Origin of the sequence: Glaciimonas soli (genome assembly GCF_009497155.1) — a bacterium.
GTDB classification, from domain to species: domain Bacteria; phylum Pseudomonadota; class Gammaproteobacteria; order Burkholderiales; family Burkholderiaceae_D; genus Glaciimonas; species Glaciimonas soli.
Genome location: NZ_WINI01000008.1, coordinates 1 through 57,671 on the forward strand (window position 1 = coordinate 1; position 57,671 = coordinate 57,671).

At 49.4% G+C, this 57,671-nt stretch carries 50 protein-coding genes and 2 pseudogenes (1 of these 52 running past the window's edge); 13 read left to right on the forward strand and 39 right to left on the reverse strand.

The window, feature by feature from the left end; all coding sequences use genetic code 11:
- Positions 1–590 precede the first annotated feature (590 nt).
- From GEV47_RS15425 to GEV47_RS15445, 5 genes are all read right to left on the reverse strand, one after another.
- Positions 591–1,313 (reverse strand): tetratricopeptide repeat protein, encoded by a 723-nt coding sequence (locus GEV47_RS15425; protein ID WP_153235688.1) that lies wholly within the window; start codon positions 1,311–1,313, stop codon positions 591–593.
- Positions 1,313–1,972: a hypothetical protein gene (locus GEV47_RS15430; protein WP_153235689.1), complete on the reverse strand. Its 660-nt coding sequence runs from the start codon at positions 1,970–1,972 to the stop codon at positions 1,313–1,315. The genes GEV47_RS15425 and GEV47_RS15430 overlap by 1 nt, the downstream gene beginning before the upstream one ends.
- 427 nt (positions 1,973–2,399) lie before the next feature.
- A complete protein-coding gene (locus GEV47_RS15435; RefSeq protein ID WP_228124742.1) occupies positions 2,400–2,672 on the reverse strand; it encodes a hypothetical protein in 273 nt (90 codons plus the stop codon).
- A gap of 59 nt (positions 2,673–2,731) precedes the next feature.
- The gene (locus GEV47_RS15440) at positions 2,732–3,160 is read right to left on the reverse strand and encodes a hypothetical protein (protein WP_153235691.1); all 429 of its coding nucleotides are present in this window, start codon (positions 3,158–3,160) and stop codon (positions 2,732–2,734) included.
- Positions 3,160–4,272 (reverse strand): hypothetical protein, encoded by a 1,113-nt coding sequence (locus GEV47_RS15445; RefSeq protein WP_153235692.1) that lies wholly within the window; start codon positions 4,270–4,272, stop codon positions 3,160–3,162. The genes GEV47_RS15440 and GEV47_RS15445 overlap by 1 nt, the downstream gene beginning before the upstream one ends.
- 931 nt (positions 4,273–5,203) lie before the next feature.
- On the opposite strand from GEV47_RS15445, the gene GEV47_RS15450 reads away from it, so the two are divergent.
- Positions 5,204–6,715 carry a sodium:solute symporter family protein gene (locus GEV47_RS15450; protein WP_153235693.1) on the forward strand — a complete coding sequence of 504 codons (1,512 nt, stop codon included), beginning with the start codon at positions 5,204–5,206 and terminating at the stop codon, positions 6,713–6,715.
- Between the two features lie 84 nt (positions 6,716–6,799).
- Positions 6,800–7,942, forward strand: a complete 1,143-nt coding sequence (locus GEV47_RS15455; RefSeq protein ID WP_153235694.1) for a porin — start codon at positions 6,800–6,802, stop codon at positions 7,940–7,942.
- A 24-nt stretch (positions 7,943–7,966) separates the two neighbouring features.
- On the opposite strand, the gene GEV47_RS15460 is transcribed toward GEV47_RS15455, so the two are convergent.
- Entirely contained in the window at positions 7,967–8,656 is a 690-nt protein-coding gene (locus GEV47_RS15460; protein ID WP_228124743.1) for a FadR/GntR family transcriptional regulator, read from the reverse strand.
- A 317-nt stretch (positions 8,657–8,973) separates the two neighbouring features.
- Here GEV47_RS15460 and uxuA point away from each other — a divergent pair, with 317 nt between their 5' ends.
- The 7 genes and pseudogenes from uxuA to GEV47_RS15500 all read left to right on the forward strand — a co-directional run bounded on the left by uxuA (position 8,974) and on the right by GEV47_RS15500 (position 16,596).
- Positions 8,974–10,038 (forward strand): mannonate dehydratase, encoded by a 1,065-nt coding sequence (gene uxuA / locus GEV47_RS15465; protein ID WP_194270682.1) that lies wholly within the window; start codon positions 8,974–8,976, stop codon positions 10,036–10,038.
- Complete coding sequence (locus GEV47_RS15470) at positions 10,035–10,889, forward strand: SDR family oxidoreductase (protein ID WP_322741666.1); 855 nt, start codon at positions 10,035–10,037, stop codon at positions 10,887–10,889. The genes uxuA and GEV47_RS15470 overlap by 4 nt, the downstream gene beginning before the upstream one ends.
- A gap of 38 nt (positions 10,890–10,927) precedes the next feature.
- Entirely contained in the window at positions 10,928–11,689 is a 762-nt protein-coding gene (locus GEV47_RS15475) for a 6-phosphogluconolactonase (RefSeq protein ID WP_153235697.1), read from the forward strand.
- A gap of 23 nt (positions 11,690–11,712) precedes the next feature.
- Positions 11,713–12,864, forward strand: a complete 1,152-nt coding sequence (locus GEV47_RS15480; protein ID WP_153235698.1) for an N-acetylglucosamine-6-phosphate deacetylase — start codon at positions 11,713–11,715, stop codon at positions 12,862–12,864.
- A 556-nt stretch (positions 12,865–13,420) separates the two neighbouring features.
- Positions 13,421–14,383 (forward strand): sugar kinase, encoded by a 963-nt coding sequence (locus GEV47_RS15490; protein ID WP_153235700.1) that lies wholly within the window; start codon positions 13,421–13,423, stop codon positions 14,381–14,383.
- Between the two features lie 536 nt (positions 14,384–14,919).
- Positions 14,920–15,375, forward strand: a pseudogene (locus GEV47_RS15495) (ATP-binding protein); the annotation flags it as partial.
- Positions 15,376–15,564: 189 nt separating this feature from the next.
- Entirely contained in the window at positions 15,565–16,596 is a 1,032-nt protein-coding gene (locus GEV47_RS15500) for a LysR family transcriptional regulator (RefSeq protein ID WP_322741667.1), read from the forward strand.
- A 43-nt stretch (positions 16,597–16,639) separates the two neighbouring features.
- Here the strand turns inward: GEV47_RS15500 and GEV47_RS15505 are convergent, their stop codons facing one another.
- The 7 genes from GEV47_RS15505 to GEV47_RS15535 all read right to left on the reverse strand — a co-directional run bounded on the left by GEV47_RS15505 (position 16,640) and on the right by GEV47_RS15535 (position 22,881).
- The gene (locus GEV47_RS15505; RefSeq protein WP_322741668.1) at positions 16,640–17,374 is read right to left on the reverse strand and encodes an amino acid ABC transporter ATP-binding protein; all 735 of its coding nucleotides are present in this window, start codon (positions 17,372–17,374) and stop codon (positions 16,640–16,642) included.
- Complete coding sequence (gene gltK / locus GEV47_RS15510; protein ID WP_153235701.1) at positions 17,371–18,054, reverse strand: glutamate/aspartate ABC transporter permease GltK; 684 nt, start codon at positions 18,052–18,054, stop codon at positions 17,371–17,373. Before gltK ends, GEV47_RS15505 begins: the two co-directional genes overlap by 4 nt.
- 2 nt (positions 18,055–18,056) lie before the next feature.
- Complete coding sequence (locus tag GEV47_RS15515; protein WP_153235702.1) at positions 18,057–18,794, reverse strand: amino acid ABC transporter permease; 738 nt, start codon at positions 18,792–18,794, stop codon at positions 18,057–18,059.
- Positions 18,791–19,996, reverse strand: a complete 1,206-nt coding sequence (locus GEV47_RS15520) for a pyridoxal phosphate-dependent aminotransferase (protein WP_153235703.1) — start codon at positions 19,994–19,996, stop codon at positions 18,791–18,793. Before GEV47_RS15520 ends, GEV47_RS15515 begins: the two co-directional genes overlap by 4 nt.
- An 83-nt stretch (positions 19,997–20,079) precedes the next feature.
- Positions 20,080–20,991: a transporter substrate-binding domain-containing protein gene (locus GEV47_RS15525; RefSeq protein ID WP_153235704.1), complete on the reverse strand. Its 912-nt coding sequence runs from the start codon at positions 20,989–20,991 to the stop codon at positions 20,080–20,082.
- A gap of 73 nt (positions 20,992–21,064) precedes the next feature.
- The gene (locus tag GEV47_RS15530; protein ID WP_153235705.1) at positions 21,065–21,577 is read right to left on the reverse strand and encodes a LeuD/DmdB family oxidoreductase small subunit; all 513 of its coding nucleotides are present in this window, start codon (positions 21,575–21,577) and stop codon (positions 21,065–21,067) included.
- Positions 21,574–22,881 (reverse strand): 3-isopropylmalate dehydratase large subunit, encoded by a 1,308-nt coding sequence (locus GEV47_RS15535; RefSeq protein ID WP_228124744.1) that lies wholly within the window; start codon positions 22,879–22,881, stop codon positions 21,574–21,576. Before GEV47_RS15535 ends, GEV47_RS15530 begins: the two co-directional genes overlap by 4 nt.
- Before the next feature lie 349 nt (positions 22,882–23,230).
- Between GEV47_RS15535 and GEV47_RS15540 the strand changes: the two genes are divergently transcribed.
- Positions 23,231–23,929, forward strand: coding sequence for an RraA family protein (locus GEV47_RS15540; protein WP_153235706.1), 699 nt, complete (start codon positions 23,231–23,233; stop codon positions 23,927–23,929).
- On the opposite strand, the gene GEV47_RS15545 is transcribed toward GEV47_RS15540, so the two are convergent.
- Together GEV47_RS15545 and GEV47_RS15550 are read right to left on the reverse strand one after the other, a co-directional pair.
- A complete protein-coding gene (locus GEV47_RS15545; protein ID WP_153235707.1) occupies positions 23,892–24,191 on the reverse strand; it encodes a hypothetical protein in 300 nt (99 codons plus the stop codon). The genes GEV47_RS15540 and GEV47_RS15545 overlap by 38 nt on opposite strands.
- Positions 24,192–24,607: 416 nt before the next feature.
- Positions 24,608–25,009, reverse strand: coding sequence for a DUF6404 family protein (locus GEV47_RS15550; RefSeq protein WP_153235708.1), 402 nt, complete (start codon positions 25,007–25,009; stop codon positions 24,608–24,610).
- A 624-nt stretch (positions 25,010–25,633) separates the two neighbouring features.
- On the opposite strand from GEV47_RS15550, the gene GEV47_RS15555 reads away from it, so the two are divergent.
- From GEV47_RS15555 to GEV47_RS15565, 3 genes are all read left to right on the forward strand, one after another.
- Positions 25,634–26,026 carry a YXWGXW repeat-containing protein gene (locus GEV47_RS15555; protein ID WP_153235709.1) on the forward strand — a complete coding sequence of 131 codons (393 nt, stop codon included), beginning with the start codon at positions 25,634–25,636 and terminating at the stop codon, positions 26,024–26,026.
- 284 nt (positions 26,027–26,310) lie between these two features.
- A complete protein-coding gene (locus tag GEV47_RS15560) occupies positions 26,311–26,931 on the forward strand; it encodes a ParB-like protein (protein ID WP_153235710.1) in 621 nt (206 codons plus the stop codon).
- Positions 26,932–27,042: 111 nt separating this feature from the next.
- Positions 27,043–27,459 carry a hypothetical protein gene (locus GEV47_RS15565; protein ID WP_153235711.1) on the forward strand — a complete coding sequence of 139 codons (417 nt, stop codon included), beginning with the start codon at positions 27,043–27,045 and terminating at the stop codon, positions 27,457–27,459.
- A 120-nt stretch (positions 27,460–27,579) separates the two neighbouring features.
- Here GEV47_RS15565 and GEV47_RS15570 read toward each other — a convergent pair whose 3' ends face one another.
- From GEV47_RS15570 to tssJ, 24 genes and pseudogenes are all read right to left on the reverse strand, one after another.
- Entirely contained in the window at positions 27,580–28,452 is an 873-nt protein-coding gene (locus GEV47_RS15570; RefSeq protein ID WP_153235712.1) for a hypothetical protein, read from the reverse strand.
- Positions 28,453–28,610: 158 nt separating this feature from the next.
- Positions 28,611–28,895 (reverse strand): HU family DNA-binding protein, encoded by a 285-nt coding sequence (locus tag GEV47_RS15575; RefSeq protein WP_153235713.1) that lies wholly within the window; start codon positions 28,893–28,895, stop codon positions 28,611–28,613.
- Positions 28,896–29,132: 237 nt separating this feature from the next.
- A pseudogene (locus GEV47_RS15580) lies at positions 29,133–29,408 on the reverse strand (hypothetical protein); the annotation flags it as partial.
- A gap of 42 nt (positions 29,409–29,450) precedes the next feature.
- Positions 29,451–33,086: a DEAD/DEAH box helicase gene (locus tag GEV47_RS15585; RefSeq protein ID WP_153235714.1), complete on the reverse strand. Its 3,636-nt coding sequence runs from the start codon at positions 33,084–33,086 to the stop codon at positions 29,451–29,453.
- A 99-nt stretch (positions 33,087–33,185) separates the two neighbouring features.
- Entirely contained in the window at positions 33,186–33,323 is a 138-nt protein-coding gene (locus GEV47_RS19610) for a hypothetical protein (RefSeq protein WP_228124745.1), read from the reverse strand.
- 292 nt (positions 33,324–33,615) lie between these two features.
- Positions 33,616–34,683 (reverse strand): type VI secretion system protein TssA, encoded by a 1,068-nt coding sequence (locus tag GEV47_RS15590; RefSeq protein ID WP_153235715.1) that lies wholly within the window; start codon positions 34,681–34,683, stop codon positions 33,616–33,618.
- A 41-nt stretch (positions 34,684–34,724) separates the two neighbouring features.
- Positions 34,725–35,804, reverse strand: coding sequence for a type VI secretion system baseplate subunit TssG (gene tssG / locus GEV47_RS15595; protein WP_228124746.1), 1,080 nt, complete (start codon positions 35,802–35,804; stop codon positions 34,725–34,727).
- On the reverse strand, positions 35,804–37,681 hold the full coding sequence (gene tssF, locus GEV47_RS15600; RefSeq protein ID WP_153235716.1) for a type VI secretion system baseplate subunit TssF: 1,878 nt from the start codon (positions 37,679–37,681) through the stop codon (positions 35,804–35,806). The genes tssG and tssF overlap by 1 nt, the downstream gene beginning before the upstream one ends.
- Positions 37,682–37,732: 51 nt before the next feature.
- Positions 37,733–38,302: a type VI secretion system baseplate subunit TssE gene (gene tssE, locus GEV47_RS15605; RefSeq protein ID WP_153235717.1), complete on the reverse strand. Its 570-nt coding sequence runs from the start codon at positions 38,300–38,302 to the stop codon at positions 37,733–37,735.
- Between the two features lie 12 nt (positions 38,303–38,314).
- Positions 38,315–39,295, reverse strand: coding sequence for a TagK domain-containing protein (locus GEV47_RS15610; protein ID WP_194270683.1), 981 nt, complete (start codon positions 39,293–39,295; stop codon positions 38,315–38,317).
- Positions 39,296–39,313: 18 nt separating this feature from the next.
- A complete protein-coding gene (locus GEV47_RS15615) occupies positions 39,314–40,288 on the reverse strand; it encodes a TagF domain-containing protein (RefSeq protein ID WP_153235719.1) in 975 nt (324 codons plus the stop codon).
- The gene (gene tssM / locus GEV47_RS15620) at positions 40,285–44,460 is read right to left on the reverse strand and encodes a type VI secretion system membrane subunit TssM (protein WP_153235720.1); all 4,176 of its coding nucleotides are present in this window, start codon (positions 44,458–44,460) and stop codon (positions 40,285–40,287) included. The genes GEV47_RS15615 and tssM overlap by 4 nt, the downstream gene beginning before the upstream one ends.
- 15 nt (positions 44,461–44,475) lie before the next feature.
- Complete coding sequence (tssL, locus tag GEV47_RS15625) at positions 44,476–45,948, reverse strand: type VI secretion system protein TssL, long form (protein WP_228124747.1); 1,473 nt, start codon at positions 45,946–45,948, stop codon at positions 44,476–44,478.
- 97 nt (positions 45,949–46,045) lie between these two features.
- Positions 46,046–46,306, reverse strand: coding sequence for a PAAR domain-containing protein (locus tag GEV47_RS15630; protein ID WP_153235721.1), 261 nt, complete (start codon positions 46,304–46,306; stop codon positions 46,046–46,048).
- A 56-nt stretch (positions 46,307–46,362) separates the two neighbouring features.
- Positions 46,363–47,709: a type VI lipase adapter Tla3 domain-containing protein gene (locus GEV47_RS15635; RefSeq protein ID WP_153235722.1), complete on the reverse strand. Its 1,347-nt coding sequence runs from the start codon at positions 47,707–47,709 to the stop codon at positions 46,363–46,365.
- Between the two features lie 281 nt (positions 47,710–47,990).
- Positions 47,991–48,593 (reverse strand): hypothetical protein, encoded by a 603-nt coding sequence (locus GEV47_RS15640; RefSeq protein WP_153235723.1) that lies wholly within the window; start codon positions 48,591–48,593, stop codon positions 47,991–47,993.
- 218 nt (positions 48,594–48,811) lie between these two features.
- Positions 48,812–49,324: a hypothetical protein gene (locus GEV47_RS15645; RefSeq protein ID WP_153235724.1), complete on the reverse strand. Its 513-nt coding sequence runs from the start codon at positions 49,322–49,324 to the stop codon at positions 48,812–48,814.
- A 63-nt stretch (positions 49,325–49,387) separates the two neighbouring features.
- Positions 49,388–49,855, reverse strand: a complete 468-nt coding sequence (locus tag GEV47_RS15650; protein ID WP_153235725.1) for an N-acetylmuramidase domain-containing protein — start codon at positions 49,853–49,855, stop codon at positions 49,388–49,390.
- A gap of 3 nt (positions 49,856–49,858) precedes the next feature.
- Positions 49,859–50,386: a hypothetical protein gene (locus GEV47_RS15655; protein WP_153235726.1), complete on the reverse strand. Its 528-nt coding sequence runs from the start codon at positions 50,384–50,386 to the stop codon at positions 49,859–49,861.
- A complete protein-coding gene (locus GEV47_RS15660; RefSeq protein WP_153235727.1) occupies positions 50,386–51,630 on the reverse strand; it encodes an N-acetylmuramidase family protein in 1,245 nt (414 codons plus the stop codon). Before GEV47_RS15660 ends, GEV47_RS15655 begins: the two co-directional genes overlap by 1 nt.
- Positions 51,631–51,693: 63 nt before the next feature.
- A complete protein-coding gene (locus tag GEV47_RS15665; protein WP_153235728.1) occupies positions 51,694–54,441 on the reverse strand; it encodes a type VI secretion system Vgr family protein in 2,748 nt (915 codons plus the stop codon).
- Positions 54,442–54,492: 51 nt separating this feature from the next.
- A complete protein-coding gene (locus GEV47_RS15670; RefSeq protein ID WP_153235729.1) occupies positions 54,493–55,926 on the reverse strand; it encodes a hypothetical protein in 1,434 nt (477 codons plus the stop codon).
- 62 nt (positions 55,927–55,988) lie between these two features.
- Positions 55,989–57,335 (reverse strand): type VI secretion system baseplate subunit TssK, encoded by a 1,347-nt coding sequence (gene tssK, locus GEV47_RS15675; protein WP_153235730.1) that lies wholly within the window; start codon positions 57,333–57,335, stop codon positions 55,989–55,991.
- Between the two features lie 48 nt (positions 57,336–57,383).
- Positions 57,384–57,671, reverse strand: the 3' portion of a protein-coding gene (gene tssJ, locus GEV47_RS15680) for a type VI secretion system lipoprotein TssJ (protein WP_322741670.1). The gene runs 267 nt beyond the window's last position; 288 of the gene's 555 nt are visible here — the last part of the coding sequence; its start codon lies off the right edge, out of view; it ends in the stop codon at positions 57,384–57,386.

Sequence of the window (57,671 nt, forward strand, 5' to 3'; positions counted from 1 at the left end):
TTGCTCGTTCCTCTTTTCAGTTTCGACATTATTAAATGTCTACTGAATTAGGGGAAGTCCAGACGTGTTGAAGGGATTATCCAAGAATTCGGTCTTCTTGGAAGCCTTGGACGTAATTTGAAGGTTTCTGAATTTGAGCTTCCCCTGAAATTTAGTCTCCCTAAGATTGCGATTCCTGCTTGCGCGATCCCCATGAATTTCCCTTACGCACGATTGAAATAACAAACAGATTCTAATATTCTCCGCAAAACCCTCGTTTGCACCGCTTGTCCATATAGCCTCTGATCGGCCATGAACCTCTGTTGCGAGGTATTTTAAGGTAATCAAGGGCCACTGCACCTCTCCCCCAAAATATTCCCTAAAATCCCCCTTTTTCCCGATTTCATCCCCAGTCAAATGCCCTCTGAAGGCCATTTGACTCGTGCCTGACGCGTACCTTAAATAACCGGGCTGTCTCGGCAGCGGTTTTCTGGCCAGTAGTCACCATCGCAACAATTTTCGGTCAGTCGCAACACGCTACGGCCGTTGTCTGGGTCTTAGCGTAAGATTTTTTCCGTTTTCTGAGAGACCCCAACCAAGGAACTACCACATCATTCCGGATACTTCTCAAAAAGGGTGGCAAACGGTTCTTGCTTCAGCGCTTCCTGTATTTGAGTACGAATGGCATTGCTCGATGTCTCGACAAGCTTCTGTCCCTTTCTCAAATCTGCACGAGCATGATCAGCGTCGTTCATACCGTTGTATGCAAGCGCACGATAGAAGTAAGCCCACGAATAGTCAGGCTGATAAGTCAGTCCTTCCGTAAACGCTTCGGTCGCCTCTGGCCATTTTTCGAGTGCGACGAGCGTGAGCCCTAGGTGGTAATAACTAGGCATTCCCGGTGCTGTTCCCTTGCCACGCATGCCCAAGTGATCGTCGAACATCTTTCGCAAAAGCGCCAACGCGCGCTCCGGCTGCCCGCTTTTACGATAAAGGGCAGCAAGCCCAATGTCATCCCAAGCCGTGCGCGCGGGCCTAAGCCGAAGGGCGTCCTCAAAATCTGTCGTTGCCTTTACGTAGTCCTTGGTTTGCGCATAAGCTATGCTGCGCATTTGCAGAAGCGCAGCACGAGAGTTCTGGCTCGTTGCGTCGCACTCCGACAACACCTCGATCGCCAGCACCGGATTCGCGTACTGAGTTCCGTCCTTGCCAAGTGAGAGGTTCTTGATCTTGGCGCAGGCCTGAACTTCCCTGATCGGCGTGTTCTGTGAGGTGGTACACGCCGAGAGCAGCGTAGCGCATACGGCAACTACCGCTAATCGAGACTGCATCATTACGGATACTCCTTCGGCAGTAAATCAGGACGCAACTTGTGCAACAAGGGCGCCGTTACCGAGCCCTGTAGCGAGCAGTAGAGGGTACTCTTGCCTGGCGTATCTTCCTCAATTACAAGAACGCGTTCCACCGTTCCTTTCTTCGCGGCAACGCCAGATTCGCCGCCGGCATGCCAAAGATCCATCGGGTCGCCGATTGATCGTTTCTCCGATCGAGCCCACACAGGACCTGCTGAAACCAGTTTCCCCGCCTCAGGGAGCAGTGCATTTATCTTCTTGGCTATGGCCCCAGGATCGCCTTCGATCTTGAATCCCCAGTAAAGTAACCCACCGATGTCGATGTCGTATGCAATCTCGTTGTGCCAAGCCAACAGGCGAAGGCCAGCGACTGTTACAGGGGCCTTGAATACTTGCTCATTGCCTTTTTCCGACAAGGTATCGGGAACCGAGATGGTGGCGACGTCGCCACGATTTTCGACCTGAACGTCGGAACCTAGCAGGTCAGGGTTCTTCTTCAACATCTGAAACAATTCGGCATCGCACTGGGCAAACAGGCGAAGTGCCTCTTCAGACTTGTTCGTCACTACTTTGTCTTGCGCGAAAGAGATCGTCGCATTCAGGATCAGCGCTACGAGCAATACGGAAACACGTTTAGACATCAGTTATATCTTTCTAAAAGGAGGAGACGGACAGGCCCTTCGACCCAAATTATTTAATCAATGGGCTTGCTATTCAAGACGGTATCTGACCCTGGCGTTCCCTTGGTTTCACCAGAGGCCAGAGTTCCCGCACTCGCATTTGCCCCTGCTGTTCGGCTTGGCCGTGATCGAGGAGCCAGCCAAAGAGACAAAGCCGCCCGCCGTCAGTTCAGGAATTGGCGACGGGGCGACTAAGGAAATGCAGCAGGTCGATACAGATGCCCATAAACAAGAACTACTGAGGAACAGTACCTGAAGGCACAGCTACTTCCCGTTGCGTGCCCATCACCGCTCCAATAGCTTGTTTCGTTAAAGTGACACTATCATTTTCGCTAAGTATTTTCATTTTTGTGCAGGTATGGTACTTCCCTCTATCCTATTTGCCCCGTCAGATCTTCGTCTTTAATATGTAGCCAAAACCAAGTTCATTTTTCAACCTTTCAGCAATTTCATTGCCAAATTTCTTAAATTCAGATTTTTCTTCGTCATTTTTAAAGCCTGATCTGGCAGGGTCGTCCAAATTTAGTGTGTTGTCGTACATACGAGCCCACTCCGTAAGCTGAGCAATCAGATCACTTGAAATTGGAAGTGTTGACGGATTAATATTACCCACTTGACCTGGCGACGCCTCCCAGAGAGGATAGCATTGGTAGTCAGCCATTAACTTTATGGATCTCATTTAATAACTCGAGTTGGATTGGCGCACTCAGCGGGGTAAGGTCAATTGGTCTTGAATTTCTTTGGAAGCAAGTGCAATTTGTAATAGTTAGTCTCCAAGAAATCACGTGAGGAAAGTCCCCCTTTTAATAGTTCAACCAAAATTTCCAAAGGTTGTAATATTTCAGGATACGAGAGTTCATCCCATAAAACCCGTCCAATTCTCCCTCCCATGTATCCGGTGAAGTCAAATGGTTCATCGATATCACCTTCAACTGCTAAATTGTATATAGGCTTGAAAGCATCCAAAATAGGATTAATTAATTTGGTGTTATATCGAATAGAATTTTCTACATCCTCTTCTTTCCAATTAGGTCGATGTATGGCAGCAACACTACGAATTTTTTCTTCGGACTTCCAATGTAACAAGGCTTGTTGAAATTTCTCAGCAGCCTCTCTAATTTTCAATTTATCCATATCAAATTTATTCATTAATTCACCTTAATCGTAATGTCCGTTGGCTGTGGGGTAGTCCACAAACTGCGATTTGGGACAATAGTTTGGGTTGCGTTACCTACACTTGTACTGCCACTCATCTCTGTTGTTGTTGCAACTTGTGATTGATAAATGGTAGGTGTAGTGTTTGGCTTAGGTTGAATTTCAAAAACATTGAAACTTGCTGCTTGGCTATTTGCGGGCAAACCTAAAATATCATTTACTAATTCTGGGTGAGCTTGTATTAAATTCAATTGAGCTTGGTCAATCCAGAAAGCTGTAGTTGGGCTTGGCGTAGAATAATCAGAGGTAGTAGATACTAATTTGTATAGCGTAGTATTAGACGTAGCCTGAATAGGAACTGGTACAGTACTTCCAGACTGAACAATTTGTTGCATTGAAGTAGTAGGATCACTGGCGCCGCCCGCTTGCAAATCGCTTTCCAATTGATTTTGTATTGACATTGGAACCTGATCTACAGTAATTCCGTGGGTTTGAAAACCGCCAGTTGTATTTGTTGGAGCCACATACGGCTGATCACCAACGAGTTGACCATTTTGAACGATTTTCTCGTTTATAGAATTAGCTTCCGCAGCCATTTCATTTATATTCGCACTATTTGCGCCGTCAGCCCCTAACGCAGAAACGCCGGAAACTAATCCACCATCCGTTACAAGTCCAGCAACTCCACTACCAAGCCCAGTGGCACCAGTAACCAACATTACCCCTTGAGCCGACGCAGATCCTTGATACGCAAAATATTGACTCTTCGGAGTCATTAATTGTACCGGTGGAAAGGGAGTGGCATCACCGGTGACATCCCCGAGCATCATCAATAAATTGCTGGTGCCAACTAATCCGTTGGCCAAGGTATTGACAACACCCGCCAAGATCGAGTTAATGGCATCGCTCGCGCCTACATTCACAGTTGTTCCGTCGCCATTCAACAGATGAAGCGCTCCTGCATTCGCAACCGTCGGACTCAGATTCTGCCCTGATGCCGATGCCTGATCGACAATGCTCTGATTCACTATATCAGCGGGGTTCGATACCGTATTTTGGGAGTTGTCTGCGCTACCTGAACTTACATCTGCATTCTTATTGAACATGCCAGCATATTGACCGGCAACTTTGTTAATTGCGCCATCTGGATTAGTTTGCGAAGAAGCTGAATTTCCCGTGCCATCGCCACCGGATAGAGTGCAAGGATAGCCTACTGGCCCAGGCGAGACGGGTAACTGTCTGGTCTGAAGCGGTCAGGACAATGTAGTGGAAGCTGCGAGCGTATATGCGACCCTCACGCTAGGAGAGAATTTGTAGAACTTTTGAAGGCAGGAATCGCAAATGACCATCACTTACCCGACCGCGCAAAGGGTCGTGGTCAGTAGCTTTTTTCATCTCAAGGCAATAATCCCCAAGCGTAAAAAAACCGCATGAGCGGCTTGGATCTACGCTGGTGCTGCCGTTACTATCTGGCGGCGGAACAGACAGTCCGACAGCGCTCTGCCTCGTCACCCCCTATTCATTTTGGTACCTTCGTGCGTTTAAAGATATGCCGCTCGATCATCTGAATATTTTTCGATTCCGGTTTCTGTTTTCACTAATTCTGCATCGACGTTTGATAGCGCGGATTCCTCGACGATCGTGACGATCTGCTCGTGAACCTTCTTGTCCAACTCCGCCCGACTCGCCGTCAACTCCACGAGTGTCACCGGCAAGGATTCTAGCGCCCCGATTTTTTGCCTTGAACCACTCGATCAATTTGGTCTTGCGAAACGCATCGCATATAGGCGCTCGAAAACGTCATACGCTTTTCTGTCGGCAAACCAGTCATCTATTTTTTACACAATTTCCTACTCACAACGAGAAAAATGCTATTATTTATCACTGGTCAGGCCACCATGCCAACATGCCAGAAATAATATAAATGTCGTTTGTTCAACATCGCTATAAAGCAACAACAGTTTTTATAACGACTGCAATAAATATTAAGCATTTTTCAAATTGCGGGCGCCTGGCGTCCGCTGGGGGAGAGACAAATTGGCAACACTAGATTGGACCGTGCTGAGCGGTTACTTTGTATTGATGATTGTTATCGGCGTCTATGCTAAGAAAAAAGTAAAGAACGCCGCCGACTTCTTCACCGCTGGCGGCAACATGCCTTGGTGGCTGTCGGGTATTTCACATCACATGTCTGGCTACAGTTCTGCGGTATTTGTCGGTTACGCTGCCATTGCCTACACCACCGGCTTCAATCTGTATATCTGGTGGGCCCTATCGATCTGCACGGCCATGGTGCTGGGCGCTTTTACCTTCGCTCCACGCTGGTCGCGCCTGCGGCAACGACTCAACATCGTCTCGCCCACTGAATACCTGGCGACCCGTTACGGTATCCCTACCCAGCAAGTGCTGGCCTGGAGCGGCTCGGCGCTCAAGCTATTCGACGTCGGCGCCAAATGGACCGCTACCGCCATCCTGCTGCATACCTTTGCCGGCGTGCCGATGGTCTGGGGCATCTTGCTGACCGGCGGCGTCACACTGATCTACTCAGTATTCGGCGGCTTGTGGGCCGATGTCCTGACCGATTTCAGCCAGTTCGTCATACAACTACTGGCCGGCATCGCCATGTTCATAGCGGCCATGGCGAACCTTGGCGGCGTCTCTTCGCTTTGGGGCATTTGGGAAAAACTGCCGCCCGACCACTCGCACTTCTTCAACGGCCAGTACACGCCGGTATTTGCCATCGTCTTTTTACTGGTCAACATACTGTCCTATAACGGCGGTACCTGGAGCATGGCGCAGCGCTTCATCGCTTCGCCCCGCGGCTCGGATGCGCGCAAGGCTGCGCTACTGTCGGCGGCGCTGTATCTGATCTGGCCGCTGGTGCTGTTTTTCCCGATGTGGGCAGCCCCGCTCATCTTGCCGAACCTGGCAGACCCCAGCCAGTCGTATGCACTGCTGACTGAACACCTGCTGCCTAGCGGCTTGATCGGCCTGGTGCTGGCGGGCCTGTTTGCCCACACCATGGCGATGACCTCGTCCGACGCCAACGCCGTCACTGCCGTGATTACCCGCGATATCCTGCCGGTCCTGTGGAAGCGCGCCGCGCACTTCAGCGCCAAGACAGAGTTGCTCAACGCCCGCATGACGGTGTTCATCTTCATCGCCATCAGTATGCTGATCGCAGTCGCTTCCAGTTCTTTCGGCGGTGTCATCGGCCTGATCATCTTGTGGTACGGCGCCCTCATCGGGCCAATCGCGATTCCCATGCTGTTCGGCATGCTGCCCATTTTCAAGCGCTGCGGCTCGACTGCCGCACTAGCATCCTGGGGCGCCGGCGTGATTGTGTTCGTCTTGGTCAAGTATGTCTTCCACGATGCGATCATCGACTCACATCCGAACTGGATCACCACATTTACCGTGGTCGGGCCGGTTCTTAGCTCCTTCCTGGTATTCATTGGCGTCGGCCTGATCCGCCCGCAATCCTCCGCCGTGGTGAATCACCTGGTCGATTCGCTGGACTGCGACGGCCCGCCATCGTCATTGCAATAAATCTTGCGTATCTAAACCAATGCAGCGAACCGGCCAACAGCCGGTCCATCCAGTGCATCAGAAAATCATAAAAGGAGATAGGACATGAATAACCAAAACGAAAATCAAGCATGCAGAACAAGCAAGTCGTCAGCGGCAATACTGGGCCCAATTGCACGCAAAACCGCCGGCTGCGCTCTCATGTCGCTGTGCCTGCAGCTGGTAGCCGGACAGGCATCTGCGCAAACCAACGTACAGATATATGGCGTGGTCGACAATGCGATCCAGAGCACCTTTGGCCAAGGTACATTGGGCCAGACCAAGACTGAGGTCACCAGCGGCTACTTTGCCGCCTCACGTCTGGGCTTCAAGGGCAGCGAAGACCTCGGCGACGGCATGAAGGCATTCTTCCAACTGGAAATGGGGCTAGCGACCAACACCGGCGCATTGCAGCAAGGCGGACGCCTGTTCGGCCGTACCGCCCAAGTTGGCATCAGCAGCAGCTTGGGCTCGCTGGCACTAGGGCGGCTCGGCACGCCCGGCTCTGGCACCGGTCCCTACAACATGACTAACGGCCCCAAGCCGATCGACCCTTTCTATCTCGGCTACGGTGCCGCCGGCTGGGCCAACTCCAGCAATACCATGGCGTTACCGCTGCGGGCGGACAATTCTCTGGTGTACCGCACACCGCAGCTGGGTGGCCTCACTTTTGCCGGCCTGTATTCATTCCAGCGTGACGGCACCGAAGCAGTCGGTGCGTCCACCAATGCCCGTGTCACCGGCCTTGGTCTTAGTTATGACCACGGACCGCTGTTTGCCATGATCAGCTATGACCACACCGACAACCCGCTGCCCGGCCAGCCGGCTCAGACCGCCTTGCAGGTAGGTGCGGTTTACGATTTCAATATCGTGAAGCTGCACATGATGGCGGGCCAGGAAAAAAACGAATTCCTATTCAGCACTGCGGTCGAATCGGCGTTGGCGAGCCGCGCCAACTTTGCCGCCATCGGTTTGACAGTGCCGCTCAGTTCAGGACGTATCATGCTGGGGCTGCAAGCGCGCAAAGCCAGCCAAATCCAGGGAGGATCGTACGGCCGCCGCATTGCCAGCGTCGGCTATACCTATGACTTGTCCAAGCGCACCGCCTTGAACATGGCGTTCAGCGATTCGCGTGCGAACCAGGCGCTGGCCAGTAATCCGAGCTTCAATTTCCGCCAGGTCGGCTGCGGTGTCTCGCATTTTTTCTAAACTATGGGAAGCTGCCTGTTGCCATCATTGGGCCTGATCCGCAGACTTGGCGGGATGGTCGGCGAAGAAACTGGCATGCACGTGGCGAATGTGCGTCTGCATCGCCGCTTTGGCGGCCTGCGGGTCGCGCGCCAGGATCGCATTACAGATCGCCCGGTGGTCGAGATTCATCGCGCGCGACAAGTCTTGGCTGCCGTAGTGGCTGTTGAATTGGGTGAACAGTTCGTCGTACCGCTTGTTCCAGAGGGTGTCGATGAATTCGATGAAGACAAAATTGTCGGCCATTTCCGCAATCAGATGATGGAATTGCTCATCGAGCTCCATGAACGAACCGTTGTTCTGCGCCGTCGAATCGTCCAGCGCATCCATCAGGCGCACCAGCCGCGACAACTGGTCGGGATTGGCGTTGGCGGCGGCCATCCGGGCGGTCTCACCTTCGATCAGCTCGCGCGCCTGCAGCAGTTCTTCAACGCCGGCGCTGCCAAGGCTTTCGGCGCTGCCGGTTTCCGGCGTCTTGTGGCAAACAAAAACGCCGTGGCCGGTCTTGATGTCGACCCAGCCGGCAATTTCCAGGGCGATCAGCGCTTCGCGCACGGAAGAACGGCCAACGCCCAATTGCTGTGCCAGCTCACGCTCGGGCGGCAAGGCGCTGCCGGGCGGAAATTCGTTTTCCTTGAATTTTTGGATCAGCAGATCGGAAATTTGACGATACAAACGCTGTACTTTAACTATCGGTAGTGTAGCCATAGGATGTAAACAGAAATGAAAATAAGGTCGTGGCAAAAGCAACAAGGGGTGGCAAAACGCCAATGTGCAAATAAACAGATTTCTTTAATTTAACAAAATTTATTGGTCAGGCCACCATGCCAATTACTAAACTGCTACAATTCAGCATTGGTCCGGCCACCAGACTGCAAGTAATTATCGCATGCGCAACGGCAAAACCATGTAAACCTTAGCGATAAGCAATATTACTGCGCAATGACAGCAATCCACCGCCCCCAGGGCTTAACTCAAATGGGAGACCTTGTATGAAAATGACATTTCGATGGTTTGGCGACAGCGATCCGGTAACGCTAGCCTATATCCGGCAGATTCCAGGTATCTACGGCATTGTTTCCGCCCTGTACGACATCCCTGTGGGTGCCGTCTGGCCGGTGGAAAAGATCGCCGCACTGAAACAGAAAATTGAAGCCCACGGTATGAAATTCGAAGTGGTTGAGAGCGTGCCGGTGCATGAGGACATCAAGCTGGGCCGCCCCGGCCGCGACACCCTGATCGCCAACTATGTCCAGACCATCCGCAATCTCGCCAGTTGCGGCGTGAAGGTAGTGTGCTACAACTTCATGCCGGTGTTCGACTGGACCCGCACCACGCTTGCCATGCCTTTGCCCGATGGCTCCACCACGCTCGGCTTCGACGCCGCGCTGGCCGGCAGCATTGCCCCAGGCAGCAGCGTACGCCTGCCGGGCTGGGACATCAGCTACAAAGATAATGAATTCGATGACTTGATCAGCGCCTACAAGGATGTCGGCGAAACGGCGCTGTGGGAGCATCTGAGCTATTTCCTGCAGGCGGTGATTCCAGCGGCGGCCGATGCCTCGGTCAAGATGGCGATTCATCCGGACGATCCGCCGCGGCCGATTTTCGGCCTGCCGCGTATCGTCAAGAACCGCGAGGACCTGGAACGCTTGCTGCGCATTGTCGACCATCCCGCCAACGGCCTGACGTTGTGCTCAGGCTCGCTCGGCGCTGACTGTCATAACGACGTGGCCGAGATGGTGCGTGAATTCTCGGGACAGGGTCGTATCCATTTCGCCCATCTGCGTAATGTCAAAGTGGATGAAGAAGGCAATTTCCACGAGACTAGTCATCTGTCCTCGGCCGGATCACTGGATATGGCGAAGATCCTGCAGGCTTATCATGATACCTCCTACGAAGGCTATGTGCGTCCCGACCACGGCCGCATGATCTGGGGCGAAACCGGCAAACCGGGTTACGGTCTGTATGACCGGGCGCTGGGAGCGGTTTACCTGAACGGCATCTGGGAAGGCCTCGGCAAAAACAGCAGCAAAGCAACGGGGGATGCATCGTGACGCTGCCGTTCCAGATCGACCTGAGCGGCCGGGTGGCCGTAATCACCGGCGGCGGCGGTGTGCTGTGCGCCGAATTCGGCCGCGCCCTGGCCAGCTGCGGTGCCAAAGTAGCGCTGCTCGACCTCGACGGCAATGCCGCCGAGCGGCAAGCGGCGGCGATCCGTGCGCAAGGCGGTACCGCAATCGGCATCGCCACCAATGTACTGGAACGGCCATCGCTGGAGCATGCCGCGGCAACCGTGCTAGCGCATTTCGGCCCCTGCGATCTACTGCTCAACGGCGCTGGCGGCAACAACCCAAAAGGCACGACCAGCAAGGAAAGCTACGAAAGCGGCGACCTCGCCGATCCGGCTGTCAGCAGTTTTTTCGATCTTGACCAGCAGGCGGTTGAATTCGTCTTCAAACTGAATTTCATGGGAACATTGCTGCCAACCCAAGTGTTTGCCCAGCAGATGCTGGATCGCCCGGGCTGTGCCATCATCAACATGTCGTCGATGAATGCATTTCGGCCATTAACCAAGATCCCGGCTTATAGCGGTGCCAAGGCCGCCATTAGCAATTTCACGCAATGGCTGGCGGTGCATTTCGCCGACGCGGGTATTCGCGTCAACGCTATCGCGCCGGGATTTTTTGAGACTGCGCAAAACCAGACCCTGCTGATCGACCAGGTATCGGGGAAATACACGGAGCGCGCTGAAAAAATCATCGCGCACACACCGATGCGACGCTTCGGCATCACCGATGACCTGCTCGGCACCTTGCTTTGGCTGGCTTCGCCGCAGGCCTCCGGCTTCGTTAACGGCATCGTCGTCCCGGTGGACGGCGGTTTTTCCGCTTACTCTGGCGTTTAATTACGCACTTGCGCAGCGCCACATCAATTGGATACATCATGACTTCTACCCTACAAGCGATCTCTGGCAACATGGCGGTCAACGTCTTTCCCGACCGCGCAGCATTGGGCCGGCAAGCCGCCGCCGATATCGCAGCGGAGCTCCGCCAGCACCTGTTACTGGCGCGGCAAGTACGCATGATCTTTGCCGCCGCACCCAGCCAGCAGGAAACACTGGCTGCCTTGATTCTTGAAACAGGCATTGACTGGTCGCGCATTACTGCGTTTCACATGGATGAATACATCGGCCTACCTGATAGCGCACCGCAACGCTTCGGCAATTGGCTGCAGCGCGAGCTGTTCAGTAAGCTGCCATTCGGCCGGGTCCATCTGCTGCAGCCGGATGCCGGCGGCGATGCCATTGCCGCTTATGCGGCACTGTTGGACGCAGCGCCGATCGACTTGGTTTGCATGGGTATCGGCGTCAACGGCCACCTGGCCTTCAACGATCCGCCGGTCGCCGATTTTGCCGATCCGCATAGCGTCAAGGTGGTGCAGCTGGACCTGGTGTGCCGCCAGCAGCAAGTCGACGACGGCTGTTTTGCCAGCCTCGACGCGGTGCCCACCCGTGCAGTCACGCTGACGATTCCACGCCTGCTGGATACGGCAGCCATTTTTTGCATGGTGCCGGGCAAGGCCAAGGCGCATGCTGTGCGCAGCACGCTGTATGATCCAATCACGACCGTGACTCCCGCTACCGTATTACGCAAGCACGCGAACTGCCGGCTCTATCTGGATGTTGATTCGGCACCGGCAGCCTAGGCAACAACTGCATAGAGAAACACATGAACTCAAGCATCTTGACCGGCAAAGATCCGGCATCCGGACGCAGCCTGGAGGTGGAATACCGCAATGGCCTGATCTGCGCTATCCGGCCGGGCCCGGTGCAAGAAACGGCTTGGCTCTGTCCCGGCCTGATCGACCTGCAAGTGAACGGTTATCTCGGCCACGACCTCAACACGAAGCAGGTCACGGTCGACACTGTGGCGGCTCTGGCCACCGCCCTGCAAGCCACAGGTGTCAGTACTTTCCTGCCGACGCTGATCACCGCCAGCGAAGCCCAGATCATTTCGACATTGCGTGTGATTGCGACAGCGCGCAGGCAAGATTCTTTACTGGAAAGAATGATCCCTTACGTGCACGTGGAAGGACCGGCGCTGTCAGCCGAAGCCGGACCGCGCGGCGCCCACCCTTCGGAACAGATCAGGCCACCGTCGCTAGCTGAATTTGAACGCTGGCAAGCCGCCAGCAACGGCCTGGTCGGCATGGTCACCATCTCGCCGCACTGGCCCAAAAGCGCTGCCTATATTGCCGCGCTGTCCGCCCGCGGAGTCAGCGTTGCCATCGGCCATACCCATGCCAGCGGCACGCAGATTACCATGGCAGCCGACGCCGGCGCGCGGCTCTCCACCCATCTCGGTAACGGCGCGCACGGCACCTTGCCGCGCCATCCCAACTACCTGTGGGCCCAACTGGCCGAGGATCGCCTGTATGCCTCGTTCATCGCCGATGGTCATCACCTGCCGGCGGATACATTGAAGACCATGTTACGTGCCAAGGGCATCGAGCGCAGCATCCTGGTGTCGGATACCGCCGCGTTGGGCGGTATGCCGCCTGGCGACTATGAGAGTCCGATCGGCGGTAAGGTGCATCTGGCGGAAAATGGCCGTTTGAATGTCGCCGGCACACAGTACCTGGCTGGAGCGACTGCACCGTTGATTGCCGGCGTTGCGCATGTGACAGGAAAGATCGGCCTCAGTCTGGCCCAGGCACTACAAATGGCGACTGCCAATCCGGGGAAATTCGTTACTGGTCGCGGCGTACTGGCCGTCGGCACTAGCGCTGATCTACTGCGCTTTCACTGGACCGGTGCGGGCGATACTTTAGTAGTGGAGACGGTGGTGATTGCGGGCTGCACAGTGCTGGGCAAGCCATGAGTTATGCTTCGCTGGGAGACATGGCGTACATTCGACAATCATTCGGAGCCGCCAGAGTGGGAATGACACCGCTGGTCGATGTGAAAGTACCTCACGCCAAGATTGGCCTGCTAAACGTCGCGCGACGATTGATCGCGAGTACGAATTGCTGGTAAGTATGAAAATTGAATTGGTCAGGATCAATCATTCAAGCGCCTATTACAGGCGTGGCCGGTCAATGAGGTCGATTTGAAGCCGATGCGGTGGAAGTGCATCCCGGTCTGACGCAGACATATCGATACACTAATGCTGCGCATGGGGATTACGACCTCATACCTGAAAGCATACCAATCGTTCACCCAAGCACACCAATATATCGAGACTCTCTGGTGCTGTACAACCAGAAACGCCCTCATTCGAGTCTGACGGAGCTGACCCTGAATGAGGCATTTCTCTGTCCAGACAAACGAAGTCACTTTTCTCGATCAGTGCGATTGAGTTGATTTTTATTGAAGATGCCATTCATGAATTGATCTGTTTAATAGTATCGTGAACCACTGAACTATAAGGAAATAGGATGTATCCAGCGCTCGACGTAGTTACCTATGGTGAAGCCATGGCAATGTTCGTTGCTAACGAAGTTGGCCCACTCGCAAAAGTTAATCATTTCACCAAGTGCACGGCCGGCGCAGATATGAACGTTGCCATTGGTCTGGCACGGCTTGGTTTCAAGGTTGGTTGGATGAGTCGTGTGGGGAACGATTCGTTTGGCGAGTACGTGCTAAATACGCTCGCGAGAGAGAGGGTAGACACGAGTTGCGTGACTGTCGACGTGGGCTATCGAACTGGTATGATGCTCAAATCGAGGAGCGATGACGGCAGTGATCCGACAATCGAATATTTTCGTAAAGGATCGGCGGCTAGTTGTCTTTCAGTCGACGACTATGTACAGGAATACGTATTAGCAGCACGCCATCTACATCTGACAGGCATATCACCTGCAATCTCCGAATCGTCGTGCGAACTCGCATTTCACTTGGCTCGTGAAATGCGAGCCGCTGGCAAGACGATCTCGTTTGACCCTAACTTGCGGCCGACCATGTGGTCCTCGCGACAGAAGATGATCGAAGTGCTAAATTCTCTCGCAGCCTTCGCAGACTGGGTATTACCAGGCGTAAGTGAGGGTCTCGTTCTCACTAACTACGAAAGGCCCGAAGACATCGCAGCCTTTTATCTTGATCAGGGTGCGCATGGCGTTATTATCAAGCTCGGAGCGCGGGGTGCGTATTTCCGCACTGCCGACAGTGAGGGCGTTGTCCCGGCTCGGCCGGTTAATAAGGTCGTCGATACAGTTGGCGCGGGCGATGGTTTCGCTGTCGGTGTCGTAAGCGCGCTCCTGGAAGGACTTACGGTGCCACAAGCCGTGGCGCGCGGCAACCAGATTGGCGCGCTCGCGATCCAGGTAGTTGGTGATTCTGAAGGTCTGCCGACGCGTAGTCAACTCGAAGAGACAGCCGCAGAAATTCGGGTGGATTGTTAAATGGGCAAACTGGAAACTTGGGTCGATGAGAATGGCGACATGTAAATCGCTCCCAGCGAAGTCTCTGGCGAGAGTGACGTGGTAATACAGGTGAAGCGTAGCAAACTATGGGAATTTACCGGTAATGGTTGTTAATGAGATGACCACACCTGTCAAACTGTGTGCAACACTTTCCAGATTAGAGGTGGAAACAGCGTCCAATAGTTTCCACCTCAGTGTGTGACCATCCGGCGTTTTTGCCGGAGGTATCTGGAGTGTTTTATATGGACATCATTTACGAAATTCGCAGGCGACATTCGGTACAAAAGCGAACGGTCACGGCAATCGCTCGCGACATGGGGATCTCCCGACCGACGGTTCGTAAGTATCTCAATACAGTTGAAGAACCCAAGCATGAGCGGGTGCAGCCAGCGCGCCCGAAGCTTGGTCAGTTTGAAGCACAACTAACAAAGTGGCTGGAAGAAGAAGTCAAACTATCCCGACCACGCCGCCGCACCGCCCATCGACTATTTGAGGGATTACAAAAAATCGGCTACGGCGGTGCCTATGACAGTGAAACACATCTGACCACCGCTATCGGAGTGGCGACGATTCATCAAGGAAAACGCGTACGTTTCTTCAATGCCGTCGATTTGGTCAATCAGTTAGAGCGAGAGAAGAGCCAAGGCAAAGTCGGCAATCTGGCCAAGCAACTATGCCTTGTGGACGCCGTTTTAGACGAGTTAGGTTACCCCTCATTTCCGGCATCGGGTGGTGCGCTGCTGTTCCATCTCATGAGTCAGCTTTATGAAAAGACTTCTTTAATCATCACCACGAACCTGTCATTCGGGGAGTGAGTACAAGTATTTGGCGATGCAAAGATGACGACCGCTTTACTTGATCGTGTTACTCATCATTGCGATATCTTGGAAACCGGTCACGCTTCTTATCGTTATAAACAGCGGAAAAGCCGCCCTCACAATAGCGATAAAGTGGAAAGTATTGGACACTGATTGACAGGTGAGATTCCTTTGGGCTACTCGACCAGATAGCAGGGTAACTCCGCAAGTACTGGAACAACAATTCGCGCAGCCTTTATGAATCAGCTACAATCGGCTTAATGCGCCGCAGCACTTGGGAATTGAGTTCAACGTATAGATTTAAGATTTTCGGAATAGAAGCGCGATCGATGCCAGCACCCGGTGACTATCACGACGATGAACGTATCATTTTTTTTGGGGCTCGAAATTGTCGGAATCACGAAAAATGTGTCTTTCCACATTATGCTAACTTTCAAGCAAATAGAAGCTGTCCATTGGGTCGGTAAGCTAGGCTCATTCGCCGCCGCGGCAGATAAGCTCAACACAACGCAATCGGCTATCTCCAAACGACTGGCGGAAATTGAGATGCTGCTAGATGTCCAGCTTTTCGATCGCAGTCGCCGAACGGCAAGATTGACAGAAAAAGGTCAGGAAATACTCGCATTAGGCGAAGAAATGCTGCTCTTGCGCGAGCGATTCATCGCATCGGCGGGTCGGGAGTCGATTGCAGTGCGGCGTTTTCGTATTGGCGTGACTGAGCTTACGGCACTAACCTGGCTGCCTTCGTTCGTACAGGCGTTTCGCCATACCTACCCCGATGTAGAGTTACAGCCAGAAATCGACGTGAGCGTTGGCTTGTGTGAAAAATTAAAAAAAGGTGCAGTTGATCTGATTATTGTGCCGCCCGTATTTAACGATGTTAATTTTGAAGCCATACCCTTAAAAGAGTTAACCTTGGCCTGGATGTGCAGCCCGGAGCTATGTACACAACGCAAGACGCTCACCTTGCAGCAAATAACGGCATATCCGGTTCTGATGCAGGTCGAACGTTCCGGTGTAGATGTAGGATACGACCGCTGGTTTCGCGAGAAAGGTTTAAGCATACAGCGCATATACGCTGGAAATAGCTTGATCGCATTGAGTGCACTGACCATGCTCGGCTTCGGTGTAAGTTATCTGCCTGCCGAGTATTTCTCTGATCTGGCAATATCCGGCCAATTACAGGTGCTACGCAGCGATGAATCGCTGCCAAAAGTGCCCTATTTTGCCGTGTATCGCAGCGATGGTCCAATTGCCTTCAGCCAACGCGTTGCCGTCATGGCAGAAGAATTCTGCGACTTCTCCAAGCCGGTGACAATGCCCCGTATTGTGCATAAAAACACACCCCCCCATCGAAACCCGAAAAATACGTAGGCGGACTTTGATTGCAACCGAACTTGGCAGATGCGAGCAATTATTAGTGCGCCAGTATCTTCGATAGAAATGTCTGAGTACGTTTCGGACGTGCCGAAATGTCACCGAAAAATGCATCTTTACCGCAATCTTCAATGATAGTGCCACCGTCCATGAAGATCACGCGATTTGCAACTTTTCGCGCGAAACCCATTTCGTGGGTGACGCATATCATAGTCATGCCATCTTGTGCCAACTCAACCATAACATCCAACACTTCGTTGACCATTTCCGGATCAAGTGCCGATGTCGGCTCATCGAACAACATGCACACTGGATTCATTGCCAACGCCCTGGCAATCGCTACTCGCTGCTGCTGACCGCCCGATAACTGACCGGGATATTTGTCCGCTTGCGTACGCAAACCGACTCGATCCAGATACTTCAATCCGCAATCGACAGCCTCTTCCTTGCCGCGTCCCAGCACTTTTATTTGTGCAATGCTCAGATTTTCAGTAATGGATAGATGGGGGAATAATTCAAAATTCTGGAATACCATGCCCACTCTCGCGCGCAACGTTGGCAAATTTTTCCCGGCGACACCAACCGATACATCATCGACCACGATACTACCTTGCTGGAACGATTCGAGACCGTTGACACATTTGATCAGCGTCGACTTTCCGGAACCCGATGGCCCGCACACCACAACGACTTCACCTTTCTCGATACGGGCTGTGCATTGATCAAGAACCTTGAATTTTCCATACCACTTGCTGACATTTGAAAGATCTATCACGATCGTGTTCTCCTACTATAAAATTTGACGAATAGCGAAGCGCTAAAACAGATGCAAAAATAAACTGCGCCTGCAAATATCAGCATTTCGACCACCCGACCATCCCGTTCACCGATACCGTAGGCTTGACCAAAAAAATCTGCCAACGCACTAGCGTATACGAGCGCTGTGTCCTGGAACAGTACAATGGCCTGGGTGAGCAGTAACGGCGCCATATTGCGAAACGCTTGTGGCAATATGATCAAGCGCATAGCCTGGCCGGCGTGCATACCTAGAGCCAGTGCGGCATTCAATTGCCCAGCCCTGACACTTTGGATACCCGCTCGTATGATCTCTGCGTAGTAGGCGGCCTCAAATAAGGAGAAAGCAAGCAATGCTGAGGCCATTCGTACATCGGTAGAGGGCGACAATCCTAATAGGCCTTGCAACAATTGCGGTACGATCAGAAAGAACCACAACAACACCATCACCAACGGCACAGATCGGAATAAATTAATATACGCGACAGCAAACCACGAGATTGGTTTGATGGATGACATCCGCATCAAGGCCAGAACCGTCCCCCATATGATACCGGCCACCATGGCGATCAATGTGATTTTGAGCGACACCTGCATACCTTCGGCCAAAACGGTAATGCTGCCAGCGTCGATCGAACTAAAATCGAATGAATATGACATGATTAACGCCTTCCCATTACTAAGCCCGGTATCTGAACTCGTTTTTCAATCCAGCGCATGACATACAGGGCCGTCATATTAATCAGCAGGTACAACATCGTTACCGCGGTAAATGATTCGTAAGGCTGCGAAGTATAGTCGACCAATTGCTGCCCCTGTGCAGTGAGTTCCAACATACCAATCATTGACATGACGGCAGAATTTTTAAAAACGGTCATGAATTCGGAGGTCAAGGGCGGGATGATGATGCGAAACGTCATCGGCAGCAGCACATAGCGATACGTTTGCACCAAAGTAAAACCAAGTGCCAGACCAGCATTACGCTGCCCCCCCGGCAGGGATGTAATTCCAGCACTCACCTGCACTGCAAGTCGCGCCGAAGTGTACATGCCGAGACATAACACTCCTGCTAACATCTGTTGCGGTTGCGGTTGAAGATGGACGACCCATGCATGGGCAGCCTGAGGTAAAAGTTCCGGCACGACAAAGTACCAGATAAAAAGCTGTGCCAAAAGCGGGATATTGCGAAAAATTTCCACATAAGCCGCTGCAAACATAGCCAACCAACGGTTGGGCGCAGTTCGCATGACACCAACGATCGAACCTAGCACTAGGCCGATAGCCCATGCGCACAACCCCATTGACACTGTTAAACCCAAGCCAGACAATAACCAGCTCAGGTAAGTTTGCCCCGGAATCGCCTCGGTGAAAAAAACACCCCAGTGCCAGTTGTAATTCATCTAGTTAATCCTGCGCAGGCGCGCGCAAGACGGTCGCATCCTTCTTCCAGCATTTGCATCGAAGTGGCAAATGAGATGCGGAAAAAAGGCGGTACGCCGTAAGCACTTCCTTGCAAGACCGCCAACCCTTCGGTATCGAGTAGATGTAATACAAAATCGTCGCTAGTCTGAATACACTTACCATCTCTGGTAGTCAACCCGAGAATATCGCGGCAGGATGGAAAGACATAGAAGGCACCCTCTGGTAAATGACACTGGATGCCGGGTATCTTATTTAGGCGAGCGACCACTGCATCGCGACGCATTTGGAATTCAGCTGTACGCTCTGCGATGAATCCCTGCGGTCCTCGTAGTGCTTCAAGCGCACCGGCTTGGGCTACCGACGAGGGATTAGAAGTACTTTGCGATTGCAATTTGACCATTGGCTTGATCAATTCCAACGGCCCCGCGCCATAGCCGATGCGCCATCCAGTCATGGCATAGGACTTGGATACGCCATTGATGGTCAAGGTACGTTCTTTCAGGGCCGGCTCCACTTGCGCAGGCGTAACGAATTTGCGCTGGTCATACAAAACGTGCTCATAGATATCATCGGTCATCATCCACACGTGTGGGTGACGCAATAACACATCGGTAAGCGCTTTCATTTCGTCCCAACTGTAAGTGGCACCACTGGGATTGTTGGGCGAGTTTAGCACCAGCCAGCGGGTACGCGGCGTGATTGCGCGTTCTAGGTCTTCCGGTTGTAGCTTGAAACCTTTTTCCGGCGGGCAGTCTACGAATACCGGAACACCACCTGCCAGCAGCACGATATCTGGGTAAGACACCCAGTATGGGGTCGGCACAATGACCTCGTCCCCTTCCTGCACAGTAGAAAGGAACGCATTGAAAATCACTTGCTTGCCGCCGGTGCCGACGATAATCTCACTGGCCTTATATTCCAAATTGTTATCGCGCCGGAATTTTTCTACGACAGCCTCGCGTAGTTCTGGTGTCCCCGCCACGTCGGTGTATTTCGTTTTACCTTCGGTGAGCGCACGCGTCGCGGCTTCCTTGATGTGGTCAGGTGTATCAAAATCTGGTTCGCCTGAAGTCAGACCGATAATGTCTCGCCCAGCTGCGCGCAATTCGCGTGCGCGTTGGCCCGCCATGGAGCTGGGAGAAGGTTTGATGCGATTGAGGCGATCGGAAATACGGAGCATGACAATCCTGTTGTAGTGAGTGAAATTAGGGTGCCAACACATCACACCAACTGTAGCGGTGCGATGTGTAGCTTGAGCGAGAATTACTCGTCGAAAGAGCGGTCGTTAGGATGTGCGTATAGTTCACGCATGGCATCACTTAACGGCGCATTGAGCACGTCACCCTTGGGCGGGATGGGACTCATGAACCAACGGTTATACATTTTTTCGGCCTTACCAGAGGTCTGCATCGCTGCGATGGTCTTGTCGACAAGAGCCTTGAACTGAGGATCGTCCTTACGTAGCATGCAGGCCAATGCTTCCTTTGTTTGCGGCCTTCCGGTCACCACATAATCGGCTGCGTCGCGCGCTTTGAGCAACAGAGCAGACAGTACGTCGCGATCCATGAAAAAGGCCGCCGCACGATCTGATTGCAACATCAGAAATGCCTGGGAATGATCTTTGGCGCTGACTATATTGGTATCCATGTGCTTTTGCTGGACGTAGGTTCGCATATAGCGTTCAGAAGTGCTACCGGCCGTAACTACTACCGTTTTCCCAGCGAGGTCGCTCATGTCATGTACACCGGACGATTTTTTTGTGAGCAATTGCGTTTGCGTGATGGCAAAAGTGTCAGACAATGCGACTTGACGCCGGCGTTCTGCTGTATTCGTAGTGCCGTTGCACTCTAGATCAATGCTGCCATTTTGTATCAGCGAGATACGATTTTGCGCCGTGATGGGGATTTCCCTTACCTGCAGATCAGGCAAACCTAACTCTTGCTTGATCGCATCGACAATCAATAAAGCAGTTTCATGTGAATATCCGACTACTTTGTTGGTACTGGAATCGATATAGGACCAGGGAACTGACGATTCTCTATAGCCAAGTACGATCACCTTATCGTTCTTGATTTTTTTTAACGTGCCACTAAGATCGGCCGCCTGCGCGGTCCAGCCTAGCATGCTGCAGAAAAATATTACCAACGCCGTTGTTGGTATTTTTTTTAATTTCATCTTCGTCTCCTTCAGTAGTTATATGGTATTGGGAGGTCCCAATGGGGAATAATTTTGGTGCTTTTTGGTTGGCTTAGAGTGTAAATCCAGCACGTTGACGTAGATAAGAAACCAGGCCTCCCATGTTCAGCATCTCCAGCATGAATGGTGCAATGGGATCGCATGCGATCAAATCCCCACGGCCATCGCCAAGCAGCAGACGTCCATTTTCATCTTGCACCAGCGATATCTCATCACCCTCGCGTATCGAGCTTGTATCCGCCACTACTGGCAACAAACCATTATTCATGGCGTTGCGCAAATAGGTTCGGGAAAAACTTTTTGCCACGATCGCTCGTATACCAGCACCTAAGACGACCGTGACAGCCACTTCCATTGCCGACCCGCAGCCAAAATTGTTGCCAGCCACCAGTATGTCTCCCGGGCGTACCGACGCAGCAAAATCAGGATCGACATCTTCCAACATATAGGTACGCAGGATTGATGGATCAATCGTCTCTTTCTTGCGGCGTGAGGAAATAATATAGTCAGTATTGACATCGTCGCCCAATATTCTGGCTCGACCTGACAGAGGCAACATGCTCATTGCTTTCCTTCCGATTTGGTGCCTACGCCGCCGCGCACCGCAGCCATGGCACAGACACGCGGAGAAGCGAGATAAATGGACGCTGCAGCGTTGCCCATTCGACCCTTGAAGTTACGGTTGGCGGTAGAAATGACTTTTTCACCGCTAGCGGGAATCGTGCCACAAGTACCACAACACGATCCACAACCGGGGGCTTGAATTTCTGCTCCCAGCGCGGAAAATGCAGCCAGCATCCCACTACGATCAAGTTCCGCCCGCACGCGTTCCGACGCCGGGGTGACTACCACGCGCACCCCCTTAGCGATGCCACCGCCCTCTTGCAGAACAGTAAGTGCCTCTTGGTAATCCTTGACGCGTCCACCTGTACAAGTGCCGAGATACACCATGTCAACCGCTGTGTAGGGAACTTGGTCGGCATCAATCACATTATCGACACGGTGCGGCAGTGCAAGTTGCGGCACGACAGCACCAAGGTCGAGTTCCAGTACACTCGAGTAACAGGCATTATCATCGGCGATGACAGGGTCGTACTGCACATCCGTGCGCTCTTGCAGCCAAGACCGAGTCACTTCATCGAAAGGAAAAATACCAGCTTTGGCACCCAACTCAACTGACATATTGGAAAGCACGATCCTATCGTCCATATCCAACTGCGCGACGCCTGGCCCAGAAAACTCCAAAGTGCGATAGGAGGCCCCATCGGCACCATAAAGACGCGCGAGGAATAAGGCGACATCTTTGGCGGACACTTCTGCACGCAATGCTCCATGCAAGATAACTGATATGGTTTCCGGCACTTTCAGCCAAAGCTGTCCGCACAACAGCACTCCAGCCAAATCAGAGGAGCCTATACCGGTGGCAAATGCATTAACTGCTCCGTATGACGTGCTGTGTGAATCAGCGCCGACCATCAATAATCCCGGACGGGCTGCGCCAGATTCCAAGATTAATTGGTGTCCGATACCTTCGGCCTCGTCATATAAGTGGATATTGTGTTCGACAGCGTAAGCTCGGGCTCGCGCTTGTAAAGACAGTGCTTTCTGACCCGAGATCTGCCCATAATGATCGAGCGCAAATACCAAACGTTGCGGAAGGCTCGGCGTAGAGTCGCCTGGTCTCATCCTTTCCAGATAATCCAATGCCATCGGAATCGATCCATCTGTCCCCATGGCGAGATCCGGAGTACAAATTGCGATATCGCCGGCCCGCACTTGCATTCCCGCAGCACGGGAAAGAATTTTCTCGGAAATAGTCAAACCATTCACTGTATTTTCCATGAGGGTAGATGGAGACAAGGTAGGCATCGCTCCTTCGGGGCGAGTGCAATACAGAATCTTGAAGGCACACTATAGCAAGCACAAAAAAAAAGAAATAGTGATTTAAATACCGATTAATACATGAATTATTTTCTCATTTCGACCTGTCTATTTTTTATTCCCCCAAAAAGATTATCTGTTCTCTCATTGAAATAATGGAGGAAGACCATTGCCCTTCCAACGACAAAATAATCGGAATATATTTCATATTGTTATATCTAATTAAATCACTTTTTGAAATTTAAATTCTGCTAGCCTTGTAGCTCTCTTTTCAAATCTCTGGATTGAAGAGGCGCGCAATTCTTTTTTTACTAAAATTTCAGTGAGTCGAACGATCATGACTAATCTAAGTTCTCCAGTTTGGCCTTCCGGCTACCGCATTAACGAACGGGCGTTGACACTTTCTTCCGATCTGATACAGGCATTCCGTGAAATTCCAGTTGCGGTTGCCGGTGATTGTATGGGACGCAGCGTAGGCGCGATGGGCTTGCGTCCCTATCACGGCGATATGCATACCGTCCTTTGCGGCCCTGCGATCACCGTGCGTGTACGACCGGGTGACAATTTGATGATCCACAAAGCCATGATGATGGCGCAATCAGGCGATGTCATCGTAATCGATGGCGGCGGCGATTTGACTCAGGCTCTGGTGGGTGGCTTGATGCGCACCACAGCATTGAACAAAAAATTAGGTGGATTCGTAATCGATGGCGCGGTGCGCGATCTAATCGAATGGAGTGAAGGTAGTATTCCGATGTTTGCACGTGGTCATACGCACCGTGGCCCTAGCAAGGAAGGGCCGGGAGAAGTCAATGTATCTATTGCATGCGCCGGCCTTGTCGTACAGCCAGGCGATTTGATTTTGGGCGACGCGGACGGCGTCATCGCCATTCCGTCGGCAGATGTGGCCGATTTGCTGCCAAAAGTGCGCGCGCACCTAGAAAAAGAAGCAGGTATCCGCGCGACCAATGCGCAAGGCACTTCGGATCCGGAGCGTTTCAATGCGCTACTGCGTGCCAAAGGGCTGCCGATTTGAGATTGCAGGACAACATATTCGGCTCTGTCGCGTTAAGCATAGTCATCGATTCGGTCAGGTAGACAGTTGCCTTTGAAAAAAAGGTCGAACGGACATGCGCAATACCAAACGGATACGATTTCTCATCGACGTGATTCTGGTCTGCATCGGTTGGTACGCTGTCAATCAGCGTCCAATGCTTTTCACTTATCAGCGCCCATTGTTTCCACTTTATCGGTTTGCTGAGTACGGTTTTTTCGCTGTTTAAAGCGATAAGAGTCATTACTGGTTTGTGGTGACCGTTTGCTTTTGTACCGAATGTTGCCTGCGAATTTTGTAAATGATGTCCATATAAAACACTCCAGATACCTCCGGCAAAAACGCTGGATGGTGACCCACTGGGGGGAGCTATTGGACGCTGTTTCTACCCCTAATCTGGAAAGTGTTGCACGCTGTTTGACACGGATCGCCACCGAGTCAACATTTCAACTCGACATGAAACAGCACAAAATCTCGACGTTGCGGGTGAGCGAGACATCCCCGGAAATCGTCATATCAACGGTCATACGCCGCGATCGCCCTCTCGCCTCGGCAGCACAACGCTTCCTTTCTTGCATCGAAGAAGTGGCGAAGTCGCTTGCACTCTCCCGGGCGTAATCACGCTAGTGCAGACGAATGCAACACTGGTCAATGCGATGATTATGGTTGCGTATGTTCCGAGACTGCTGAAATCCGATCCGCACGCGGCATGGCGTTGATACTTTTCCAATGGGGCAGATCGTACTGACTCGCTGCGTAGCGATAATAGAGTGCCATCCCATAGCCGAACACCCCACCAGTCATGACCGCGAGACTCGCGGCAAACTCAAAAGGAGCACCGATAGGTGACCACAGCAAATACCAAGTAAATGCACCCCATGCAACGCTAAACCATGCCGCATAAAACAGACAATTGAATTGAACACTGGCCAGATGTGGTGGCGGAAGCGAAATTCCAGCACACCACAGCAAACGATGCAGCGGCGGTGCATAGCTAAGAGAGCGCATATCAGTGCTGGCCAATCGCTCTAAGGCGATGTTGATGTTTGGTGGATAAGTCATTTGCAATGTCATAAAAATTGTGTTCTGCAACAACTTATCGTAAAGATTAGATTGCCCCAAGTCCATTACTCTGCGCGGATTTCACAATCGTTTTCAAAATTCGATGCCAACAAAAAATATTATGTGCGGACTAGTACACAATCGGTACATTCCGACGCTCTCAGCGATTTTGCTAATACGTAGTCGATCGCCAATAAGCTCGATATCAAGCCACTACCAGGTGCGTCAATTCCGGTAACGCGGCAACATGCAGCCCATGACTGCTGACTACGCCGAATTGCTGCGCTTAATTCTGATTCGATTCGACACCATAGCCGAGATCAATCTCGACACCCTGCAGTTCACACACATTATTAAGCATTGGGATCTCATACCGCTTGGTAATCAAAATTTACAATTCATACAATATTGCATCACCTGCAAAATAATTTGAATGGCAACATACTCCTCACCCAATCAATGAAAAGGTATCAGCGTGAAAGAGCTCATTAGCTTGTTAGCAATCGGCATTGTGCTGAGTACTGCATTATCGGGATGTATCGTCGTACCAGTTGGTGGCGGTTACCATCATCACGATGATTACAATAGTCGCTAATATAAAAATTTATTAACAAGGTGGTAAACATGAAACGTATTATCTGCGCAGTTGCACTCATCGCTATTAGTGCCAGCACTTTGGTATCAACACAGGCCATGGCGCAAGTCGCTGTCAATGTCACGATTGGACAAGCACCACCGCCACCAAGATATGAATCCACTCCTCCGCCACGATCTGGTTACCAGTGGATTCCTGGCTTTTGGAATTGGCAGAATGGCCGGCATGTATGGGCTGGAGGACATTGGGAGCAGGCACGCCCGGGTTTTGTATATGCCCAGCCCGAATGGCATCAAGGTCCCCACGGTTGGGCACTGCAATCGGGCGGATGGCATGAAGACAACCAACGGCACGACGAGCATCATGAACCCGATCACCGAGATGGTGACCGACATGACAATGGCAAATACGAGAATCGTTGATTCTTGGCGGGTCGCAGGCCGTTAAGCGATCCGCATGTACGCTTATCGAGCATGTTTTCGAAGTTAATCGTACTTAATGCCCCGCAAAAAATAGCCATATCATGGCCATTCGCATAGAGCATGATCTGTTTGAATTTTTTGGACCATTTCCGGAAGTAGTTTTCAGGGTTTTGTTGCACAAATAAATTTCAGACCCCTGGGTCAGTTTAAATGATATCGGTGGGTCAAGTTTGCACCGTTCTCAACACTTTCTGTCATTTTTATTTACTTGAACTAGGAGAATCATGCACACACGTCACCCGCATCTGCTTGAAGTATCGTTGAAATCACTGCGCCCTACCCAACTCACGGTGGGCCTGGCCGAGGTGGAGCAAAAGCGCTTGTCCTGGAAAAACCTGAACGCCGAAAGCCGTCATAACTATTTGGAAAACCATTGCTTTCCAGGGGTCCAGGGTCCTAAGGGTCACTATTACATCGTTGACCATCATCATTTAGGCTTGTCTTTGATTGAAGAAAACATAAAGACCGTCAAACTGATTGTGCTCAAAGATTTAAGCGCGTTGAATATCGACGAATTTTGGGTAGTCATGGACCATAATCAATGGGCTCATCCCTACAACGCCAAGGGAAAACGCTGCGGCTTCGACGCCATACCCAAGAAAATCACCGAGCTGGTCGACGATCCCTATCGCAGTCTGGCCGGCGAAGTTCGACAGGCCGGCGGCTTTCCGAAAGATCAGCAGCCGTTTTCCGAATTCCTGTGGGCGGATTTTTTCCGCCGCCGGGTTCCGGTCAAGATGATCAAGAACCAGCCGAGTCAGGCGATGGCAGAGGCTTTACAACTTTCGCATAGCCAAGAGGCTGCGCATCTGCCTGGCTGGAGCGGCCAGATTGCCGGTGCCTAGAATGAGTGAAGAGATCGTACGGCGAGCTGATATACCATCCATCACCAATTTGGTGATATTCATCGGGCATCAGGGCGGGTCGCGCTGTTGCAAGTGCTTTAAAATCATTGATTGATTATTGATTCAGCCCAACTTGAAAAGCGTAATCATAATGCTAGGCCAGATTTGGTACTCCGTACTAGTGACCGCGAATTATTGCTCGAAATCGTGTTTACGAAAAAGACTGAAGCCAAAAGGCTGGCATCGTTTGAGAATCGTAAGTTGTCTGCAATAGAAATAGACTTGTCCAGAAATCAGCTAGATACGATTGCAGATTTTGAACGTATCCTATTCACAGATAGCGAGTGCAAGCGCTGGCTGTTTAACGCTAAGAAAGCAGCAATCAGAAGTACTCTCCGTGCCAAAAATTTAGAACAAGTGGCGTTACAGAAAATCGAATACGAACAGAAGCGAATTGGAAAAGAAACATTCTATGCAACTAAAAATCAGATGTTGACCCTACACATTCGCAGCAGACGCAGGAGCTGATTCAACAAAATGACGGTGCATGCGTCAGCCACTGGTGCAGCGGTTATGCGAAAAGGACGATTACCCCTAGTAGCGCATCTTCAAGGTAGGTAGCCAATTAGCAACGATAAAATACCCCGCTTATATCAGAATGGGGACGGCGTTTTTGCTTTTGCGTCGACGTCGTTTTTTCTCTTGTGTACGCCGATCAAGGTAACAGAGATTACACCAGTGTCCTTTCACAATATCCATCGGTCTTGCTTGCCAAATGTGTCCATTACAACATTTCCACGTGAGATGTGTATGTGCATTGACATACACGGTGGATAGGCAGAGGCCATCGCGTTCAGCCGCGATGGCCTGCATACGGGCGATGCCAAGTCGCTTTTTATCGTCACGACATTGTGCGCACCAATGCTTAACGACATTCAAGGGATTGGACTCCCATTCATGTCCCTGCGCACAGCGCCAACGCAGTCGATGATAATTGTTTAGGTAAGTATCGGACAAACATAAACCGCCGCGACTAGCAGCAATTTCCTGCATGCGTTGCAACGTGCTGCGCATCTTGTCATGAGCACATGCCGCGCACCAGTGGCCTTCGCGGATCGTTTTAGATGAGGCCTGCCAGCAATGACCTTGTTCACATTCAAACGTGAGGGGAGATTCAGTATTAATATACTGTTGAGAAAGGCAGCGCCCGCCCCGTGCAAGAGCAATTTCTATAATGTCATCTAACGAACTACGGCTTCGATCCTTGGCGCATTCTCGGCACCAGGTGCCACGTTTGATATTTGATGGTGTTGCGAACCAACGATGTCCTTTCGTGCACTCCCATTCTAGTTTTGTATGAGCGATGCCGTACGCGATGGACAAGCACATACCACCGCGCTCTATGGCGATCACTTGCATCTGCTCTATGGTGGTACGAACCCATCCGGAACGTTGGACAGGTGCAGTCTGCTCAGTCTCAGGAAAATCAACTATAGACAATATGGCGGTATTTTTGAGCATCGTTTATAGAGGCGAAGTCCTTTTGTAGACAAATTTTATCTACATGCAGATCGAATGCATCGAAAAATATTCTAAACCATTGGAGTGATAGCTAGTTTAACTAGTCACAAGAGCAAAGGAAATATTTTTTGGTCCGTATCACCGACGAAGTCCACACTTTATTTATTGCGTTTGTTGACAGTATCTTTAAAGGTTTTGCCAGCAGTAAATTTGATTGTTTTAGAGGCTTTGATCTTAAGTGCTTCCCCGGTTTGAGGATTGCGCCCGGTGCGGGCAGCACGTTTTCCGGATGAGAAGGCACCAAAGCCAATTAACTGAACGCTATTGCCTTTAGTTACTACCTTGATCACATTGCTGATGACAGAATCTAACGCGCGTTTAGCGGCGGCTTTGGAAATATCCGCATCAGCGGCGATTGCATCAATCAGTTCAGTTTTGTTCATAGCGTAATTTCCTCAAAAAATGATTATTGTAAGCGGTTTTGTTTCCGTTTTGAATTCTAGTCAAACAGAGTGCTGCGAGTGGCCTTAAATGACAAGGGCAGCGCAGTTCTTGTGATGGCTTTAATGAAATGGGCACCCTCCTTCAAAACGGCATCGAAGTGCCAAAATAGCGGGAATACCCCGCTTAACTGAAAGGAGCGTCCATTCCATTAAAGCTCTTTGAACAGATGGCTAAAGTTAATGCTGCAAACCAGCCTGCAGCATGGTCATCATCTCGCTGGCCGACAGTCGTGCCGCTATATCACTGCCTTCTAATAAACTATCGGCCATATCGCGCTTGTGCTTGTGCAAGTCAACGATACTTTCTTCGATGGTGTGCCGCGTCACTAACCAATAGATAGTAATTGGCCGCAATTGCCCTATCCTATGCGCTTGATCAGAGGCCTGATCTTCAACCGCAGGATTTCACCATGGATCCATGTGAATCACATAGTCGGCGGCGGTCAGATTGATAACAGCCAATGCTTGTGTTTGCAAATTAAGTTCCGATTACTGCTATGCATCGACATATTCAGGGCCGATGAGAACGATATCTGATTTGACAGGAAGTGCTGCGGCAAGGCTATCGAAATAATGATGATTGGCCCATTGTGCATGATCACCAATGACATAAATCCGTTTTTTCGCACGCGTAACCGCCACGTTCAATAAGTTGGGCTTGGCAGCAGCGAAACTTGAAATACTTCCTGGTTTCTTGGGATCCCCTCCCAATACAATCAACACTACGTCCGCTTCCTTCCCCTGAAAAGTGTGAACCGTTCCATGCATACCCTTTTTTTGCCCACCTATTTTGCTATATAGTGCTTTATCAAGAGCCGCATTGGTATCGCGGAAAGGCGTGATGACATAGAGATTAAATTCTCCATTCGTTTTTAACCCGTATTGCTTCACAAAATCACTGATCATATTGGCAGCTAACTCTACTTGGGCAGGGACACAATTGCCCTGTGCTTCTCTTGCCGGAACGTTGATCCAGCAGCTTTCACCGAACCACATATCTCGCTCATCTTTTGCTGTTCCGTAGACCATCATGCCATCGTAAGCAATGGCATTGGAGACGGCAAACATAGTATGCAGGCAGCGTCGATGCACACGTAGCGGACTACCAACCCACTTCTGGAGATCATCAGTTCCCAGCATTGTGCCGATGGGATTTGCCATATCAGCTAACACTTGTGCCGACGAATTATTGGGATTGTAGGCGCTACGCGCTCCGCATCGCAGGCGTAATGGCTCTAAGGCCTCCGTCGGTAAGGTGACGATAGGTTCCAATTGCAACGGATCCCCTACTACTACCGCACGTCTGGCACGCCAGATAGCTCCCATTGCCTGTTGTGGTGTAGCTTGCCCTGCTTCGTCAATCAACAGCCAGCCTATACTTTCCCTCCCCCACCCTTTAAACATGCGAGGAAAAGAGGCAAATGTGGTAGACACCACCGGCACTACCAGAAATAGCGCTTCCCATAATTGCACGATACCGCCATCGACATTACCGGCAGTGATTTTGCCATCATTGAGAAAGCGTAAAGCCAGTAGCGTATTTTTTAATTTTTGCCAACTAGCGACAATGAAAGAGGCATGCAAATTCATCGCGGCACAGAATAAATCTTGTCGCGCAGTGAAATACTCTTGTCTCAACCAAGGTGAAGCCAGTTGCAATTGATCTTCGGATAATCCCTCACCACACCAGGTGGAAATCATCGTATCCGTGATATGCCAATCCTGTAACAGGAGGCGTTGCCGTTTTTCCTGTTGTAGTAATACACCCACTTTGTCTTTTGCTGTTTCGGTCAATTGACCGTGTTGTTCCCATTCCAACTGAGTATGCGCAAGGCTATCGGTTGCTGTTTGATACTGTGTTTTTGCCAATAACAGCTGAGCAGGATCAAGACGATGTTTTTCAAAAGGATCTAGTCCAGCATTCTGACAAGAGTTCGCTGCAGCCGCATATTTATGCTGTGTTTCGTCACGCTCGGCCAACAGCTTTTGACGTTGCTCCACCATGCGCTGCGCAGCTTTTAAGCCGGTACGGGTTCGTATCACGTCATCACCACACGTTTTGTAGTCTTGTTGTGCCAGTGTCAAATTTTTAGCCCACTCAGCAGACAATTTCCAGTTGAGTAACCTTCCAAATAATCCCGGCTTTCCTTGCAAATGGGAATGGAGAAGCAACTCAGATCGACGCAGATTTTCAGATACATCGTGAAGCGATTCTTCGAGCATCGCGACGGTCGACACGGCAGTATCGACCGGATCTGCCGCCAAGGCGGTTTGAATGTGTTGGAGCTGCTCTGCTGCTTTGTCGCGTTCTTGCGATACAAAATGAAGGCGAGCGAGCTTCTGATGTGCAAGTTTTGCATCTTGTAACCGCACGCACTGTTGATCCCGCTTAGCAGTTAGTTGAACCTGCTTCTGGATACAATTGATTTTAGTCGTTTGCGCAGCATTTAACTGTGTGACTATGATGTGTAATGTGGCGATAGCGTCAGCGATTTGTTGTGTATGGCGCTGTTCTTGTTCTACCCGTTGGCGCGCTTGTTCAAATGCCGTTTTCGCCTCTTGCCAAGGAAGAGCGACACCTTCTTCTGCAACGACCTCCCATAAGGTACGCAGTGGATGCGCTGGCACTGTCGACGCGGCGTTTTTCCCTACCGGCTGGCTAAAGTGTTTAAAAAAGGCCGTTCTATTGCTTTTGCTACCCAAAGCAGCTGAAAACACGCCCCATGTCGCACCATGCTTGCGTTCCTTGGCACCGAAATCAGCGGCAATTGAATCCGACAACGCAGAGAAATATTCGAGCGTCGACGATGCAGGCAATGCTTTGCGGGCAGGTAATTCCTTGGTGATGTTTTCTACTGCACCATTGTTTGCGGACGTAACAACGATACTCTTCCCACACAGCTGTGGATCAACTGCCCACACTTTTCCATGTTTCCAGCCTTCGATCTTGATTTCAGTGTGGAATGCCGATAATGGATCGTCATAGGTCGCCATGGTGGATGCGCGATCAACAATGATACTGGCCATCACATCGCGTAACAACGTGGTCTTGCCGGTACCAGGTGGCCCATTGACAGAAAAAATACCTGAGCCAGTGCCCAGTTTCTGATGAATGGTATTGACGGCAAATTGTTGTGCCAGCACTAGCGGATGTTGAGATGGCCAGCAACCTAAAGGCATCTTTCGCGGAACCACCCCTTGCGTAACCGTTTGATCGTGAGGGGCGCGGATATCCACCCTTTCATCGGGTAATTGCGCTGTCATGTAATCATTGAGCGCCGCGCCAGTGTCCCCACGCTCAATGGCATTGGCAACTAAATGGATATCTTCCACATAAAAGCTATTGAGCAGATCGGTATCGTTGGATGCATTACCAGACTGATCTACTTTGACAGAGACAGGTTTTGCCTGAATGCGCAGCGCACTGATGATTTCTGTGGGATGCCATCCGATCATTTCAAAGACCAGCGCACAAACATCGTTGATGTCCTGAAGAGTGATGGTGCGTTGGGTGTAATCAGCCGCAATTTGCTCTTGCATTTCAGCCGATAACGCATCAATCAAGGCAGGACTACCATCCTTGGCTAATACTCCACGACGAAACAATAAGTCGACGATAGCACTAGTTAATTTATCTTGCAGCGCATTCAATCCAAAGAAACCCGTAAAATCAATTTTGGTATTTTTCGGCGTATTGCTAAGTTGTCCTATTGCCCACGGCATGCTACTGATAAAAGGAACATCGACGACCATACCTCGTCTATCTAATGACATGCCAAGTGTTGCAGCAGGATTGCCTGGTCGATATTCACTTAATGCATTTGGGACGGCACCTAAGTGTGCACGAATTTCTTCGATCACTATAGGCATCGACAGTAGCGAACAGTAAGCTGTAAAACGCCAGGTATTGTTGAAATCTGTACTGCCAGTTGTTTTATTTTCGTGCGCACTGAGTAAATTGATCTTTTCCAGATCGAGCCACGGCATTTCTGTTTCGCATTTGATATCGTAAGTGATGGCATTGGTGGCGGCGTCTTTTCCGGTTTTTGGTGCGGCATTCGGACTTAAACATTCAATACCCATCCAGAAATTAGCCGCATTGAGCGCGGCGGTCGTTGCTTCTTGCTTCATTTTTATCCAGACAATTTGGAGGGATGACACAGAGATAGATCGTTTCTATCATTCTTCTATCAAAGTGATCGTATTTTGGGGTGAAATGATACCGTCTCGTTAACTAAAAAATGAAAACAACGCCCCGATCGCACTAAGTAGCGCGCCAATGGCGGCCACTATCTTGAGCCCATCATCCACGCTATTCATCCAGTTTTTAATTCTGGAGGCCCTATACGGCCCTTCAATATCAAACATAGCTCACCTTCGTTACTTATCAACAGAATGTGTGTGTAGCCCTGTGCATAACTTCCTTCAGAAGTCACTACGTCATTGATTTTGTTCACCTTTTTATCGATGATTAAAAATGAACTCTATCCACAACGACCCTCACGCCAACGTCTCATTGGCATCCACGATTTTCCCTAAAACCCTCTGCGACACATTCCACTGCTACTCCTCATAAGTAATGACAGTTACCGTTTTTTTACAATGATTTAACATTTCGATGGCTATAATTTGTGCAGAAAAACATAGTAGTCATTTAAATTTACTTCGCCTCCTGCTCCCACCGCTCCAACAACTCAAGCGGAATGCACTGCACCACCTCAGAAAACCGCTTTCCGACCATTTTTTCAGCCTGCCGCAACAACACCGACACCGGACTGCTCGGCTCAGCCTGCTCAAACCATTCACGTGCTTTGATCATCGCTTGTAACGCCATTTGACGGTCCTGGATGGAGTCGTCTTGTAGTTCGAATGAATTGGTTTGCATAGGCGAAGGTGGTAATGATGGTGGTAGATTGGCCGCTTCGACAGGTGGTGCGATGGCAGCCTGGATAACATTCAACAGTTTTTTGGGCGCTGAGATACTTGCGTTTTGCGGCTGATCTTTTCTACTGAATAAGCCTACAAGTTTTTGCACAGCACGTAAATCCGACGCGTAGTCATCTAAATAAGTAATCGACCACGTTTGTAGACGATTGAGCAAATGGGCGACCTCGCTCAATGCTGCCAAATTATTATCATGCTGACGATATAAATCATCCAACTGTTGCTGCACTGATGACGCCGACAGCGCATCCGCTGGCTTGGGCGTGGCGAAGGCGCGTTCAACATCACGCACTTGCAAACGCATCGCGCTGTTTTTGTTGATAATGATTTCGCGGATATCTGCCATTAAGCCTTCTGGGTCGGTCAACGTCGCCAGCGCATTGGCGCGTACCGTTAAATCGTACTCACCTTCAATAGTTGCTTGAGGATGAATGGCGTCTGGATATTGTTCCAGCGAAGCGACCAACAACGCCAAACCTTCACGTAAGCCTTCCGCTTGTGCAATACGGGTGCGGCAACGCATCAGTAGCACAATGATGTTGATATCACAGCTGCGCAATAACATGCGGCGGCAATCGCGTTCGATATCGCCCCAGTTTGGCGCTTCGGCAGCGCCAATGAAGTCGCCATATTGGGTATCACCTTTGGGTGCCATCTTGGCCACTAACACCACATACTCGGGATCGTATTCCAGATTCGGGCCACACGGCTCAAGCTTTGACAACGGCGCTATTACGTCAAAAATTTCGGACGTGTCTTGACTCTTCTTTTTAAAAATACTCATATTCTGTTCTCACTTTTCTGCCGCTTTTGTAATTTCTGCGGTTACTGCAAATTGTTCACGTACTGTTCCGGTTCAAATATCATCCCGGTCGTCGCCTCTACTGCGTCGCCGTTACCCAACCAGGTTGACCAACCCAGCTTCTCTTCACCACCTATGCGTGCCGGCGGTGCAGCGGCGGCCTGAACTTTCAACTCCACATCCCAGATATATTCGTAGCCCACAAATGCCCGTACCCACTCCACCAAAATCGGCAAATCCTTACCCTTAGGGGTAAAGCGTAAATACTGCGACAAATTCAATGGGCCGATGACGATTCGAAACTTGTGCTGTCGATCCGGCACCTTCTCGCCTGCCAATGCGCCCATACCCATCACTGCCGATTCAGACGCAATCCCCAAACGCGTATGCTCTTCCGGCGCGACGTCTATCCAGTGCAACATGTGCTCTTGAATATGCACCGGTACACCGAAGAACTGCGCCAGCGTGCTGGATAAGCCATCAGGATTTCTGGCTTCCCGGATCAGATGCGCGGACGCCGCCAAACGCGCATGCGTTGGTAACGGCGAGTGTTGAATATCGAGTGGATCGTTGCCAGTTAAGCGACTGACGTAACGCGTAAACCCTTCGTCATCTGCTCGATCTAAGCTGGCCGCTGACTGCGATTGCGCCCATGCCCGATACTGATGCGTCATCGAGCGGTGATGAAAGATATCTAAAAATTTGACTAACGTCGCATCACGTCGATTGTCTAAACGGTCTTTGGCAATCTCGGTAAAGTGAATCGGTAACGGTCCATTGGGCCCGAGCATACCAAGGCTAAATAGATTGATTTTAGGGCGAGCATGTGGCTCATTTTTCCCCATTTCCACTTGAGCGATTTCACGCGGTGCAAACGCCAGCGTCGGCTGTTGCCCCAGCCGAAATGGCTCTTGTCGTGGTCGTGTCGCTTTCCCTATCTGCGGTGTAGAGTCGCTATTACGCGCCGCCAGATAGCGTAGCAATGACGTAAAACTGTGTTGCCACGGCTTTTCTTCAGCGGACGTCAAGCGACAATTGACAGCAGCCTGTATATCTGCTGTGCTTTGTTCGACAACCTGCTCCGCCGGTATGCGCATCTCCATCAGACGACTCCCCTGCCGCCCATACGCACCGGCCAGCGTGTCACTAGCCCGCGTTGCATGGTGTGCAATTCCGTTTGCGTAAATACATTAATCGACACATGACGCGCCAGCCAGTGTTCCAGTATCAATCCAAACAGATACGGGCTAGCGCCAGAAAAGCCAGTTTCATCCACCGTCAATTTGCATGACACCCCACGACCATAGACTAGCGGGCCGTTGCCCGGCAACCGACGTGTTACCGGTTCGATATCGGAACCGATCAAACTTTCGACTTGACGCTGCTGCACCGTATCGTCGCTGACCACGAACAAGCGCAACAGATCGCGTAACGCTTGCCCACCCTCACGTCCGCTCATGTTCGCCAGTGGTAGATAATTAAATCCCAACTGACGAATCAAACGCCACGCATGTTCGCGTTCAGCAAACGGCGCTTGCGGCTTACTTGGCGGACGGATCAACCCTACGCTATCGACCGGGATTGATTCCGAGACCGACAAATCTGAAACGCCATTACGCGGTACCACGCCCGGCAAATCACGATTGGTCAATAACGCCTGCACCGATAGAAAGCCGAGTTCTTCGCTATACGGCGCTTCTTGCTGATCGACTAACGATAAAAAGACCTCCGTGCCAGTATATGGTGTGCGCGTGCCATATTTACGCGCTGCATCGGACGCTAGGCGACGTTCACGGCGCAATGAATAATAACGACCATAGTTGCCTTCATCCTGATTCAAGGTCTGGAACATAGCCCGAAATTCCATCAGCTTTGATTTTGAATCAACGCTTCCAGCAACCTCCGTCACAGAAAACACCTCAAAGTCCATCGGCCGTGCACCATCTGGAACCACATGAAACTCTGGCTCCTTGGTGTTGATCGCCACCCTATCGGTACGATGGGGAAACAAATTAATCACCGGCGTGCAAAACAACGCAAACTGCTGCGCATCGACATGGCTAATCAACGTGCCAGGTGGTTTCGACAACAACACCACAATTTCCACTTCCTGCGAATCAATACGCTTTAAGCCGGCAGCTAATTGGGTCAATGCAAAAAAATAGAACCGGCTTGGGCAAGCGAAATATTCATGCAATAAATTATTGCCATGAAAGGTATTCCACGCTAACGGCAGCAGCCCCTCGCCAGGTTCCAACCCTTCATGCACCAACGCATCCTTGGTCACCACATGCGGCTTGGACATGTCTCCCGGGGTCGTGACAAACGTCGCCACCGCCGAGGTATGCAGCAGTTCAAACAAATGCGACGCGATGGTTTCATCACCGCACAAATAAATCGGTAATCTATCCAAGCCCTGCAAAGCTGAGAAATTCATTTCGCCATTGATCCGCAGCTTCAAACGTAATGCGCCTTGCACTTGTATATGGGCAGGAATATAGCGATCCATGCGCACAATATCAGGTGGTGCGGCAGTCAATTTAGCCTCGACGATCTCTATCGGCCACAACGTTACGTCTTGCGAGCTACGGAACTCACAGGCGGTTGTCTCACCCTGTGGCACCTTAGCTTTAAACGCTGTCTGACGTGGCACTTTAAAGCCTTTAGTGAAATCGCCCTGGGTTGCACTAGGGTGTAATTTGGCCACCGCCATCGACGGAGTCGGACTGACATAATTCGGATATATCACCTCCAGCAAGCGCTGTGTAAAACGTGGGAACTCGGCATCAAGCTTGATTTGCGTCCGCGCCGACATAAAGGAGAATGCTTCGATCAAGCGTTCTACATACGGATCGGCGACTTCTATCCCATGCATGCCCAGGCGTTTGGCGATTTTTGGGTGTTGATCAGCAAATTCACCGGCCATCTCGCGCATGTAGATGAGTTCCCGATTGTAGTATTCGAGTAGATGTGGATCCATTAACTGCTTTCAAATAATTATTCTGTGAACGTCAACTGTTCGTAATGAGCATCATCGCGCCGACGATGAAACAATCGACATCCGATTCGTCTCTAAATCCACCGAGCTTTGCACCATGAATTCCATCGGATACGGGTCCATCTGAATCTGACCGCGAATTTCAAATAGCAAAACGTTGTAGTGATTAGTGCCATCGTTTTTAAGTAAAGGGGTCACTAGCAATGTTCCTGGCACCAAGCGTGGCTCAAAATTTGTGATGGCACGGCGTATCATCAACTCGATTTTCTCCCATTTATGGGTTGATAAATAACTGCCTGCCAATGCTGGCACACCAAAATTAATGGTTGAGGCTGCCGCTTCTGGGAAGGCGTCACGATCAATTAAATCTTCGATGTTCGTGGTATTGAGCAAGTACGCCAGATCACGTTGAATGATTTCGCACAGCTGCTTCCGTGATACCGTGTACTCACCCGACGCTTCGGTTTTACGCTGGGGTGCATCATCACGCAAACGATCAAACAGCGTGGGTAATAAATGGGCGTGGGGACGGGCTTTCGGTTTCGTTTGGTGATTGGTCTTGTTATCGTTGGACGTCAATTTATTGCTGCTAATGCGTTGCATGGGGAGCCTCTGTTATTTTTTATTGGCGTCGTTAGTGTCGTCTGCAATTTCTGGAAATGCACGTTCTAACGAAAAATGACTATCTGGACTCATGGCGTGGTGCTCACGCCGCGTTAATTCTGGTGGTCGTGTGCGACTATTGTTGTGATTGAGATCCCAGGTATACCTCTGCATCGCATCATGCTTGCTGAGGGCTAATTCACCCGCAAACTCTTTTGCTGGCGCAAATTTGTCCAGGTAATAATTTGCGCCATCCACCGGGCCAGACAGAATATCTGATAACGTATCTTGCTCACGCAGCGAGGCGGCACGCTGTTCTGGTGTGAGTAGTTTTGTTTCCAGCATGGTCAGTTGCATGCTAGCGACTTGTTGCCCATGCAACGCTGCTGGATCGACGATGGCTTTAATGTAGTTTTTACCTAGTTGTGCCAATGAATTTTGTTTCACTTCTGACGCACGATACCTCTCATTGTTGAGCGCATAGTCTGGCAAAGTGATAGTCGGGACTATGTCATAGGGATTATTTTTCTCATCACCCTGTTTCCAGTAATCCTTGTCAGCCAAATCAGTGAGCGCGAATGGTTTTTTCTCAGCGTGACCCACTACATGTGCATCGTCATGCAATGTGCTGTTCATATCTGTGCTCGTGACTGGCTGGTGTTGTTCTTGTGCTGCCAATACTTGCAGTCGTAGCATACCGATTTCAATACAATCGCCAACATGTAACAAAGCTGACTCTCCTATTGCCAACAGCAGATCATTGATCGTGCAATTAAAGCCATCGTACCCGTGTTGCAATGCCCAGGCGGCATCTTCCGCTTGCCAGCTCAACGTGCATTGCACAAGATCCAACCAGGCATATTCTGCAGTCGGTAATCCAGCCTTTAATTTGATCGTGCTCAGTTGAGCATCCTCAGAAAACGTGATGACTTTTTGCTGAGTGCTTTGTACCCCATGTTGATGCAGTACACATAAAGATAGATTTGGCTTCATCGTATTTTTCATTTTGCATCAAGAATTCAAACTCACCGCTGCCGCCACAAACCGCCCTTGTAAGTCCTGTTGCCAGAATGCTGGTTGCGGTAGTGGTTCTGTCAATTTTTTTGGCCAGTTGGCCCACGGCAGATAACGCACACCATCCAGATACGGCGCCGGATCAGCCGGATGCGGTGCGCCGATGATGTCTTGTGCTTGCGTTGCATCGAATAATGGCGATGCGCGACCCACTAGCTCGCGCCAGCCGGGACGCATGGTGTGCCATAGCTGATCCAGTTGTGTCGTCAATGTTTGCAAGTGGTCCTTAGGCTTCCCATCCCCGATCGGCCTATCTACTTGCGTCTCATCGGCATACACCGTTTTTGCCATGGCGCGCGCCACTGTAAATAGCCATTCACACGGTTGCTGGGTGTGGGTAGAAAAATGCTGCTTAATCCAGCATAGTGATGCGGTTTGTATCATGACTAATGGATAGTGCCGCCCAACTTTATCCGAAGATGGCATCCAGACGCCGATCACATAGTCTTTCGCAGCAAAGGGCAAGCTGCCGGGCGGTAACACGAAACACCACGGCAAGCCAGCATGACCCATCACCGGTTGCTTAGGTGCTACTGTTGTCAGCTCCGGTGCAGGTGCTATGCCACTTACATGCTCTGGTTCGTCAAACATCGGTGCAGGGTTGCTGACGGGAGGACTTAAGTCATGCCAAAGCGAGGCATCCGCTCTGCGTCGTTTTGACACTGATGGCGGAGATGATGCCTTCCTTGCCGCTGGCGTAGTCGCGACAATGGTATTCATCGCCGCACTTTGCTTTTCGATAAGCGGGCGTAACTGTGTCGCTATCCACGCTTGTAACGCTTCGCCCTGGTAGCTCTTAAGCTGATGCTGGATAAAATCAGCACGGCTAGGTAACTTGCCCCATAGCGCGGGGCTGCTGACCACGCCTTCTTGCAAAAATTTGGGCAACCACTTCATCAAGTCCAGACTCATGACCCACTTCCCGGACAAGAAAAGCCTTTAAACAAGTTGGAGACTAATGGATTGGGCAACGTACCGGTGTTCATCTCTAACACTGCTTTGCGCCCATCAAAGTCATATTCTATTGAGGCACGGCCGTTAGCAGCATTGGGTAATGGCTTACCGCGCTCTAACAAACGGAACAACGCCCATGCGCCTCGGGTATTTATCGTGGAAGTATCTGGTTTGATGCGCGGGGTGGCAGTCAATTCCGTCATTTCACCACCACGCGGCCCCGGCCAGTTGACGACTAGTTTTTCGGTCGGGCCATGGGCATAACGCTGTACTTGCCCATCAAAATCCATGATCAATTCAAGAATAGTAGGATCGAGTTCTTTGACTTTGACGTCCATCGTCCACAGCATTTTTTTACTGCCTTCCCCCTGGAAAAAAGCTTCGCGTATCGTTTGCATACGTGCAAAGGTTTCTGGATTGGGTCCTTGCTTTGCCAATAATTTTAATAATTCACCCAGTAAGGTTGGGCTATCTGGTGCGCCCGCAATAGCACCGTCTGCAGAGTTTGCCCCTTGCGCAGGCAGCCCTAATCCGGTCATGGCGATTTCGGCAGGTGTCAATGGATTGACCATGTCAGGGCTTTTGTATTTCCATGGCCGTTGACTCATATCCACGAACGGTGCTAATTGCGTCTTAAAAAACACATCCGCTGGACCGCCGGCACCAAACACGCGTCTGAAATCATCCAACGACACATCTTGCGTCGCTTTCGGATTAAAAGGATAGAGGCCCTCGATGCCTGTCTGACACATATCGGTTACTTGATAAGCCAACATACTTTTGATGCGATCGACTTGTTGTTGCGCCTGCTTTTGCAAAATGGCTGCACTGCCATCGGCAATCTTTTGGTTACCGCTATCCGCTAAAGCAGTCAATACTTCCTTAAATGGGGCCGGTAATTTATCCCCTTCCAGCTTCAGTTTCATACCTGCATCCAGACTGCCCGGTGGCAAACTGTTGGCGTTCAAGGCCGTATCGGCCACCACTAATAAAGTGTAATACTGGTTGAGCAGACCGGTGATATTGTCCAGACCCGAGGTCGCAGCGCTACCGGCGGCGGCTGTCGATGTCTGACCGGCATCAGCCTGACCGGTCACCACTTCGCGCAACGCGGCAAAACGATTATCGACCAGTTCTTTTTCTAAACGCTCCTGTGGACTGATACCGATGGCATCACGCCCTTTTTGCGCGATTTTATCGGTGGCTTTATCCAAAAAACTTTTATCGCCGCCGTCATTAGTTACCAGCGGCCGTGATAAGGTGGTCTCTCTTGCCGCTGCCCGCGCCAGGCGCGACAGCGGTGAATCGGGCGCAGCAAAGGCACGCAACACGGTCAGATCAAATGACAGATTGGAGCCGGTGACGGTGCGGATATCGCTCAAAAAATCATCCCAATGTTGCGCGTATTCGGTCAAATATTGACGACGAATATCTTGCGTGATTGGATCATCGTCCATGCCATCTGTTGTTATGCCGCTAACCAAGTCTGTCGTTTTTTTTTGAAGAGTGGTGGTCAATCTGTCATTGCCCATCACCCAGGCATCATCTAATTGCGCTTGTTTAACGAATTCTGGTAAGCGCTTACTGAATACATCATGATAACCATCGTAGGTATAGATACCTGGTACACCTTGTTCTAACGGCTTACCAGAAGCGCGGGCAAACACCGTCCCCGCTTGGGGGCCGACGGCACGGGTTAAGGTAAAATCCTGCGGCGCTTGCGATTGCATGGCCGCTTTGGCACGGTTGAATAGACGCTCGGTGGAGGGATGATCACCTAAAAAATCGCGAGCCTCTTCAATCAGCGCTTTGTTTTCTAAAAACGGCGATTGCACGATGCGGTCACCTGAGAATAATTGATTGACGTGATTGGTCATCGAGGAGCGACTACCAAACACGGTAGAGCTATCCGATGCGGCCCAATCATTGGTGACCCAGGTTTTCACATCGGCGGCGTTGTAATGCGCTTTATCATGTAATTGCAGATACACCCGTAAGGTGTCATAAGCGGTTTTAGTATCTTTGTCAGCGATGGCTTTGCCTAATACTTCTTCCATCCGCCGCAGTATCTCCGGTAACAACAAACTATCTTGCAAATGGGCGTAGGTGTTGTGCGCTGCATCGGCTACCGGTGGTGCGTTATATAAACCAAAACGGAAACTACTGGATGGGTCATTCAGATCCAGATCCCGATACAGAGGTAACTCTTGTGCAGCGCCCAAGGTATCGGGCACCATCAGCATTTTGTCACTGCCAGAGGTAGCAAACAGTTTTTCCACGCGCTGTTTGAGATAACCGGTCTTTTCGGTCACACTCTGCAAATAAGCCTTGTTCTGGTCAAACGACAACAGTATGCCACCGGCCCACCACAATGCGATGGCGATGACCAAGGCATGACCAAACAAGCGCAACAACCGAAACCGAAATTCCCAGCGCAAGTTGGGGCGTACCAGATGCGCTTCTGGAATAATGACTTTAGCGAACAAATCGGTGAGAAAGTAACTCAAGATACCGCTAGGCTGGGTGACTAATAGTTTGGCACTGTGCGCCCCCGCCGTCGCTTGCAATGGTCGAACATTGTCCGTGCTCACTTCTGTTTCTGCAGAGGTGCTAGCAGCGTCGCTCTCTGCCACCATGCTTGCCAGGGCTTTATCGGATAATTGTGTTTTTTTAGTGCCGGCGACGGATTGCAAGAGTCGCTGTAAAAATGATTGTGAATTAGTCGGGACACTCAATTGTCCTTGCGCTGCGCTGGTGAAATACACGCCACGTAATGTCGTGTTAATTTCCGTGGTGTCATAGCTAGAATCATGAAACAACGCGGCGATGGTTTGCACTAACGGTTCGGTCAAGCCAGCAAAGCTCTGCGGCAAAGCGTATAAGAGGCGACGACCTTCTTCGCTATCATATTCTTCTCTAAAACGTGTTGATCTGCCTTCTTTCAAACGTAAAGTTAAGGCCTGCAATTCGCTCTGCAATTGCGCTTTCAACGCGGTCGTATCTTTTTCCGCAATGGTTTTACCATTTTTTGTATAAGGCAGTGTAAAACCCCATACTTGCGAACGGCTTTCCGTCAGCGATCGCATGTATTCAGAAAAGCCTTCCAGCAAGTCCATCTTGGTGATCATTACATACACCGGGAAGCGTATGCCCAATTCTGTGCGCAGTTCGGCCAGTCGTGTCCGGATTTGTCCGGCATAGACCAATCGTTCAGCCGGATCCAGCATCACCAAGTCACCGATATTGATGGTGACGATCGCACCATTAATCGGTGCTCGTGTCCGGTATTTCCTCAACAAACCAAGGAAATTTAACCACTCGGCTTTATCTGTTGCCTTTTTCTTCTCTTCTCTATCATCCTGGGTAGAGTAACGGCCTGCAGTATCAATCAGTACCGCTTCATTGGTGAGCCACCATTCGCAATTGGCAGTACCACCTTGTGCCGCCATGGCAGCCAGATTGCCGACTGCACCGGTTTGGGAAGGTAAAGGAAACTCCAGGCCAGAATTGACCAGGGCGGTGGTTTTACCCGCACCTGGTACGCCAATCACCATATACCATGGCTTTTGATACAGATAACGATTGCCTTCCACCAAGCGACGCAACGCGCCGACGTTGCTAGGCATTTTTTTGAGCTGTTTTAATGAACGCGTAAAAGCATTTTGCATGGCTTTGACTTGTTCATGATTGACTAGATCTGGCGGTGCATTAGGATCTTTTTTCTGACCGAATAAGGAATCACGAAACTGCTGATCGTCAGCGGCGCGGTGATACAGCCGGTACAGAAAATAGCCAACGTAAATAAGCAGCAAGGCCACGATCACCAAAGCACGTACCCACATCGGTGCTAACGGCTGGTATTGTCCGAAAGTGAGCAGTGGTCCTGCGTGCCAGATCAACAAAGATGCTGCTGTCATGCCCACAACATGCATGGGAACAGACAGTAACAGTGCGCACAAAAACACTAACAAAAATACGATCGTTGAAATACGCATGGTGACCGTTGCGAACGGACGTAAGCCACCAAAAGCGAGAAACGGCCCCGCAAACCAGATTAGCGCGCCGATGATCAGCATAGCGATAATGGTCAACGCAATACGAAAAGCTATGGATGAGAAAAATTTAGACATAAATGGGTATCTCGATTAGCGCTTAAGTGTTGCCGCGCCAAGTGAGGCAGCAGAAGATTGAGGAAGGCCTGAAGACAGTGCTGAAACAGGAACAGCTGATTTAGTTGCTGCTGCCGTGCCCGGCGTCACAATAATTTCAACCCGACGATTTTTAGCCCGACCGGCTGCATTAGCATTGCTGGCCACCGGTTCACTATCACCGCGACCGATGATTTCCAGGCGATCTGCCGGTACGCCACCGGTTTGCAACACATCGCCGACGCTGGCGGCGCGCTCTTCCGACAACACCTGATTGCTCGGGAACTGACGTGTTTTAATCGGTTGATTGTCAGAATGACCGATCACCTGCACCGCGCCCGATACTTTGCCCACTTCTGCAGCCACTTTATTGAGTAAGGGCAGCATCTTTTGGTTGACCTTCGCTTGGCCCGCCACAAACATGTCGTCACCTTTAAAGATGACATCGCTGCGGCTGTCGTTTTCGTCAACGGTTACTAAGCCAAGGGCGATTTCATTTTTGAGCAATTGCGCCAGTTTTAAGGAAACAGCCTGTACCGGCGGTGGTGTCATTTTGCCGATGGCATTGATGGTGGTCACCAGTTGATCACTTTGCGTCGTCAATTGATATTTGTACCAGCCAAATATCCCCAACACGCCCAAGCCCAATACGGTCGCGCTGACCCATACCGGTACGCTGCGCAACAATTTGAATTTTTCTGCACCGACTCCGCGCCAGTGTGACGACAAGGCGGGCGCTACCGGATCACGCTTTGCTGAAATCAAGGCATATAAATCGTGGCGTATCGCCTCCAGCCTTTCTTTGCTATCAACCGCGACGCTGTATTCCCCCTTAAAACCAAGATTGAGGATGTAATACATCAATTCCAGCATGTCGTGGAATTCATCCGGCCGTTCTGCCAGGCGTCCTGCAATCAAAAAGAACTTGGTACCGCCTTGCAGATCGCCATGGACTTTTTGTGCCAACATGCCAGTTGACCATGCGCCAGGATCGTTCTCGGTGCCACCACCCCAATTGGTGCGGCTGGCCGCTTCATCCAAGGCAGTACACAGCAAGAAACTGGCCGTGGCGACATCTTCGCGTCGCACTTGCGCTTTATGTGCCAGCATTTGGAAATTGATCACTTCACGATAGAGCAACTCCCGAAACGCCTCAATCGGCACTGCACCATCTAATGATTTCGGCATCTGTGCTAACGCCAGCAACAACGGCTCTGCTGCTTCCAATAAAGGATTACGCGCTGCTTTGATCTGCTCCAGCCGAATCAATTGATTGGCCGATGTTTCGCTGGCTGCATTGTAGATTTGTTTCAGACGGGCTTTAACCGTTGCAGCATCGCTAGCGGCAAGCTTAGCTGTTTGTTCCTCGTCAGCGGCAACGACTGTGGTTTGCTCTACAGTACGCATGCCTGCACTATGCGCAAGTTCGTCCGTTTTATCGTGCGGATGATAGGGTGAATAATGTGGCATGGATGACCTACTTTACATAAAAGAAAAATGCATAACGACTAAATTGTTTTAGCAATAAGGCAGAGCAAGACAATCTTTAGCTATCCTCAAATGAGAATTAATATGAGACATTCGCTTTGCTACTAGCAATCACCACACTGCCGCATTCGGTTTTACTACCGTGCAGCGCAACCTCAATTCCATCATCAGGAAAGCCGCCATTGGTATCGATAATTTGGTTATCACCATGCTTAGGGCAACTGACCCAATCACCAAGTCGTGCATTGTGGCGACCATCAATGATGATGTTGCCGGTAACTACAGTGACTTGGCCGCCGTGATCGGTATCGTCGCCTTGTAAGCCGATTGGATTTGTCATAACAATATCTCCTGTATTTATTGCATGCTTATATGCAACATTTCAAATGTAAGAACTCAATTAAAACCATAAAACCCCGGCCAAAATGGCCGTTCAACTTGCGCATCATTTTTTAATTCTTGTGCGGTAGGTGGCGTGATCAGCAACAACGATGCGCCATCATCGCGTCGTAAATTAGCAACTAAGGTCGCGCCACCAGAATGCTTACCCGCCATCGTTGCCAGTGCCACCGCTACAAACGCACTGCCAGCACCCAACTCACCTAAGATTTTTGCAAGGTCGTAACCACGCGTGCGATTATTAAACAAACCAAACTCTGGATCGACTGCAGTGATGCTGCTGGTCAGTGGTGCAAGTCGCACTGCACCATTGCTATCTTTCCAGATGCCGCCGTAGTCATACATCACCCGTGCAGGCATCTTGCCATCCAAGGGGGCAAGCGCATTTCGCAAGGCCGTTTCCATCAGTGCTTTGCGCTCTGCCATTTTCAATGGCGTTCCATCTTTGGGATCGAGATAAGAAATCACTTGCGGTCTATGTACTCTGCCCAATGTTTCTAAATGATCGTATTGATCCACCTGAAAACGTGTCCACGGCTTCGTAATATAAGGCGTTGGCGTGAACGCATGACCGGGGATTTTTTTCCAGCTCGCAAACTCTGATGGTGTACGGGTACGCTCGGCATTATCTGGACGATGGATTTGCATGGCATCCTGTGCCAACTCAGCATATGGTCGCAACCAATCAATTCGTCCACGGCGCACCAGTGTAACTAAGGCACAGCTATCGCTGAGGATGCGCGGTGTTTTTGGGCGTGTGGCTTGTTCGGCTAACGTGCCAAATGCCAAACCATCCTCACTTTCTTCGCCAAAAGCACGTTGCACCACACCATCGACCGCACCTACACCGGCTGCAGGAATATCAGCATGCTCATCAAAGGTCATGAACACGTTATTCCACAATAAGTCAGCACTGTCGCTCAAGTAAGAATTCATCACCTTTCCACGTTGGTATTTCAAACCTGGAAATTCACCGGATGCGGTGTAATGCGCATCGTTTTCTTTGGGGACGAAAATGTTGGCGTTCACGACGCGAATTTTGTCTTTTTGTGATGCGCTACCATCCCGATTCGCGCCAACTACAGCGATGGGTAGAGGGTAGTTATCCATGAAGTGCTGCATCGCAGTTTGGATGGCCGCTTCCTGACGATTCTCTGCCAGCGGTGGCGCATCGTGGAAATGTGTCGGGTAGTGATTAGCATCTGACGAAATAATATAACCATTATTCGCCTGCACAGCCTTCCATAAATTGACGCGAGGATCATCAGAATGATTTCCTAAAGTTTCTACGCTGACGCCTGCGCCGACGATTTCGAGAGAGTCAATTTTTGTAATGTTATTCATATTTTTTGCGATTCAGACATAAAAATATTTTCTTAAAAATCATGCGTCATACCAAACACGGCATTGTTAGATTAAAAGTGCCACGAGACTTTGTTGCATAAATAAATCTTAATAAAATCAGTACGTTAGGTGCACAAAAAGTTAGTAAACTGATGAGATATGATGCATTTCAGCGATAGCACTCACTAACGCAAGTTGCAACATATTGATTTTAAACAGGAAAATTTATTGATTTATGCAACAAAGTCGATTGAACAAGTAGTCATTTTTAATAAAAAATATCATTCACATTTTGAGCCGTAATAATTTTCTAAATTTTTAAAATTAATTTTTGATGTACTTTGGCTAATGTCAAATATTTTTTCTATATAGCAGTTGAAAATTGCAGTCTTATCTTCATCCATAGTGAAATTATGTGTTTTTTCATTATATGAAAAAATCATCCCATCATTGATAGTATGTCCTTGCGTTGCATCGACAAAGAGATATGCAATTTCCTGTATACCATCTTTATTAATATCAATAGTAGAGACCGCTTTTACATCTTTTCTTGAGCCACTGTCTATGTCGTTTGTGAAAAAATCAGTTGTACTATTAATTTTAAGGATCGATACTCTTGTTGTCATATTCTCTGATAAATAGCTAAAAGGGATAAAATGAAAAGTATCTCCTTTATAATATAATTTATAAGCCTCAGAATTAATTAACCAAAACTCATGCACAAATGGCGTTTTTCCAACAATATTTTTTTTTATTTCAATAGCATCTTTTTTAAACTCTGCATCTGACAACTTAGTCAAAATCAAATTTTTTGCTAAAGATGCATATGAAAATAAAGATAATATTATTAATATAAATATAGAATTAATTTTTTTATTAGTCATTGCTAACTCTCTTCGCTTTGTTGCATAAATCGCTAAATTTTCTTGTTTAAAATCAATATGTTGTAAATTACATTAGTGAGTACCATCCCCGAAATGCATTATATTTCATCAATTCCCCAACTTTCTGTGCACCTAACATACTGATTTTATTAAAATTTATTTTTATGTAAGAAAGCCTAATGAAAGTAACAAGAAAATTAAAATAATTAATTTCATGGTTAATTTTTTAAAAATTCACTTACATCATTAATTGAATTAAATTTTTCATTTGAAAGAATTTCATTCTCTTTCGCATCATTTTCTAAGCCTTTTTTCTCAATTAAAAATTTCCTTGCGGCACTATATTCTTGTTGCCCTATATTTAAGCGTATTAAAAACAGTAAACTGTTACCTATTTTTTTAACCGAATTCACATTTACACAACGCTCAACGACCTCATCCTCGTCATTTTTTTCCGCATATAATTTAATTAATTTATCATTGTTGACGTTGTTGGAATCAAAAACAGCAAGCATACATATCTGATTTTTCATAGCCTTTGAGAAATAGCTAAAAGGAATGACATCAAATTTTCCAATATTAAACGATTGATCATTTAATATTATTAAAACACTATCATCTTGCATGTCACTTTTAATTTTCTCATGGACTTTAATTTTTATCTCTTGAGTTTTTCCAAGAGAGACTTTTGTTATAGATGTTTTTTGTGTAATTGCACTCGCAAAGCTCATATTGCATATGCAAATTAAAAATAAAAATAAAAATTTTTTGATAAATATTCTATCTTTTTTTCCTTAGTCATTTTTACCACCTTTTTCTGAAACGAATTTTGCGTAATGAGCCTCAAGCTCGGTATCATAATTATTCTTTTTGTATTTTGGCCCATTGTAGGCTCGCGCTATTGCTGACCAATTTTTGCTCTTTAGAGACTCTTGCAAGTTATTGCCCTTACAAAATCCTACTAAGGCCTTTAAGTGCTCTTTTTCAGAGCGACTCATCGCTTTAACAAAATCTTTTACGTTTGAAAATCCACAAGTTTCATAATTCTCCCCCATGACTTGATGCTTGCCCCATGAGCAACTTGTTAGCGCTGCATCCTGATCAAGTGCATATGCTTTTACTAATTTTACATATTGCCAACTAAACAGGTCGTAATGATTCCCATCATCAAATCTCTTCCTATCCTTATCTTTTGCTGTACCTGCGATATACAGATTCTCGCTTGAAATACCAGGATATTTATACGATTCATATGGGCCCACATACTAATGACACTCCAACTCTTTTTTTGCTTCTTTTACAGTGCCAATAACTTCGAGCTTTTCTGATAATTTCTTATTTTCTTGCATTTCGAAATTAGAATTTATGTTAAAAAAAGCCCCTTGCGGGTGAAAATTATTTGCACCAAATTTCATTTGTGAAATAGATCCGACTCCAACAAATTTATCATTTTCACATGCGTAAATTGCCAATATCGCTGAGCAACTCTGATCTTCTATAGATGCAGCAGGAAGAAATTCTTGTAATTCGTAATTTGAATCTAATTTTTGAACATAACAGCCACGAGGCTTATCACCTCCAAATTCCATTACAGCAGCAATAAAAAATTGTGTTTTAAAATACGTCATTTCAAATATTTGAGAATTACTTACGAAAGCATCTTTGTAGTTTTTTTCAATTTTTTGAGTTATTTTTTCTTTCTCACTTTTATTTTTAATTAAATCAATTGATATATTTTTTGAATTTACGGTTTGCAAAAAAAATATCAATAAAATTGCGATGATTAATTTCATTATTTTTCCTTTTGTTTAATAAGATTTTCATAGCATTTTTTTAATTTCACATCGTATTTATCTTGTGATGGGCCATTATATTTAATTGCAAGCGTCAACCACTCTTTATTTTTTAGATAGATTTCTAATTTATTTACCTTAATAAAACTGACAAATGTTTTTAAGTGGCCAATTTCATTTTTAGAAACGGCTTTAACCATTTCTTGAACCGATGAAAATGCTCCTGCGTAATTCGCTCCTAACACTTGAAAAATTCCCCACGAGCATGCTTTCAATGCTGCATCTTTATCCAATTTGTATGCTTTTACTAATCGCTGATAGCTCAACTCAATATTAAAATCTTCGCTACCCGCATTCGGATAACTGTCCTTATCTAATTCATCTGCCGATTTAACTTTATGCACGGGCTTCCATCTATACCCTTTTTTTGCAGAGATATCTGGATAATCTTTATCAAATTTTGATTTTGTGAAACGTGAAAAATATTGCCTTTCGAAAAGTACTTTGGGGCGATTATGTTTATCAAACCCACTTCCCCCTGACTCAACAATTGCAAATGCCTTAATTGCCTCTACTTCACAATCAAGTTCTTTCGCCGCAGTCTCATAATCGGCTTCAGTTAATTTTTCTCCAGTATATTTATCCAAAAAATCTAACTTCGGCTCATCCCCAGTCGCTTTTGTCGTAGGTACATCGGTTTTCGGAGTAGCGCTAGGAGCCGTCGGCGCGGTACGAATGCCAAAAATATTTTCTATCCAATTCCAGGCACTTTGCAGCTCCCCAACCGATTTTTTTTCATCAGTTGTTTTTTCTGGCAATGGCTTCGGTGTCTCTGGTTTAGCCGGAGGCTCTTTGGGATGAGGCTTGGTTCGAACCTTAACCTTGAGCTTTTTACTTTGTATCGTCACACGTTTGTTAACGTAGCCCGAAGTTGTTTTGGCGATTTCTTTCAGATTGCCATTTCGGAGGCGAGCGACTTTGATACTCATTTCTACATCAGCATGTTCCAAATCTATGCCGTCAATGAGGCCATTGGCGGGTGTAATACCAGTAACGGTTTTGCCAGACCAGGAGAGGATGACTTTTAGTCCTTTGATCGGATTACGATTGACGTCAATAAAGAGCAGGTCAATTTTATGACCTAGATCGAAGTAATTTTTGTCCTCGTCTTCGGAAACATCATTCGGATTATTAAATTCGTCTGCTGGGTCTTGCTTTTTGGGCGCGTGGTGAGGTTTGTGCATGGTGTCATTTATTTTTTATTTATGAATTTAACTGTCATCAAATTGGTTGTTGTGCGTGTTGCGCTAAGCGGTTTGATCATCACGTAAAGCTAACTCTTCTTCCGTATCCCAACCATCTTCACCAATCATGATGGTGATTTCTTCTTCACTTTCCGTAAAGATGCTAGATGTCATGGCGTATTGATCTGTTGCGCCAGTAAGTAATAATTTTCCGCTGGCATCGCGTGCCTCAAAAGGTACATTGACCCAATTGTGTTCGGGGCCAATAAAATGACTTGAGAGTGCCGAAAGATCAAGGCGCTGGCTAAATGCAGGTTTGTCGATGAGCTTGGCAGCTTCTGACATTACTGGCAGCACAAACGCCCCCGCTATGGCTGCTGGCATACTCGGTGCATCACTTTGATGTTTTAAAATCCGCCCATTAATCACCACCATATCCGGCGTCATGCGGATATAGCTTTCACCGACCTGCAACAAGATATATTTCTTGGCGCTGACGGTGGCTCCATCATTCACCGATGTGATCGCCAATGATTTATCTGCCGTCAATTCCATCAAATTGCTCTGCGCCTGATGGATGACTTTGCCTTTGTTGGCTATCTGGCGAAGATCACCATCTATTGCATACTGTTCGATGTTGTTCTTGGCAGTGTGCAAGATGTCACCCATCGCGTAATGCTGTTGATTGCCACCTGCAACGGTATCGATATTTTGACCGGCGTAATGTGTCTGGTCTTTCGGCGTGGCGCTGGCGATACCACCGGGGGCGCTCATGGCAATCACAGGTTGTCCGGCCGGTGCGCTGCTGGTTTTGCCCACTTCATCGCCGACACCATGACCGAGGGCGTCAACCACCTCAGTTAAATTTTGTTGCGGATCAGAGTTGCGGGTGCCGCCTTCATGTGTGGATGCTGCCTGTCCTAAGCTTTTAGCGATGTGTAGAGCTTGTTCTAAACAGCCAACTAATTCATCACGACTGAGCATGCCGCCTTCGGCTCTGGCTCTGCCGTCGGTAGTCAGTAACAGGCCTTTGGCGGCACGCACTACCGCTGCGCCGTCAGTGCGCGCCTCCAGTCCTTCACCACGCTCATCCTTGCGCCCGGCATTGTCTTCAATCCGGGCGATATGCCCCAGACTGATCTGACTATGTTGATAGTCGCTTTTGAATTGCGCCTGAATTTTGTCTTGTGTGTCATCCAGAATTAAATGGTTGCTGCGGCCATTGGCGCTGTTGCCGCCGTTATCACCAAACTCCCGTGATCGAATACCGGATAACGCTTGCTGGCTTGGCAAATTCCATGGCGGCAGATTGTTCTGGTTGTTGACTGCGCCGATGACGATCGGCAAATCTGGATTGCCGCCAATGAAATTAACAATGACTTCGCTGCCGATGCGGGCGATAAAGGTCATCCCCAGCTGATTACCAGACCAGAGCTGATCGGCGCGTATCCAGCAACTGCTGTTTTCATTATTCAGGTCACGTCTGTCCCAGACGAATTGAATTTTGATACGACCGAGTGCATCGGTCCAGACCGGTTGATTTTCCGGGCCGACCACACGAGCAACGGCGGTGAGCATCACTGGAATCGGTGTGATGCGTTCAGGTCGGTAGGAATTGCCCTGCAATGGCACGACTTCAAAATCGCAATGAATGTTGAATTGTTGATGTGGTGCGCCGGCACGCTGGGTTTCTTGTCCGACTTCTTCGATAATCAAGTCGGTGGCAATAATCAGATAGTTGGTGTTCGCTGCCGTGGTCGGATGTTCGGTCTGTTTGTAGGTGCAACCGGTGACCATGCCGCGCAGAGCACCACTGCCTTGCGCACGCTGCATGTCGTTAGCCAGACGTTCACGATTGAGCCTGGCCAAATATTTTCCATCTATCAGTGGTTCGTTCTGGATTTGCCCTGCACCAGCTTTTGGTTGCACATAGTTGATATGGTGATGGGTATACACTTCAGCGTGATCGGCCAGCTTGGGGTCGGTGTTGCTGACATCCCAAGTCGAACTGGGTCGGGTGTAATCATAGTCACGGGCATTGAATATGCCTGCCGTGAGTCTGTGTGTTGGCGTCAGCTGGCTGATGTATTCCTGATCGATTTTTGGTCGGTCGTTGCGGAAAGGTACTGCCACATATGCCTCAGGATTAGGCTTATGTGCTTGATTGGCATCGGCCAGAATCAGCGTATGGATGCCATCTTTGTGTTCAAAGAAATAGTTAATCCCAAAGCGCTCACAGATTCGGCTAAAAAAAGAAAAATCGGATTCGTTGTATTGGGTGGTGTAATCAAGTACCTGATCGTAGGGATCAAACAGGCGCTTTTCGACAGAAAAGTTATATTTAGACAGCACTTCGTCGATGATTTGCAGCGGTGTCTTATCTTGAAATATGCGGCAGTCACTGCCATAGGAAGCCAGTTTCAGCCACGGTTCGATCGTGATTGCGTAATACACATAACGCCCGACTTGGCGTGCCACCTTGGCGGCGGTGATGATGCCATTGATCTGACGCTTACCTTGTCCGACATTACCCATACCGCTGTTACCGACCATGCCTGCGATAAAAGTGCCATTGCCTTCCAGTTCTATCTCGACTGTCATCTCTTGACCGATGAGCTCCTGCAGATCGATATCAGCTGCTTGCGCACCCATCTGTGCCAGGCTGTCCGGAGTCTTTAACATGACCTCGTAAGAAAACAATGTGTTTAAGGCTTCTTTGCCTTTGATCGCTACCGCTATCAGGCCAGGCTGATTGAGGATGGTCGGGATGGCTTTGCTGATTGCGGTCAGTGTTCTTGCTGCACTTAACATGGTGAAATTCCCTGAAAATAGTTTTTAATCGGGCCGTGATGAGGCTGATCCCTAAAGCAGATTTGGCATAGAAAACCTCACCTTCTTTTTGGTGGCGTTGTCTTTTCTGGTTCGGTCGCGCTGGATGGCTTGGCTGAGGTGATAACAGCGTTGGCACCAATGCCCCTTTTTGATGGTTGCCCGCGAGGTTTGCCAAATATGTCCTACGGCACATTGCCAAGTCAGATTTTCATTAATGTTCTCGGAACCATCAGACAAACAGCGGCCACCTCGCTTGATGGCCAATTTCTGCGCGTCCTGGGTCGCTAAGATTCTGTTTTGAATGGCTCGATCGGAACGGCATTGCGGGCACCAGTGCTTTACCCGTGTAAGTGGGTCTGGTGCTGCCTCCCAACGATGCCCTTCTTTACATTGCCAGTGCAGCTTGGTTCTGGAGTTCACATAAGTAGCGGACAAGCAGACAACATCGTGTTGCAGTGCCAATTGCCGCATCTCTTTTAAGCCTTGTTCGCTCCTACTGTGGGCCGTGCAGAGTGGACACCAGGTTTCTTTAACCATCTTGGGTGAGCAATGCCAGGTATGGCCTACGCCACATTGCCACTGTAATTTTTCTTTTTTCCCACGATAAGTCGTTGACAAGCACTTTCCACCCAGCTTTTGGGCCAAAGTGTGCATAGTCTCAATGCTGTTACGAATGCTGGCGAGATGACATTGACCACACCAAGATCCTGACTTGATGGATGTACCACTAGCGTGCCATGTATGCCCTTGCGCACAACGCCAGTGTAATTTTTCGACGCTGTCGTTCGTGATATAAGAGGTAGAAAGACAAACGCCGCCATGCTGCGCTGCTAACGCTTGCATTGCTTTCAGGGTATAACCCTTCGTGGCTTGATGCGTTCGTACCCTCTGTCCTACGGCACAATGGGGGCACCATTTACCACTTTTAATGTTGGCAGGTGTTGCCAGCCATTGATGCTGTTGCGCACATTGCCATTGATGGTGTTGATGTGTGCCTTCATATGTTTTGGACAGCAACAGGCCGTCTCGCTCAATGGCAATTTGTTGCAATTTCCCTAGAAAACCCAATGTTTGACGCTTAGCTTCCAGTGTGCAAAAACTGCACCACCCACCCCTTTTAATATGTCTACGGGTAGCAACCCATTGATGCTGGTTAGCGCACTGCCACTGCAATCGTGTACTGTCGTTTTCGTAGGTTGCAGACAAGCATAATCCCCCCCGTTCGGCAGCGATCTGCTGCATCTCTTCGATGACTAGGCGGGGATCAAGGCGAGTTTTAGCTCGCACACAAATTGAACACCACCCACCTTGCATGATGTTATTGGGTCTGGCCATCCATTGATGTTGCTCTGCACATTGCCACTGCAATGCGGTGCGTTCGCCTAAGTAGGTTTCAGACAAGCACAGTCCGCCACGTTCTTTGGCTAGTTGCTGCATATCATCAATGGTTATTCGTCTGCTCATATTAATTAGCTAGCGCGATGGCTTCATCTTCGGTTACGCAATAATGTTGGTCTCGGTGTGACTCATTTTTCTCTCACACCCCACAACTCAACCCGCAACCCCGGAAACTCTCCCGCCACATGCATCGCCAATCCACCATGCGTGCGGATGTGTTCCCACATCGGGCTGCTACTGCCCAGTTCGTAATATACAAAACCGGCATTAAATGGAATTTGACGCGGTGGTACTGGCAATGCTGACAAAGCAACGCCAGGCAAATGCGAACGTATCATTTCTGGCAAGCGATCCGATGGACCGACCTTACTTTGGGCGGCGAACTTCTGTACTAGTTCTTCCGATGGCATGTTGGCGGCAACCGCCAACACCATGGAACCGAAACTTTGCAATGCAGTCGGGTCGATGACTGCCAGTCGTACGCCGTGCGGACGCAGTTCAAATTCGATCCGTTGCGCACTGCGTACCAACACTTCGTTGAGCATCGCATGCACGTCGTCGATCAAATCTTTAAAGGTCAGATAAGGATCGACATGCTTATAGGGCAACACTGCTTTCGGGCGACGTGTCGCAGCGCGCACGAAGGTGGAGAGATCACCAGCATAAGCAATCAGCAGTGTGTATAACGCTTCTGGTGTGGTTTCTTGTACTGCCAACAAATGATTTAATAGTGGTTCGTAGCGATTGAGAATTTGCAGCAGCAGATAATCCGATACTTCAGATGAGTCGGACGATTTGCCATCGGCTCCCGTCAAGCGTGATGCCAGTGTATCGCCGCGCAAGTGGGTTAAACCCTGAATTTTGTTGACCCAACTGGTGAGTAATTGGCTGGTACCGTAACTGGTCACCGGTGGGATGAAATGTTGATCAAGGGTGGCACTGCCATCAGAACGCAGTGCAGTGACTTTGGCAATTGGTAAACCTATCCATGCATCGGTGAGCTCTTTTTGCGGTAACAAGCGCAAACGTAATTGCGCCAGTTGCACTAGTTTAGGACCTTGGCCTAACGAGTTTGCATCGCGCAATTCTTCATCAGTAACGGCGTAACGCGCCAGTGACCCAGGTTCGTCGTCAAAGGTAGATTCTTCTGCATTCGGCGTACGTATCGGCACGGCCAGGTAAATCAACTGTTCCAGATGCTCCGGTAAAATCGTTAATGGCGGTGGCGGCGGTGCCTGGCTTGGCGTGTCAAACGGTGTGCCATCAGCAAAAACACCGTTACCGCTGGACATGACCAGCTTACCCAATGACAGTGATTCGGTATCGATGTGGTAGTGACTAAATCCCCAATAGAACGGCGACAACGGTGCGCTACGTTTATGCGCATAAGCTTCCAGATAGCGCTCTTGTTGTTGAAATAGCTGCGGGCGTAAAAATAGTCCTTCGCTCCAGATAACTTTGTTGTGCCAGCTCATCGTATTCCCTGTTCTGTATTCGTCGTGTTGTTTGTTATTTATGTAAACTTATTTGGCTTCGGTCACTTTGATCGCATCGCTCTCTAAGGTGATGAGCAATTTGACTTTGTTATCCGGTATGACTGCGCGATACCAGGCGACATCGGGCGCTTTCGGGAGTTTGTAGACGACCCGCCAGACGGAGTGAGATAAATCCTGATAACCGGCCAACACACCAATGGCGACGGTATCGGGCGATGATTTTCGGACTATGGTTTGGCTGTCGCCGGGACGCAAAATGTATTCATTCTTGACGAGTAAATCTTCGCCAAGTTTGGTTTTGTCGTTGTCCTTCAA

What these genes read in the sequence shown, in the direction of transcription:
- GEV47_RS15425 (WP_153235688.1), bottom strand. Translation starts at nt 1,313, where the DNA reads ATGATGCAGTCTCGATTAGCGGTAGTTGCCGTATGCGCTACGCTGCTC.
- GEV47_RS15430 (WP_153235689.1), bottom strand. Translation starts at nt 1,972, where the DNA reads ATGTCTAAACGTGTTTCCGTATTGCTCGTAGCGCTGATCCTGAATGCG.
- GEV47_RS15435 (WP_228124742.1), bottom strand. Translation starts at nt 2,672, where the DNA reads ATGGCTGACTACCAATGCTATCCTCTCTGGGAGGCGTCGCCAGGTCAA.
- GEV47_RS15440 (WP_153235691.1), bottom strand. Translation starts at nt 3,160, where the DNA reads ATGAATAAATTTGATATGGATAAATTGAAAATTAGAGAGGCTGCTGAG.
- GEV47_RS15445 (WP_153235692.1), bottom strand. Translation starts at nt 4,272, where the DNA reads ATGTTCAATAAGAATGCAGATGTAAGTTCAGGTAGCGCAGACAACTCC.
- GEV47_RS15455 (WP_153235694.1), top strand. Translation starts at nt 6,800, where the DNA reads ATGAATAACCAAAACGAAAATCAAGCATGCAGAACAAGCAAGTCGTCA.
- uxuA (WP_194270682.1), top strand. Translation starts at nt 8,974, where the DNA reads ATGAAAATGACATTTCGATGGTTTGGCGACAGCGATCCGGTAACGCTA.
- GEV47_RS15475 (WP_153235697.1), top strand. Translation starts at nt 10,928, where the DNA reads ATGACTTCTACCCTACAAGCGATCTCTGGCAACATGGCGGTCAACGTC.
- GEV47_RS15480 (WP_153235698.1), top strand. Translation starts at nt 11,713, where the DNA reads ATGAACTCAAGCATCTTGACCGGCAAAGATCCGGCATCCGGACGCAGC.
- GEV47_RS15490 (WP_153235700.1), top strand. Translation starts at nt 13,421, where the DNA reads ATGTATCCAGCGCTCGACGTAGTTACCTATGGTGAAGCCATGGCAATG.
- gltK (WP_153235701.1), bottom strand. Translation starts at nt 18,054, where the DNA reads ATGTCATATTCATTCGATTTTAGTTCGATCGACGCTGGCAGCATTACC.
- GEV47_RS15515 (WP_153235702.1), bottom strand. Translation starts at nt 18,794, where the DNA reads ATGAATTACAACTGGCACTGGGGTGTTTTTTTCACCGAGGCGATTCCG.
- GEV47_RS15520 (WP_153235703.1), bottom strand. Translation starts at nt 19,996, where the DNA reads ATGCTCCGTATTTCCGATCGCCTCAATCGCATCAAACCTTCTCCCAGC.
- GEV47_RS15525 (WP_153235704.1), bottom strand. Translation starts at nt 20,991, where the DNA reads ATGAAATTAAAAAAAATACCAACAACGGCGTTGGTAATATTTTTCTGC.
- GEV47_RS15530 (WP_153235705.1), bottom strand. Translation starts at nt 21,577, where the DNA reads ATGAGCATGTTGCCTCTGTCAGGTCGAGCCAGAATATTGGGCGACGAT.
- GEV47_RS15535 (WP_228124744.1), bottom strand. Translation starts at nt 22,881, where the DNA reads ATGCCTACCTTGTCTCCATCTACCCTCATGGAAAATACAGTGAATGGT.
- GEV47_RS15540 (WP_153235706.1), top strand. Translation starts at nt 23,231, where the DNA reads ATGACTAATCTAAGTTCTCCAGTTTGGCCTTCCGGCTACCGCATTAAC.
- GEV47_RS15545 (WP_153235707.1), bottom strand. Translation starts at nt 24,191, where the DNA reads ATGACTCTTATCGCTTTAAACAGCGAAAAAACCGTACTCAGCAAACCG.
- GEV47_RS15550 (WP_153235708.1), bottom strand. Translation starts at nt 25,009, where the DNA reads ATGACTTATCCACCAAACATCAACATCGCCTTAGAGCGATTGGCCAGC.
- GEV47_RS15555 (WP_153235709.1), top strand. Translation starts at nt 25,634, where the DNA reads ATGAAACGTATTATCTGCGCAGTTGCACTCATCGCTATTAGTGCCAGC.
- GEV47_RS15560 (WP_153235710.1), top strand. Translation starts at nt 26,311, where the DNA reads ATGCACACACGTCACCCGCATCTGCTTGAAGTATCGTTGAAATCACTG.
- GEV47_RS15570 (WP_153235712.1), bottom strand. Translation starts at nt 28,452, where the DNA reads ATGCTCAAAAATACCGCCATATTGTCTATAGTTGATTTTCCTGAGACT.
- GEV47_RS15575 (WP_153235713.1), bottom strand. Translation starts at nt 28,895, where the DNA reads ATGAACAAAACTGAACTGATTGATGCAATCGCCGCTGATGCGGATATT.
- GEV47_RS15585 (WP_153235714.1), bottom strand. Translation starts at nt 33,086, where the DNA reads ATGAAGCAAGAAGCAACGACCGCCGCGCTCAATGCGGCTAATTTCTGG.
- GEV47_RS19610 (WP_228124745.1), bottom strand. Translation starts at nt 33,323, where the DNA reads ATGTTTGATATTGAAGGGCCGTATAGGGCCTCCAGAATTAAAAACTGG.
- GEV47_RS15590 (WP_153235715.1), bottom strand. Translation starts at nt 34,683, where the DNA reads ATGAGTATTTTTAAAAAGAAGAGTCAAGACACGTCCGAAATTTTTGAC.
- tssG (WP_228124746.1), bottom strand. Translation starts at nt 35,804, where the DNA reads ATGGAGATGCGCATACCGGCGGAGCAGGTTGTCGAACAAAGCACAGCA.
- tssF (WP_153235716.1), bottom strand. Translation starts at nt 37,681, where the DNA reads ATGGATCCACATCTACTCGAATACTACAATCGGGAACTCATCTACATG.
- tssE (WP_153235717.1), bottom strand. Translation starts at nt 38,302, where the DNA reads ATGCAACGCATTAGCAGCAATAAATTGACGTCCAACGATAACAAGACC.
- GEV47_RS15610 (WP_194270683.1), bottom strand. Translation starts at nt 39,295, where the DNA reads ATGAAGCCAAATCTATCTTTATGTGTACTGCATCAACATGGGGTACAA.
- GEV47_RS15615 (WP_153235719.1), bottom strand. Translation starts at nt 40,288, where the DNA reads ATGAGTCTGGACTTGATGAAGTGGTTGCCCAAATTTTTGCAAGAAGGC.
- tssM (WP_153235720.1), bottom strand. Translation starts at nt 44,460, where the DNA reads ATGTCTAAATTTTTCTCATCCATAGCTTTTCGTATTGCGTTGACCATT.
- tssL (WP_228124747.1), bottom strand. Translation starts at nt 45,948, where the DNA reads ATGCCACATTATTCACCCTATCATCCGCACGATAAAACGGACGAACTT.
- GEV47_RS15630 (WP_153235721.1), bottom strand. Translation starts at nt 46,306, where the DNA reads ATGACAAATCCAATCGGCTTACAAGGCGACGATACCGATCACGGCGGC.
- GEV47_RS15635 (WP_153235722.1), bottom strand. Translation starts at nt 47,709, where the DNA reads ATGAATAACATTACAAAAATTGACTCTCTCGAAATCGTCGGCGCAGGC.
- GEV47_RS15640 (WP_153235723.1), bottom strand. Translation starts at nt 48,593, where the DNA reads ATGACTAATAAAAAAATTAATTCTATATTTATATTAATAATATTATCT.
- GEV47_RS15645 (WP_153235724.1), bottom strand. Translation starts at nt 49,324, where the DNA reads ATGAGCTTTGCGAGTGCAATTACACAAAAAACATCTATAACAAAAGTC.
- GEV47_RS15655 (WP_153235726.1), bottom strand. Translation starts at nt 50,386, where the DNA reads ATGAAATTAATCATCGCAATTTTATTGATATTTTTTTTGCAAACCGTA.
- GEV47_RS15660 (WP_153235727.1), bottom strand. Translation starts at nt 51,630, where the DNA reads ATGCACAAACCTCACCACGCGCCCAAAAAGCAAGACCCAGCAGACGAA.
- GEV47_RS15665 (WP_153235728.1), bottom strand. Translation starts at nt 54,441, where the DNA reads ATGTTAAGTGCAGCAAGAACACTGACCGCAATCAGCAAAGCCATCCCG.
- GEV47_RS15670 (WP_153235729.1), bottom strand. Translation starts at nt 55,926, where the DNA reads ATGAGCAGACGAATAACCATTGATGATATGCAGCAACTAGCCAAAGAA.
- tssK (WP_153235730.1), bottom strand. Translation starts at nt 57,335, where the DNA reads ATGAGCTGGCACAACAAAGTTATCTGGAGCGAAGGACTATTTTTACGC.